Here is a 56,269-nt window from a genome sequence, read left to right on the forward strand (position 1 = left end):
ATGCTTTTTCATGGTCTCGCCCTCGCTGCCGTTGGCTTCTTCGAACGCCACCGTGGCACTGTGATGCCTCGGCGGGGGCGAGTCCATCGATTACAGGGATCGTGCCGCTCAGCAAATTTCGCATTAACCGACTTAGACCGCTCTGTTCAACTTCACCCACGAAGCAAATTTGTCGATAAACGCCTGCAAGAACGGCCGGGTCTTGTCGTTGAGCTTCCCTGAGTCCTCGAACAGGCTGGCCGCCCCGCCGATGTAAGCCTCGGGCATCTGCATGCACGGCATGTCCAGAAACACCAGCGACTGGCGCACGGCATGGTTGGCACCGAACCCCCCAATGGCCCCCGGCGATACACTTACCACCGCTGTCGGCTTGCCACTCCAGGCACTTTGCCCGTAGGGCCGCGAGCCTACATCGATGGCATTTTTCAGGCAGCCTGGCACCGAACGGTTATATTCCGGCGTGACGAACAGCACCGCATCACTGCCTCGGATCTCCTCGCGAAAGCGCTTCCACGCTTGCGGTGCCGCCTCGGCCTCGACATCTTCGTTGTACAAGGGCAAATCGCCGATCTCGACAATTTTCAAGGCAAGGCTGGACGGCGCCAGCTCCGAAAGTGCGTGGGCAACCTTGCGGTTGTAGGACTCCTTGCGCAAGCTGCCGACGACAACCGCTACCGAATACACCTGGCTCATGGCAATTTCCATCCTGTGCTGGGTAAAGGGACGTTGTAGTTATAGATGACCGTTCCTCGGCACTTTGGTTTTTTTTGTGCAAGGCGAAAACTTCCGAGGCTGTTCCACGGTCTATGCCTTCAGACATTTTCTACGTAATTCAGAGGTTTCCACCCAAATGGCAGCAGTAATGGTCGGCCAATTCCACGCCCGTGACGCCGAAGGCCGTATCTACCCCGTGCATGAGTTCCAGGAGTCCACCCTGCAAATCGACGGCAGCACGCTGGGCGCCCCCATCACCACTTACCGCCTGGCCATCGGTGACAAGGTCAACCACCTGGGTGAGAACCGTTTCGAACTGGCACGCAGCGGCGTCGAGATCATTCGCATTCCGTGATGCAGTCCACGGTGTAGCCGCCACTCTCGTTCTGCAGGCCATGCACATCGGCGACAAAGCCCGGGAAGCCCTGGTTGAACGCCCGGGCGAAGGCCAGGTAGTCGAGTATCGAGCGGGTCGCCTCGGTGAACCGCTCCCCCGGCATGATCAACGGGATGCCGGGCGGGTACGGCACCAGCATCACCGCCGCCACACGCCCTTGCAGCGCCTCGATAGGCACCGCCTCTACCTCGCCACGCACCATCTGGTCATAGGCCTGTGCCGGGCTCATGGCCACCTCCGGCAAGCGCGTGAACAGGCGCTTGAGTTGCTTGGCAGTGGCATTGGTGCGGTAACAGCCATGCAATTGGTCGCACAGGTCACGCAGGCCCATGCCTTGATAGCGTGAGGCATCGGCGGCCACCACACTCGGCAGGCAACTGCCAAGGGCCGTATTGCCATCATAGTGGCGCTTGAACTCCAGCAACTCGGTCAGCAAGGTGCTCCACTTGCCCTTGGTGATGCCCATGGAGAACAGCACCAGAAAGCTGTAAAGACCGGTTTTCTCCACCACCAGCCCCCGCTCCCACAGAAACTTGCTGACCACCGCCGCCGGTATTCCGCGCTCGCCCAGCGCACCGCCCGCGCTCAGGCCCGGCATCACCAGGGTTACCTTCAGCGGGTCGAGCAGCACGTAGTCGTCCACCACCTCGCCAAAACCATGCCAATCCGCCCCGGGCTGCAGCAGCCAGTCTTGCGCAGCCAGGCGGTGGATACCTTCGGCACTCGGCGGCTGCCAGATACTGAACCACCAATCGTGCGCAGCAATGTGCTCGCGCAGATTAGCCAGGGCACGGCGAAAACTCAGGGCTTCGTCAAACATCTCTTGCAGCAGCGAGCGCCCGGCCGGCCCCTCCATCATGGTCGAGGCCACGTCCAGCGAGGCGAGGATGCTGTACTGCGGCGAGGTCGAGATATGCATCATGAACGCTTCGTTGAAACGGTCGCGGTCCAGTTGGCGCCTGGCGCCGTCCTGCACATGGATCATCGAAGCCTGGCTGAACGCTGCCAGCAGCTTGTGGGTGGAATGGGTGCTGAACACCAGCGGGCTGTCTGGCGCGCAGTCAGTGCCCATGGCATAGCGCCCGGTGAAAAAGGCATGAAACGCCGCATAGGCAAACCAGGCCTCGTCGAAGTGCAGCACTTCGACACTGGCCCCCAGGGTTTGCTTGATTAGCCCGGCGTGGTAGCACAGGCCGTCGTAGGTGGAGTTGGTCACCACTGCCAGTTTGATACGCGGTTCCCGGTCACGGGCGAGCGGGTTGGCCTGGATCTTTGCCCGGATGGCCTCTGGGCTGAACTCGCTGAGCGGGATCGGGCCGATGATGCCCAGTTCGTTGCGCTCCGGGCACAGGTAGAGCGGGATGGCGCCGGTCATGATGATTGCGTGCACCACCGACTTGTGGCAATTGCGGTCCACCAGCACCAGGTCGTCACGGCCGACCATGGCATGCCAGACGATCTTGTTGGCGGTGGACGTGCCGTTGATGACGAAGAATGTGTGGTCGGCACCGAAGTTACGCGCAGCCCTGGCCTCGGCTTCGGCCAAGGGGCCGGTGTGGTCGAGCAGCGAACCCAGCTCCGGCACGGAAACAGACAGATCCGAGCGCAGTGTGTTTTCGCCGAAAAACTGGTGAAAGGCCTGGCCTACCGGGCTTTTATGGTACGCCACCCCTCCACCATGGCCCGGGGTGTGCCAGGAATAGTTGGATTGTGCCGTGTGCTGCACCAGCGCCTTGAAGAAGGGTGGCAGCAGGCCGTCGAGGTAAGTGTGCGCGGCTCGCGCCACCTGGCGGGCGAGAAAGGGCACGGTGTCTTCGAACAGGTACAGGATGCCGCGCAGCTGGTTAAGCTCGCTCATGGCTTCGGCAGGGGCGTTTTCCAGGGTGACCTGCTCACCTAGCGCGAAGATCGGCAAGTTGGGGGCGCGCAGGCGGGCCAGGCGGATCAGCTCGGCCATGTTCTGCAACAGGTGGGTATTTTCGCCGACGCCTTCGGCGGCAATCAGCATGCAGGCCAGGCCGTGGTGGGTGGCGGCGACCAGGCGCGCTTCGGCGTGGTCGGCGGCGGCGAGGATGGCAAAGCCGTCCTGGCGCAGTTCCTCGGCAATGCCGCGCACGCGCTCGCCGGCGACGCTGTCAGCCTTGATGGCGCGGTGCACAATGAGGATGGGGAACTTGAGGTCCTTGTACATCAGGTGGCTACCTCCGAAGGACATGGCGTCCATTTCAGGGTAGTTGAAGCTGTGTTTTCAGGGCCGGCCTCTTCGCGGGCACGCCCGCTCCCACAGGGAGCCCCACTGCCCTAAAGCCTTGCGCGGTACCTGTGGGAGCGGGCGCGCCCGCGAAGAGGCCGGTACAGGCTGAAAATCAGCCAGCGGGTGTCTCGGTCAACGTTTGCCACATGGATGGCCCACCCGCCGACTTGGCCACAGCCGCCAACCGCTCGGCATGCGCTTCCAGTTCCTCGGCACTGGCCATGATAACCCGCCCCGGCGCACGCCCGGTAATCCGGCGGATCTCACTCCCCCCAGCCCCCTGCCCGTCACCTTCGGCATCTGCCCCATGCCCAGCCAGCGACAGGCTGGTCTGGCCCCCGGTCATCGCCAGGTAGACGTCTGCCAGCAGTTCCGAGTCGAGCAATGCGCCGTGCAGCTCACGGCCAGAGTTGTCGATATCGTAGCGTTTGCACAGCGCATCAAGGCTATTGCGCTGCCCAGGGTGGCGCGAGCGCGCCAGCAGCAGGGTGTCCAGGATGGTGCAATACTGCGAAGCGTCCGCACGGTCCTGCTGGCCGAGCAAGGCAAATTCGTTGTTGATGAAGCCAACGTCGAACGCCGCGTTATGGATGACCAGCGTGGCGCCCTGGATGAAGTCGAAGAACTCTTCGGCCACGTCACCAAAGCGCGGTTTGCCGACCAGGAAGGCATCGGTGATGCCGTGGACGTTGATCGCGCCCTCGTCACTCTCGCGGTCCGGCTGCAGGTAGACGTGGAAGTGCCGCCCGGTCAGGCGCCGGCCGATTACCTCGACACAGCCGATCTCGATGATCCGGTGGCCTTCGCTCACCGGCATGCCCGTGGTTTCGGTATCGAGAATGACGAACCGCTTATCTTGCTGCTGCTCCACGCGGGGCGCTCCAACTTGCATCAGTTACAAAGGCCGCGATTGTACCCCAGCTCAACGCTGGGCGCGCACCTCATCGACCCCGCGGTTGGCCAGCTGGTCGGCGCGTTCGTTGCCAGGGTGGCCAATGTGGCCGCGCACCCACTTCCAGGTCACCTTGTGGCGGTTGACCTGCTCATCCAGCTGCTGCCACAGGTCGGCGTTTTTCACCGGCTCCTTGGCAGCGGTCTTCCAGCCGCGCTTCTTCCAGTTGACCATCCATTCGTTGATGCCCTTCATCACGTACTGCGAGTCGGTGGTCAACACCACCTCGCATTCGCGCTTCAGCGCCATCAACCCCTGGATCGCAGCCATCAGTTCCATGCGGTTGTTGGTGGTTTCGCGTTCGCCGCCCCACAGTTCCTTCTCGACGCCCTTGTAGATCATCAGGACGCCCCAACCACCCGGGCCTGGGTTGCCCTTGCAGGCACCATCGGTAAACATCTCGATGCTTTCGCTCATGTACCACTCATGTTCAGTGCTTTTCAGTATCCGGGTTGGCCGCAGTGCGGTTGACCTTGGCCAGTGGCAGTGGCAGCAGCTTGCCCATCGGTTCGCGGCGCTCCTGGCGCAGCGGCCGCAGGCCAACCACCATCTTGCGCGCCACCAGCAGGTACACGCCGCCACCCGAGCTTTGCCAGCCACCGGCCAGCCGCTCCCAGCCCTCCAGCCGTTGCTGCCAAGCCGGTGAGGCAAGCGGCGGACGATAGCACCCGAAGCGGCGTTTCTCCAGCGCGAAGCCCAGCAGGTTGAGCCAGTCACCCACCCGCGACGGGGAGATGCAACGGGCCTTGCGCAAGGCGCCATGGCTGAAGAAATGGCGCATGCCCCAACTGCTCCACGGGTTGATACCCACGATCAGCAAATGCCCGCCCGGGCGCACGGCGCTGGCGGCCTCGCGCAGCAGGCCATGGGGCGACAGGCAGAAGTCCAGGCCATGCTGCAGCACCACTACATCGGCGGCGTGTTCGCTCAGCGGCCATGCCTGCTCCTCGCAGACAATCTCCACCCCCGGCAACGGCGCGCCCAGGCGCACATTGCGCTGCACCTGTGGCGCGCTCGGTGGCGGCTCGGCACAGGGCCCGTAATGCACGAGGTAGCCACCGAAGAAGCGCCCCAGCTCTTCTTCCAGCAGTTTTTCCTCTTCCTTGAGCATCAGTTGGCCGAGTGGGCCGTTGAACCACTCACGGGCCAGGCTGATCAGCTTGACCCAGTCCGGGTCCGCCTGGGCAAAGGCTTGGTCGGTCATTGAGCTCTCCCTCGAAGGTTCTCGCACCGCGCCATCGCGGCTAAGATGCCCTCATGTGCCACGCTAGGCGAATCGGATCCGCACCATGATACAGATCGATGCTCTCCCCGCTTTCTCCGACAACTACATCTGGTTGTTACAGGATACTGCCAAACGCCGCTGCGCGGTGGTCGACCCGGGTGACGCCGGCCCAGTGGAACGCTGGCTGGCGGCCAACCCCGAGTGGGTGCTCAGCGACATCCTGATTACCCACCACCACAACGACCATGTCGGTGGCGTGGAACGGCTCAGGCAACTGACCAGCGCACGGGTATGGGGCCCGGCCAACGAGCGCATTCCCTGCCGCGACCACGCACTGGACGAAGGCGACCAGGTCACCGTGCTGGGCGTAACCTTCCAGGTGCTGGCCGTGCCTGGCCACACCCTGGGGCATATCGCTTACTTCAGCGACCAGCCAGCAACACCCGTACTGTTCAGCGGCGATACCCTGTTCGCCGCCGGGTGCGGTCGTATGTTCGAGGGTACACCCGAACAGATGCAACCGGCCCTCGCCCGCCTGGCGGCGCTACCCGCCGAAACCGAAGTGTACTGTGCCCACGAATACACCCTCAGCAACCTGCGTTTCGCCAAGGCGGTGGAACCGGGCAATCCGCACGTTCTACAGCGGTTCGAGGACGTTACCCGTTTGCGCGCCGACAATCGCATCACCTTGCCATCAACCATTGGCATGGAACGCCTGACCAACCCCTTCCTGCGTACCGCTGAAACATTAGTTAAACAAAAAGCAGACGAATGGAAGGGACATCCAAACGACTCGCAGGTCACTGTTTTTGCTGCCTTGAGGTCTTGGAAGGACACCTTCTGATAACCGCAAGATATATCGCAATCAATGGTCAAAGGTTGACCAGGCCCGGAGCGGTTTCTAGAATCGCCGAAATTTTTCGCCCGGATACCTGTGTCAGCCGATGTCTTCCCGTAGCCGCAGAACCTCTCATTCCGTCGCCCTGACGCGCCTGGCCCAAATCAGTGCGCTGGCCCTGGCCGCCACCCTGGTAGGCTGCCAGAGCACCCGTCAGCTCGACGAATCCGATAGCGTTCGCGCGCACAACTATCAGGCGCGGATCAAGCACAAACCTTCGCCGCTGCTGGTCAAGCCGGCCGAGCAGGCGCCGCAGGATGTCTGGGAGCGCATGCGCCAGGGCTTTGCCCTGCAAGACAGCATCGACGTCAACCCGCGTATCGAACAGCAGCGCCTGTGGTTCGCCAGTAACCCGACTTTCATCGAAAGCGCCGGCGAACGCGGCAGCCTCTACCTGCACTATATTGTCGAGCGTCTGGAAGAGCGCGACATGCCGCTGGAGCTGGCGCTGCTGCCAGCCATCGAAAGCGCCTACAACCCGATGGCCTATTCACGCGCCAGCGCTGCGGGCATGTGGCAATTCATGCCAGCGACAGGTCGTCACTTCAACCTGCGACAGACCAATTTCTACGATGGCCGCCGCGATATCACCGCGTCGACCAATGCAGCACTGGACTACCTGACCCGCCTGCACGACATGTTCAACGGCGACTGGCTGCTGGCCCTGGCGGCCTACAACGCCGGCGAAGGGACTGTCAGCCGGGCCATCGAGCGCAACGAGAAGCTTGGCCTGCCGACCGATTACTGGAACCTGCCGCTTCCGCAGGAAACCCGTGACTACGTGCCCAAGCTGCTGGCGCTGTCGCAAGTGGTGTCCACGCCTGAAGCCTATGGCGTTAACCTCAACCCGATTGCCAATGAGCCTTACTTTGAAGCGGTGGCCATCAATGATCGCCTCGACCTGTCGCGGGTGGCGGCCTTTGCCAACATCGACGAAGACGAACTGATCCAGCTCAACCCGGCCTTCAAGAAGCGCATGACCGTGGATGGCCCCAAGCAACTGCTGGTGCCCACCGCCAAGGCGCAGCTGCTCAGCGACAGCCTGTCCAACCTCAAGCCCGATCAACTTGTCGCCCTGCAACCGAACAAGGCTGTGTTCGCCCGTGCCGTCGCCGAAACCAAGGCCCCCGTGGCCGCGCGCAGCTATCGGGTAAAACGTGGCGACAACCTGGGCGCCATTGCCAAGGCCAACCGCGTTTCGGTAAAGGACATCAAGCGCTGGAACCGCCTGTCTGGCAACAGCCTGCGCGCCGGCCAGGTCCTGGCCCTGCGCGGTGGCAATGCCCCAAGCGCCGCCGGCAATCGCGTAGCGGCGTCGGCGCAGCGCTCCACTCAGTACAAAGTGCGCAAGGGTGATTCGCTGTACCTGGTGGCCAAACGCTTCAACGTGGAAATGAAGCACCTCAAGCGCTGGAACCCACGCAGCGGGCATGCCCTCAAGCCAGGGCAGACCCTGACCGTCTACCTCGGGCATTGATACCCTCCTGCAGGATTGACGCAATCCCTTGTAGGAGCGGCCTTGTGTCGCGATCGGGCTGCGCAGCAGCCCCCGGGCATTGAGGGTCATGCCGAAATCGCTGGGGCAGCTACGCAGCCCGATCGCGACACAAGGCCGCTCCTACAGCGACTGCGTCATCCTCGTCCAACAGAAGCCGGCACGCTCCCTTCAAAACCTCTCTTTTTCCAGCCCCACCAAGCTGTTACTGTACCCCGATCAAAGCCCAACGCCTCTGGATCGGATGCCGACTTGATACGTCCCCTCCTGCTGTCACTCAGCCTGGCCTTGAGCTTTCCCGCAGTCGCGATGGTGAGCGAAAGCCACGGATACGCGCAGTTCGGCACGCTCAAGTACCCAGCCACATTCACCCATTTCGACTGGGTCAACCCGCAAGCGCCCAAGGGCGGTACTTTGCGGGCCATGGCTTTTGGCACTTTCGACACCCTCAACCCTTACACCTTCAAGGGGTTGAGCCCGATCACCACGCCCAACTTCCAGCAGTACGGCATCAGCGAGCTGAACGAGCCGCTGATGGTTGGCACCGGCCAGTACGACCCGTCCGGCGACGAGCCGACGTCCAGCTACGGCCTGATCGCCCGCTCGGTGGAGTACAGCGAAGACCGCAGCTGGGTGGTGTTCAACCTGCGCCCGGAAGCCCGCTGGCATGACGGCCAGCCGATCACCTCGGCTGACGTGGCCTTCTCCTACCGAACGCTGCTCAAGGACGGCCACCCGATCTACCGCACCAACCTGCAGGAAGTGCAACGGGTGGACATTCTCGGGCCGCTGCGCATCCGCTTCGTGTTCAAGCGCGCCGGCAACCCCCTGCTGATCCTGCGGCTGGGCGAGATGCCGGTGCTGCCCAAGCACTACTGGCAAAAACGCGACTTCAAGGCCACCACCTTCGAGCCACCACTGGGCAGCGGCCCCTACCGCATCACCGAGGTTCAGCCCGGTCGCCGGCTGGTGTTCGAACGGGTCAAGAACTACTGGGGCAAGGACCTGGCAGTCAACCGTGGCAAGTACAACTTCAAGCGCGTGGAATACGAGTTCTACCGCGATGCCACGGTAGCCTTCGAAGCGTTCAAGGCCGGCGAATTCGACATCTATATCGAGCACCAGGCCAAGAACTGGGCCAACGGCTACAACTTCCCGGCGGTGCGCCGTGGCGAGGTAATCAAGGCCCAGATCCCGCACCAGATCCCGACGCAAACCCAGGGCCTGTTCATGAACAGCCGCAGGGCTACCTTCAGCGACCCACGGGTACGCCAGGCGCTGGGGCTGATGCTCGACTTCGAGTGGACCAACCGCGCGCTGTTCAGCAGCGCCTACCGCCGCTCGACCAGTTACTACCCCAACAGCGAATTCGCCGCCAGCGGCCTGCCCACCGGCAAGGAATGGCTGCTGCTGGCCCCGCTGCGCGACCAACTGCCGACCAAACTGTTCAGCGAGCCCTACAAGGTCAGCCAGACCGATGGCAGTGGCATCAGCCGCCAGACCCTGCGCCAGGCCCTGGGCCTGCTTGCCGAAGCCGGCTGGAAGCTGAATGGCCAGCGCCTGGTCGACAGCAAGGGCCAGCAGCTGCGCATGGAGTTGCTGCTGGTAAACCCCAACCTTGAACGCATCCTGCAACCTTATGTCGAAAATCTGTCCAGCATTGGCATCGATGCGCGCTTGCGCACCGTGGACCGTGCCCAGTACAAACAACGCCTGGACCAGTTCGATTTCGACATGATTCTGATGACCCTGAACCAGACCTTGAGCCCCGGCCTCGAACAGTGGCTGTACTTCCATTCCAGCCAGGCCGCCACCAAGGGCAGCAAGAACTATGCTGGGGTCAGGGACCCGGTGGTCGACCACCTGCTCGACACGCTGCTGGCTGCGCGCACCCGCGACGACCAGGTCGCCGCCGCCCGCGCCCTGGACCGCGTGCTTTCATGGCAGTACTACATGATCCCCAACTGGTACCTCGACAATCATCGCCTGGCCTACCGCAACCGGTTCGCCTTCGTCACCACGCCGCCCTACACCCTGGGGCTGAACAGCTGGTGGATCAAGACTTCGGAGAAAGCCCAATGACGCCAACGCACCCATTGCGCCGGCTGGCAGGCAGCCTGTTGCTCGCCTGCCTGAGCCTTCCCGCCCTGGCCGCACCGCAACACGCGCTCACCCTGTACGACGAGCCACCCAAGTACCCCGCCAACTTCAAGCACTTCGACTACGTCAACCCGGATGCGCCCAAGGGCGGCACCTTCCGCCAGTCCAGCTTCGGCGGGTTCGACAGCCTCAACCCGTTCATCAACAAAGGCGTGTCGGCCGAGAACATCAGCATCATCTACGACACCCTGATGCGCCAGAGCCAGGACGAGCCTTTCACCGAATACGGCCTCGTCGCCGGCAAGATCGAAAAGGCCCCCGACAATAGCTGGGTGCGCTTCTACCTGCGCCCAGAGGCGCACTTTCACGACGGCCACCCGATGCGCGCCGAAGATGTGGTGTTCACCTTCAATGCCCTGATCAAGGACGGTGCGCCGCTGTACCGCCAGTACTATGCCGACGTCGCCGAAGTGGTCGCCGAAGACCCGCTCAAGGTGTTGTTCACCTTCAAGCACAAGGGTAACCGCGAGCTGCCGTTGATTCTCGGCCAGCTACCCGTTCTGCCCAAGCACTGGTACGAAAACCGCGACTTCAACCGCGGCAACCTGGAGATCCCGCTGGGTAGCGGGCCGTACAAGGTCGCCGAGGTAAAGGCCGGGCGCTCGGTGCGCTACGAGCGGGTCAAGGACTACTGGGCCAAGGACCTGCCGATCAACCGCGGGTTCTACAACTTCGATGCCATGACCTTCGACTCCTACCGCGACACCACCGTCGCCCTGGAGGCACTCAAGGCCGGCGCGTTCGACTACGCGCTGGAAGTCAGCGCCAAGAACTGGGCCACCGCCTACAACGTACCCGCGGTGCGCGACGGCCGCCTGATCAAGGAAGAGCTGCCCAATGGCAACCCTACCGGCATGCAGGGTTTTATCTTCAATATCCGCCGCCCGGTGTTCCAGGACGTGCGTGTGCGCCAGGCCCTGAGCCTGCTGCTGGACTATGAGTGGACCAACAAGCAGCTGTTCAACGGCGCCTACACCCGCACCGGCAGCTACTTCGACAACTCGGAAATGGCCGCCCACGGCCTGCCCAGCCCGAACGAGTTGAAAATCCTCGAACCGCTGCGCGGCAAAGTCCCTGAGCAGGTGTTCACCGAGCCCTTCAAGAACCCGGTCAGCGACGGCAGCGGCATGATCCGCGAGCAGCAGCGCCAGGCCTACAAGCTGTTGCAGGAGGCCGGCTGGAAGATTGTCGACGACAAGATGGTCGACGCCCAGGGTAAACCGGTAAGCATCGAGTTCCTGCTGGCACAAACCGAGTTCGAACGCATCCTGCTGCCGTTCAAGCGCAACCTTGCCGACCTCGGCATCGACCTTAACATCCGCCGGGTCGACGTTTCCCAGTACATCACCCGCCTGCGTTCGCGTGACTACGACATGATCGTCGGCGGTTACCCGCAGTCCAACTCGCCGGGCAACGAGCAGCGCGAGTTCTGGTCCAGCGCCGCCGCCGACAACCCCGGCAGCCGCAACTTCATCGGCCTGCGCGACCCGGCCATCGACCAGTTGGTAGAAGAGCTGATCAACGCCGACTCGCGCCAGAGCCTGGTCGACCATTGCCGCGCCCTCGACCGCGTGCTGCTGTGGGGCTACTACGTGATCCCCAATTGGCACATCAAGACCTGGCGCGTGGCCTACTGGAACCACATCGGCCACCCGAGCCTGTCGCCCAAGTACGATATCGGCATCGACACCTGGTGGATCAAGCCCGGGGTAACCCCGGCGGTCAGCGAAACCCCTGCGGACGAGGCCAACTAAGATGCTGGCCTACATCCTGCGCCGCCTGCTGCTGATCATCCCGACCCTGTTCGGCATCCTGATCATCAACTTCATCATCGTCCAGGCTGCCCCCGGCGGCCCGGTCGAGCAGATGATCGCCAAGCTCGAAGGTTTCGAAGGTGCCACCAGCCGCATTGCCGGTGGCGGCGCCGAAGTGTCCGTGGCCGGTTCCAACTACCGTGGTGCCCAAGGCCTGGACCCGGCACTGATCGCTGAAATCGAACGCATGTACGGCTTCGACAAGTCGCCGCCCGAACGCTTGTGGATCATGATCAAGAACTACGCCCGGCTGGACTTCGGCGACAGTTTCTTCCGTGATGCCAAGGTCGTCGATCTGATTATCGAGAAAATGCCAGTGTCGATCTCGCTGGGGCTGTGGAGCACGCTGATCATGTACCTGATCTCGATCCCGCTGGGCATCGCCAAGGCGGTGCGCCACGGCAGCCACTTCGACGTGTGGACCAGCTCGGCAATCATCGTCGGCTATGCCATCCCCGCGTTCCTGTTCGCCATCCTGCTGATCGTGCTGTTCGCCGGCGGCAGCTACTTCGACTGGTTCCCGCTGCGTGGCCTCACCTCCAACAACTTCGACGAGCTGAGCACCACCGGTAAAGTGCTGGACTACTTCTGGCACCTGGTGCTGCCGATTACCGCGCTGGTCATCGGCAACTTCGCCACCATGACCCTGCTGACCAAGAACAGCTTCCTCGACGAAATCAACAAACAGTACGTGGTCACCGCCAAGGCCAAAGGCCTGAGCCGGCCAAGGGTGCTGTATGGCCATGTGTTCCGCAACGCCATGCTGCTGGTAATCGCCGGCTTCCCATCGGCCTTCATCGGCATTTTCTTCACCGGCTCCTTGCTGATCGAGGTGATCTTCAGCCTCGACGGCCTGGGCCTGATGAGTTTCGAGGCGGCCATCAACCGCGACTACCCGGTGGTCTTCGGCACCCTGTTCATCTTCACCCTGCTGGGGCTGGTGGTGAAACTGATCGGCGACCTGACCTACACCCTGGTCGATCCACGCATCGACTTCGCCAGCCGGGAGCACTGACATGGCCTTGTCCCCCCTCAACCGCCGGCGCTTCGAGCGCTTCAAGGCCAACCGCCGTGGCTGGTGGTCGCTGTGGCTGTTCCTGATCCTGTTCGGCCTGAGCCTGGGTGCCGAGCTGATCGCCAACGACAAGCCGATTGCCGTGCGTTACGACGGCGAATGGTACTTCCCCGCGTTCAAGCGCTACCCCGAAACCACCTTCGGCGGTGAATTCCCGCTGGAAGCCAACTACAAGAGCCCGTACATCCGCGAACTGCTGGCAAAGAAAGACAGCTTCGTGCTGTGGGCGCCCATCCCCTTCAGCTACCAGAGCATCAACTACGACCTGCGCGTGCCCGCGCCGGCGCCGCCCTCGGCGGACAACTGGCTGGGCACCGACGACCAAGGGCGCGACGTACTGGCGCGGGTGATCTACGGCTTCCGCATTTCGGTGCTGTTTGCCCTCACGCTGACTGTGGCCAGCTCCATCGTCGGCGTTATCGCTGGCGCGTTGCAGGGCTTTTACGGCGGCTGGGTCGACCTGGCCGGGCAACGCTTTCTGGAGATCTGGTCCGGCCTGCCGGTGCTGTACCTGTTGATCATCCTCGCCAGTTTCGTGCAGCCCAACTTCTGGTGGTTGCTGGGTATCATGCTGCTGTTCTCGTGGATGAGCCTGGTGGACGTGGTACGCGCCGAATTCCTGCGCGGGCGCAACCTGGAATACGTGCGCGCCGCCCGCGCCTTGGGCATGCGCAACGGCGCGATCATGTACCGGCACATCCTGCCCAACGCCATGATCTCGACCATGACCTTCATGCCGTTCATTCTCACCGGCGCCATCGGCACCCTCACCGCCCTGGACTTCCTCGGCTTCGGCCTCCCCGCCGGTTCGCCGTCGCTGGGCGAGCTGGTGGCCCAGGGCAAGTCCAACCTGCAGGCCCCGTGGCTGGGCATCAGCGCCTTTGCCGTGCTGGCGCTGATGCTGAGCCTGCTGGTGTTCATCGGCGAATCCGCCCGCGATGCCTTCGACCCGAGGAAGTGACATGAGTGAACAGAACCTGATCGAAGTGCGGGACCTGGCTGTGGAATTCGTGACCGGGGACCAGGTGAACCGGGTGGTGGACGGTATCAGCTTTGACATCCGCAAGGGTGAAACGCTGGCGCTGGTGGGTGAAAGTGGCTCGGGCAAGTCGGTCACCGCGCACTCGATCCTGCGCCTGCTGCCCTACCCCCTGGCCCGCCACCCCAGCGGCAGCATCCGCTACGAAGGCAAAGACCTGCTGCAACAGAACGAGAAGACCCTGCAGCGCATTCGCGGCAACCGCATCGCGATGATCTTCCAGGAGCCGATGACCTCGCTCAACCCGCTGCACTGCATCGAAAAGCAAATCAACGAAATCCTGTTGCTGCACAAGGGCCTGACCGGCAAGGAAGCAACTGCGCGAACCCTGGAGCTGCTGGAGCTGGTCGGCATACCCGAACCGCAAAAGCGTTTGAAGGCCCTGCCCCACGAGCTGTCGGGCGGGCAACGCCAGCGGGTGATGATTGCCATGGCGCTGGCCAACGAGCCTGATTTGCTGATTGCCGACGAACCGACCACGGCGCTGGACGTGACCGTACAGTTGAAGATCCTCGACCTGCTCAAGGAACTGCAAGCGCGCCTGGGCATGGCGCTGTTGCTGATCAGCCATGACCTGAACCTGGTGCGCCGCATCGCCCACCGCGTATGCGTGATGCAGCGTGGGAAGATCGTGGAGCAGGCCGAATGCGCCACGTTGTTCAGCGCCCCACAGCACCACTACACGCAGATGCTGATCAATGCCGAGCCCAGCGGGCTGCCGGCGCATAACCCGGTGGGCGCGCCGCTGCTTGAGGTGGATGACCTCAAGGTGTGGTTCCCGATCAAGAAGGGGCTGCTGCGGCGCACCGTTGACCATGTGAAGGCGGTGGACGGGGTCAACTTCAGCCTGCCGCAGGGGCAAACGCTGGGCATTGTTGGCGAGTCCGGGTCGGGCAAGTCGACGCTCGGCTTGGCCATCTTGCGGTTGATTTCCAGCCAGGGCGGCATCCACTTCCACGGGCAGAACCTGCAAGGGCTGAACCAGAAGGCCGTGCGGCCGCTACGGCGGGAAATGCAGGTGGTGTTCCAGGACCCGTTCGGCAGCCTGAGCCCGCGCATGTGCGTGGCAGACATTGTGGGTGAAGGGTTGCGCATTCACGGTATTGGTACCGCGCAAGAGCAGGAAGCGGCGATTGTTGCGGCATTGGAAGAAGTGGGGCTGGACCCGCGTACGCGGCATCGCTATCCCCATGAGTTCTCGGGTGGACAGCGCCAGCGCATCGCGATTGCACGGGCGCTGGTGTTGAAGCCTGCGCTGATTCTGCTGGATGAGCCTACGTCCGCGCTGGACCGTACGGTGCAACGGCAGGTGGTGGAATTGCTGCGGAATTTGCAGCAGAAGTACAACCTGACGTACCTGTTCATCAGCCATGACCTTGCGGTGGTGAAGGCGTTGAGTCACCAGTTGATGGTGATCAAGCATGGGCATGTGGTGGAGCAAGGGGATGCGCAGGCGATCTTCCATGCGCCGCAGCATCCGTATACGCGGCAATTGCTGGAGGCGGCGTTTTTGGAGGTGGATGCCGTTAGCTAGCTTTTTGGGGCTGCTGCGCAGCCCATCGCCGGCAAGCCAGCTCCCACCTCGACCGCGCAGTCTTCAAGACTTGCGCTATCCCTGTGGGAGCTGGCTTGCCGGCGATGGGCCGCAAAGCGGCCCGCTTCTGGAGGAGTAAAATCAGATTTACCCCCTTCCTTGTAGTCCATTTCCCAAACATACTCTTGCCGCGTATTTTCCGTTGCGGCTGCTCTGGCAGGGCTCTAGTCTCGGTTGGTCGCTGAAGATCAGCGATACAGCTTTGACAGGCTGTGACGGTAAATCGTATGCGGCTCGCCATTATGGCGGCTGTACGTGCGGGCACGCTTGCGTGCGCCGGAACTTTACGATTTCCGCCGGTCTGTCAACCCACGTACAGCTGCCACCCAACTGTTTGACAGCAGGTCGGAGGCAGCACCGATAACGGAAAATCGTGATGTTGAAAATCGTTCCAGATCCACCCCACAACCCCCATTCCCTCGAAGACACCCTGATCCAGGCCACCGACTACGCGCTATGCGCAGCCACCGTGGTGCATCATGCCTTGCTGCTGCAACCCAAATCACCGGCCTCGATCCTGATGATGACCTCAATGCATGAACTTGAGGCGCTGCGGGCTTTGCTTGAGTCGGCGTTGGTTCAGGTGCAGATGCCTGCGGAGCCTCGGACTTCGCACTGAGGCTTGATTGATGTGTTGCCTAGGCCGGCCTCTTCGCGGGCGCGCCCGCTCCAACAGGATCACCACAGTGTTCAAGACTTGCACGGTACCTGTGGGAGCGGGCTTGCCCGCGAAAGGGCCAGCCCAGGCAGTCGAGAATTTTCAGGGGATACAACAATGACCACAGAAGACACCCACTTCACCGTCGGCAAAGCCACCTTCTGCCAAGGCGAAAACGGCACCCACCCACTGTTCCGCATCGAACCCGGCATCCCGTGCAGAGACGCCCGCGAGCAATCTTCGGAGCTGATGGGCTACGTCCGCGAACTGACCATCACCGGCCTGATGGACGAAAAACCGATGATGATCTGGGCCGCCCACTACTTGAGCGCAATGGCCAAGGCGCTGATGGATGACGCCGAACTGGGCATGATGCGCTGAGCATGTGGTTGCCCGGGATCAACGGGTAGCCACTCTCCGGGCAACCTACACCCATGCGGTTGTTTCGTTTATTGCGATTTTCGAATATTTCGAATATAACTCGAACCTGGGCTGCTGCATCGTCGCCGCCGCCTCACAATCGATATCGCACTGGAGATACCCATGACCACCGCCGACCTCTCTCGCAAGGTGCTTCCTGATGAGAAAGAAATTGCCGTGGCTGTCGAGTCCAGCCGCACGCTAGCGGCTTTCCTTTCGACAAAATCAGATACCCAAAGGATTGAGCTGCTGAATGAAGAGAATCAGCGCCGGGTCGTTGAAGTACCCACATTCGCACTGCGCCTGTTTGGCGAAATTCTCAGCGAGCTGGCCCTGGGGAACTCGGTCAAAGTCGTTCCGATCCACGCTGAGCTGACTACCCAGGAGGCGGCCGACCTGCTCAACGTCTCTCGCCCGCACTTGGTGAAGCTGCTCGACGAAGCGGTGATTCCACATACCAAAACGGGTCGTCATCGTCGGGTCAAGTTCTCTGACCTGGTTGCCTACAAGGACAAACGTGACGAGGGGAGCCGTGCTGCGATGGATGCGCTGGCAGCCCAAGCCCAGGAATTAAAGATGGGGTATGAATGAAGCACTCGCCCTTCACGGCCATATACGACGCAAACGTACTTTACCCTGCCCCACTGCGTGATTTCCTGATGAACCTCGCGCTGACAGGTATCTACCGGGCACGTTGGTCGACGAACATCCATGATGAGTGGAAGCGCAATCTCCAAATTTGAGCGCACCAACCCGGCAGACGTGTATGAACATCTCCCCTTCACTTGCTAACACCCCCATCGGCCCGATGCTTAAGCAGTGGCGCATGCTGAACCGGGTAAAACAATTGCACGCAGCGCAGATGTTCGGCGTTTGCCAATCGACCATTTCCCGCTGGGAGTCAGGCATACAGGACGCCGAACCCGAGCAACGGGCGCGTATCGAAGCCTTGCTCAAAGCCCGGCTCAGCAGCGCAGCGGACCAGGCCCTGGCGCGCCTGGTTTCGGGCAGCGCGCAGCCGGTGCACCTGGTCTGCGACCTCACCCACCGCCTTCTGGCATGCTCGGCGCCTCGAGAAGCCGAGTTCCACGTTCCGCTCAGCGAACTGTTGGGCGTTTCGCTGTGGCCGTTCGCAACAGAGGAAATCGCCAGCCAGGAACAGCGCCTGGCCGAGTTGGGCTGGCGAAATAACCTGACCGCCCCGGCCCTGGAGTTCGCCACTGGCACGAACGGCTCTGCGCAGGTGCCCATCCAGCACAGCCTGTGCCGCTGGACACGGCTCACCCTGTCGGATGGCTCGACTGCCCGGCTGGTGGAAACCCTCGCGCATATTCAATGCGTGGACGCCGGCAGGCAGCGAGCCGAATATCTACCTCTGCAATAGCCAGAGGCCACCCGCCGTGCCAGATCAAAACCTTCATGGAAAACTCGAATTCCTGCGCCAGGCCGAAAAGCTCAAGAGCGTAACCCGCAGTGCCCACACCTCCACAGGCCGGCGTGAAAGTACCGCCGAGCACAGTTGGCGGCTGGCGTTGCTGGCACTGGTGTTTGAAGAAGACCTGGGTGATGTCGATATCTGCAAGGTGCTGAAGCTTTGCCTTGTCCATGACCTTGGGGAGGCGTTGAGTGGCGATGTTCCCGCACCTGACGCGCAAGCGGCGCCAAACAAGAGCATGAGTGAACGGCAAGACCTCATAGCCATGACCTCGATGCTCGAACCCTCGATGCAGGACAACATCGTTGCCCTGTTCGACGAATATGAAGCAGCCACTTCGCCCGAAGCCAAGGTGGTCAAGGCACTCGACAAGATCGAAACCATCCTGCAGCACATCCAGGGCGAAAACCCGCCTGGCTTCGACTACGCATTCAACCTGGACTATGGCCGCCGCTATACCGATGCCATTCCATTCCTGGCCTCCTTGCGGCACACACTCGACAAGGAAACACGCAAACGCATGACAGGCTGACGCGGTCGCTGTGGGAGCGGCCTTGTGTCGCGAAAGGGCCGCAAAGCGGCCCCAGCAATTCATGCAATGAAGCTGATACCAGGGGGCCGCTACGCGCCCCTTTCGCGACACAAGGCCGCTCCCACAGGGCTAGCGTGTGCCCGTGATACCGGTGCCAACTGTGCAATCGCCCACAGCACCTCCAGCACCAGCACACCCCAGATCAACGCTGAAGCCCCATTGAGCAGCGCATAAACCTGCCACGTTGAAAACAGTACCCTCCCCGCCGCATCGTAACGACCAAACCGCTGCTCCGGATGGCGTATCCGCAGCCACGCCCACACGCACACGATAGACCCCATCAGGTTGGCCATCATCATGTGCATCGGTTCAAACACTGGTATCCCACCCGCCAGCCCAAGCTTGCCATGCAACCCGCTCAACCACCCATGCATCAGGGCAAAACTCCACGGCGTCGCAAAGCCGATGGTAACGACCAGGTCGTAGATGCCGCTGGCGCGCACCAGCTTGCGATACTTCGTGTTACTCCACATGTTCACTGCCCTCCCAATCAACGAAGGCAGCAGGCTAAACCGTGGAGTATGCTCCAAGGTCAAGCCCGAACAAGGATAAAACCGTGCGTATAGGTGAGCTCGCCCAGGTGTGTGGCATCAGCCGTGACACCCTGCGTTTCTATGAAGAGCGAGGGCTGATTCGGGCCCGCAGGTTGGCCAACGGCTACCGCGACTACCCGGATGAAACCGCGCAGTTGGTGATGTTCATCCGCACAGCACAGCGCCTGGGCTTCAGCCTGAACGAAATTGGCAGCAACGTGGAGCAACTGTGGCAGTCCGCCGAGCCGGACCGCGCAATCGAGGCATTGCTGCGTGACAAGCTGGCACTGGTCGAGCAGCGGCTTGAGGAATTGCAGGCATTGCGGGCTACGTTGGTGCAACGGTTGACGCTGGCTTGCCCGCTCCGCCCAGGGCTGGAATGAAAGCTTGCAGCGGTTTTATCCAGTTTTATCAATGGCCAATAATTATTGGCTGCCAATAATTTGCATAATTCGGTACCACTATCAGAATTACTGACAACAATCGTCTTTCATCATCAGCCAGATCGGGCATAAATTCTCCCCCGTCCACTCCCAGCAGCAACGGTAGAGCCTCATGCCCAGCCCACAGCACCCGTCCGCGTCCCCTGCCCTGACCACGCTGATCAGCCGTTCCGGCCTGCCCAGCCCCTCACTCAGCGAAGCGCAGGCACGTGCTGTTTTGCAGGCGCACTATGGCCTTGACGGTGACCTGACGGCGCTGGGCAGCCAGCAGGACCTGAACTTGCGCGTGGACGCAGCACAAGGCCGCTATGTGCTCAAGGCCTGCCACGGCAGCTATGCCCAGCTTGAGCTGGAAGCACAACACGCCGCACTGGCCTACCTGCGCGAACAGGGCTTGCCGGTACCCGCCGTGCGCCACGCCGGCAACGGCGAAGGCTTGCTGGCACTGGACATCGACGGTCAACCCCTGCGCCTGCGCCTGCTCGACTACATCGAAGGCCAACCGTTGACCCGCCTCAAACACCTGGAACCACGCCTGATCGCTGAACTGGGCGGGCTCTGTGCGAAGCTGGACAGGGCGCTGGTCGACTTCGACCACCCCGGCCTTGTGCGCACCCTGCAATGGGACCCGCAACATGCCCAGGCGCTGATCGACCACCTGCTCCCGGTGCTGCACGACAGCGGGCAACGCGCCCGTATCGAACACGCCACTCGCCAGGCCTGCGCACGCCTGATGCCGCTGGCGGACCAACTGCCGATCCAGCCCGTGCACCTGGACATCACCGACGACAACACCGTCTGGGCTCGGGATGCCCAACGCCAGTGGCGACTGCAAGGTGTGATCGACTTCGGCGACCTGCTGCGTACCTGGCGCATTGCCGACCTGTCAGTGACCTGCGCAGCCTTGCTGCACCACGCCGAGGGCAACCCGCTGCGCATCCTGCCGGCGATCAGCGCCTACCAGGTGCTCAACCCACTGACCGAGGCCGAACTACGCGCCCTGTGGCCACTGGTGATCAACCGTGCTGCGGTACTGGTGTTGAGCAGCGCGCAGCAACTGGCCGTGGACCCCGGCAACCAGTACACCCGCGACAACGTGGCCCACGAATGGGAAATCTTCGACACCGCCACCGCCGTGCCTTTCGCGCTGATGGAGGCCGCCATCCTGCAAGCGGCAGGCTTGCAACTGGACGCTCCAGACTTGAACCCCTGCTCCCCCCTGCTCCCCGAGCTGGCCGGGCAAGCTGTAACACGGGTGGACCTGGGTGTACTCAGCATCCATTGCGAAGCGGGCAATTGGGAGCAACCCGGTTTTGACCAGCGCCTGCTGACCTCGCAAACGGCCCCGGCCTGCACCCTGCACGGGCAGTATCGCCTGTCGCAAACCCATATCGACCGGCCCGAAGAGCCCGCCACCTGCGCCTTGGGCGTTGAGCTGCATGTGCCCAACGGCAGCCTGGTGCAAGCGCCAGAAGCCGGCACCTGGCAGCGCCATGGCGACGGCCGCGGTTGCCTGCGAACCGCGCACTGGGCCTTGTGGCTGCAGGGCCTGGAAGATGCCCCTGCCGATGGGCAGCCCGTGGCAAAGGGCCAGTCACTGGGCAGTAGCTGCGGTTTCCTCAGCGTACAGCTGTGCCTGGACCTCAGCATCCAGCCACCTTTCTTCGCCACCCCGTCCCAAGCCGATGCCTGGCTGGCCCTGTGCCCGTCGCCAGCCGCGCTGCTGGGCCTTGACTGCGATGCCGACCCGCTGCCCGACCCACAAGCCCTGCTGGCCCGCCGCGACGCCAGCTTTGCCCGCTCGCAGAAGCACTACTACGCGCAGCCACCGCACATCGAACGCGGCTGGCGCAACTACCTGATCGACATGCAGGGCCGCTCGTACCTGGACATGCTCAACAACGTCGCAGTGCTGGGCCACGGCCACCCGCGCATGGTCGCCGAGTCGGCACGCCAGTGGTCGCTGCTGAACACCAACTCGCGCTTCCACTACGCGGCCATCACCGAGTTCTCCGAGCGCCTGATCGATCTGGCACCTGAAGGGTTCGACCGGGTGTTCATGGTCAACAGCGGCACCGAAGCCAACGACCTGGCCATTCGCCTGGCCTGGGCCTACAGCGGCGGGCGCGACCTGCTGAGCGTGCTGGAGGCCTACCACGGCTGGTCGGTGGCCACCGACGCCATCTCCACGTCCATCGCTGACAACCCGCAAGCCCTGGAAACCCGCCCGGACTGGGTGCACCCGGTCGAGGCGCCGAACACCTTCCGCGGCCGATTCCGCGGTGCCGACAGCGCGCCTGACTACCTGCGTGACGTCGATGCCAAGCTGGCCGACCTCGATGCCCGTGGCCGCCAACTCGCGGGCATCATCTGCGAGCCGGTGTACGGCAACGCTGGCGGCATTTCGTTGCCAGCGGGCTACCTGCGCGATGCTTACGCCAAGGTCCGCGCCCGTGGTGGCGTGTGCATCGCCGACGAGGTGCAGGTGGGTTATGGCCGCTTGGGCGAGTACTTCTGGGGCTTCGAAGAGCAAGGCGTGGTGCCCGACATCATCACCATGGCCAAGGGCATGGGCAATGGCCAACCACTGGGCGTGGTCATCACCCGCCGCGAAATTGCCGAAGCGCTGGAGGCTGAGGGTTATTTCTTCTCATCGGCCGGTGGCAGCCCGGTCAGTTGCCGCATCGGCATGGCGGTACTGGACGTGATGCAGGAAGAAGGCCTGTGGGACAACGCCCGCGACACCGGGCGCTACTTCAAGGCACGCCTGCAAGCACTGGTCGACAAGCATCCGCTGGCTGGCGCGGCACACGGGTCGGGCTTCTACCTGGGGCTGGAACTGGTGCGCGACCGCGAAACCCTGGAGCCGGCCACAGAGGAAACCATGGCCCTGTGCGACCGCCTGCGTGAGCTGGGTATCTTCATGCAACCCACCGGCGACTACCTGAACATCCTCAAGATCAAGCCGCCAATGTGCACCACCCGGGCGAGCGTGGACTATTTTGTCGACAGCATTGACCGGGTGCTGGGCGAAGGGCTGTAGGGGATTGTGGCGCAGGCCGTTGGGTGTTCATACTTTTCGGCCTCGATGTTCCCTTGTTATCAGGTTTTCTGACAATGGCCTTTTCCAGCGACTCCCTGGCAATCTTCCTCGCCGTGCTTGATGCCGGATCGTTCTCGGCCGCTGCACGCAAGCTGGGCCGTGTACCCTCGGCGGTGAGCATGGCAGTTGCCCAGCTGGAAGCAGAACTGGACCTGGTGCTGTTCGACCGGGCCACACGCAAGGCCTTGCCCACCAGCGCCGCACTGGCCTTGGAACCGCAGGCCAGGCAGGTGATCTGCCAGCTCAACCTGCTGGACGCGCAGGCCCTGCAACTGCACAAAGGCCTGGAAAAGCGCCTGACCATCGCCATGGCGCCCGAACTGCAAACCGGCCGCTGGAGCCAGCCGCTGGAAATCCTCGCCCAAGAGTTCCCCAGCCTGGAAATCGAAGTGCGTTCGGCCACGCAGACCGAAGCTGTGCGCCTGTTGCATGAAGGCAGCGTGCAACTGGCGCTGGTGTTCGAGCGGCCCGGCATCGACGAGCGTGAGTCATTCCTCGAAGCCGGCAGCCAGTTGCTGGTGGCCGTTGCCTCCCCCCGCCACCCTGCCGGGCAGAACAGCGGCACGCCATTGCCTGAAGAGGCCTTTGCCGAACAGCGGCAGATCATCGTGGCCTCGGGCAAGGCCACCGGGTCTGACCCGCGCATGGTGCTGTCGCGGCGCATCTGGCTGACCGACAGCTACCTGGCCACGCTGGACCTGGTGCAGTCCGGCCTGGGTTGGGCCTACCTGCCGCAGCCACTGGTGGAGCCGCTGATTGCCTCGGGGGCACTGGCCGAGGTGCGCTTCGACAACATGGCCAACCGCCTGCGGTTGTGGGTGGACATCATCTGGATCAAGTCGCGGCCGCTTGGCCTGGGGGCAAGGCGCTACCTTGAAGTCATGCGTCAGCTGTTCGAGAAGGAGCCTGCCAGAGCCTGAGACACACTTACCAACCCAAGCGCTTAACGTTTTATAGCACTCCCATTTTGAGCTGAGTTCTTAAAGCACTCAACCAGCTCTCGCTAAAGTGGCTTTGCAACAGGTGTAATTGCCGAGCAGAGATACCCGCATTTTTTGCCAGGTCCTGAAGAGAACGAACCTTATCTACCAAATTGAGCACATAAGTAGCACGTACCGCTGCACGGTCTGTAGTTGAGATGGCAGTAACAACAGCCTCAGATGGGTTCGCGTGCAACCACGCCATCATGTGCAGCTCACCATCATCGAGCGCTGGTAGGTCCTCACGTTCAAATGCCAGATTAATCAGCATCAGCTCGTCAACAGGATGTATCCTCGACAGCCCTTGCTTCAACAGGTCACTCGCGATCGCTACGCGCCCAGGTGCCAGCGGGTCACCGGCAAGACACTCTTCAACACACCGTTCCACCGTCTCGATTTCGAAATGGTTGCATAGTGCAGCCCAGCAATTAAGACGAAATGCTTCAATAATGATGCATGTATCAACTAGCACTCGCTGCTTTGCCATTGTCCATGCCTAAATAGAAAACTGAGGGCTTTTCTGATATTCACCAAGCAAAGCCACCAAGTCATCTAACGTCATGGAAAGCGCTTTGGCTGCTTTTCGAGCAGAAACATGCCCGCGAGCGATACCATCATGTAAAAGCGATACGAAGCTCTCACACAGCAACCGTGGCGGATCTACTACCACTGAGGATGTTCTTGGGCACCGCAAAGCTTCGCAGGTAGACTCATCAATCATTTTCAGGTTCAGAAGCCTGAAAGCCAAAGCCGCCGTCGACACTTGGAGTCTATCCGCCACGTCCACTAAGTGTTCGATATCATTGAAGCGGGCTGGCTCTATAAGCTGAACAAGGCTTGATCTCGGCATAAGTACAGCCGCAGCAAAGTTATCCGCAAGCGTTTCGATCCGCCGATTACGCCGTGGCTTGTCCTCAGGGTCTTCGCGATGTTCTGGCGTCAATTTATCCCACGTCAATGCATGAAACAGTTCATGAGCAATGTCAAAGTGACGCCGAGCAAGCGACTCACGTCGATTAATAACAATCACACCCAAATCCGGCAGACGGCACATGGCGCCAGAAACGCCTTCCGGTTTCGAATTTGTTTCGGCATCGATGAACAGAATCGGAAGCTCGAGCTTACTTTCAAGACGTTGCGCAAGATTTTGTGAAGGAATAAGGCCGAGATCTAACTCTTTCGCCAGCGACTCCCCCCAGTCCCATGCATCCTCAAACCTTGGTCTTTCCGGCATTCGCAAAACCTGGGTCAACGCGGGTGAAGGTCCTTCCAGAGAAATTTTCAAGAAGCGAAAGAGGCCAACGACTTTTCCTATACGTGATTCAAAATCGTCCAGAATATCGTCAGACACAGACGAGGCTACCCGCCAAGAAAATGAGGCTTCGCCAGCGACTACGAACGGGTCTATGAACCACTCGACAGATTTGTCGAGTACTTGGCTGACGCGAAGCAACTCGGGGGGTTGCACTCGCCGATCTCCCTTCTCGATACTCGATAGCGTCTGACGGTCTGCAAACCCCAGCGACGAAGAAAGCTGCTCTTGAGTCCAGCCGCGGGATTCCCTGGCTGCGCGGATCCTATGACCGATACGGGCGGCACTAGGATTAAGATCGTGTGATTTCATTGCTGCATCGTAATCTTGCAAATTAATAAATGCAAGATCGATTACACGCCAGCAGTACGAGTGGCAAGCATTGCAGTAGTCATTCACGGCGTCACGAGACGATACCCCACTCCCGGTTCAGTGATAATAAAGCGAGGCGCGGTGGGGTCATCACCCAGCTTCTGGCGCAGGTGCCCGACCACAATTCGCAAGTAATGGGTGTCTTCCACATGGGTCGGCCCCCAGATGTCCTTGAGCAACTGCTGTTGGGTAATCACCCGCCCCGAGTGCCCGGCCAACATCGCCAGTAACGCGTATTCCTTGCGCGTCAACGCCACCTCGACGCCCTCCAGCGTCACCCGGCGAAAGGCAAAGTCCACGGTCAGCGGCCCGAAGCTGGCCGCCACCTCCGAACCACCGGCCTGTGGCACCTGGCGCAGCAAGGCCCGCACCCTCGCCAGAAACTCCTGAATGCCAAACGGCTTGGTCACGTAGTCGTTCGCCCCGCTATCCAGCGCATCCACCTTCTGCACTTCACTGGCGCGAACCGACAGCACCATCACAGGCACCGCGCTCCACTCGCGCAGCTCCCGCAGCACCTGCTGGCCGTCCATGTCCGGCAGGCCCAGGTCGAGCACCACCAAGTCCGGCTTACCCAGTGCCGCCTGGGCCAGCCCCTCTTCGCCGGTAGCGGCTTCGATCACCTTGTAGCCCTGCGAGGCCAGGCTGATGCGCAGGAACTTGCGGATCTGCGGTTCATCATCGATGACCAACAGGGTGGCGGACTGGCTCATGGGGTTTCGGTTTCGCTTTCGGCTTCAGGTTGAGGGGGCAGCGGCAAGCATAGAGTGATGCCGGTGCCCTGGCCATCAATGCCTTCACCTACCAGGATCTGCCCGCCATGGGCGCCGATCATACCCTGGCAGATGGCCAGGCCCAGGCCAGTGCCCTGCCCGCCACGGTCACCACGGGCGGCGGTGTAGAACATGTCGAAGATCTTCTCGCGGTCGGCCACCGGAATGCCAGGGCCTTGGTCAAGGACGGCAAGACGCAACTGCATGTCCTGCACTGACACGTGCAGCTCAAGCCGGCCATTTGCCGGCGAGAAGCGTGCGGCGTTTTCCAGCACATTGACCAGCGCCTGTTCGATAAGCGCTGCATGCACGAACAGCAGCGGCAGCTCGACCGGCACATCAGTGTGCACGCGCAACGGGGCGAGTACTACGCGCAGGCGGTTGAGCGCGCTGCCGACGATGTCGCCCGGCGCCACCCAGTCGCGGGCCAGCTTGAGGCCGCCGTGGCCCAGGCGGGTCATGTCCAGCAGGTTCTGGATGTAGCGGTCGAGGCGCTCGGCCTCGTTGCGGGTGCCTTCCAACAGCTCGCGGCGGTCTTCCGGGGGGATGGCGTCGCCCAACGCCAGCAAGCTGTCGATACTGCCACGCATGGCGGTCAACGGGGTGCGCAGGTCGTGGGAAACGGACGCCAGCAAGGCACTGCGCAACTGCTCGGTTTCGCCATGCAGGCGTGCGGCCTCCAGTTGCTCGGCCAGGCGGGCGCGGGCCAAGGCCTGTGCCAGCGGCTGGCCAAGGGCGGTGAGCAGGCGCCGGCGCGGGTCGCTTAGCGGCTGACCGGAACGCGGGCGAACACCGAGCAGCGCCAGGGGTTGTTCGTCTACCGCCAGCGGCCACCACCACCAGCGGCCATTGGGTAGGGTGTCACTGCCATGACCGGCGGCCTGGCCATGCTGCCAGGCCCATTGCGCGGCGGCGCGTTCGTTGTCGCTAAAGGCGTGGGCTTCACCACTGGCCACGTGCAGCTGGCCTTCGGCGTTGCGCTCCAGCAGGCACACCTGCATATCCTGCCAGCCATCCAGATGCTGGCCGGCGGCATTGAAGACGGCCTGGCGGTCGGTGGCCACCGTCAGCCGGCGTGACAGGTCGAGCAACTGGCTGGTTTGTGCCTGGGTCTCGCGCAGCGCCTGCAACTGCCGGCGCTGGCGGGCGGCCAGGTTACCGGTGAGCGCGGCCATCAGCAGGAAAAACACCAACGTCAGCACGTCTTCTTCGCGCTGGATGCTGAACGAGAAATTGGGCGGGATGAACAGGAAATCGTAGGTGAGGAAAGACAACGCAGCACAGGCCAGCGCTGGCCCCAGGCTGCTGCGTACCGCCACCAGCAACACCGCAGCCAGGAACACCAGCGAGATGTTGGGCAATGCCAACACACTCGACACCGCCGAGGACAGCCCCGCCGCCATGACGGTGGCCAGCAGCGCCAGCAGGTAATGCCGCCATACCCATACCCGCCGCACCGCCGAACGCGGCGCTTGCGGCTGCACATCGCGGTCCAGCACGTTGATTTCCAGGCCATGGCTTTCACGCAACAGGCGCGCGGCCACACCGGCACCGAACAAGCGCCGACGCAGGCGGTCGCGGGATTGCCCCACCAACACCAGGCTGGCCCGCCGTTCGGCGGCATGCTGAATCAAGGTGCGCGCCACTTCGCCGGCACGCAGCAGCACCACTTCCCCACCCAGGCGCTCGGCCAGTTGCTGCGCAGCCTGCAAACGATGGCGTGCGGTTTCGTCACGCAGGCGGCCGTTGTCCACATGCACCAGGCTCCAGGGCAGGTGGCGGCGCTGGGCTACGCGGCTGGCATGACGCACCAGGCGCTCGGCCTGGTCGTCGCCATCAACGCCAACCAGCAACCGGCCACGCAAGGCCGGGGCCTCCTGGCCGCGCTGGCGATAGCCGTGGGCCAGGTCGGCATCCACCTGGGCGGCGGCGGTCTGCATGGCCAGCTCGCGCAGGGCGGTCAGGTTGGTTTGTGAGAAGTACGCGTCGATTGCGGCCCGCGCCTGCTCTGGCACATACACCTTGCCTTCGCGCAGCCGTTCGAGCAGCTCACGCGGCGGCAGGTCGATCAGCACCAGTTCGAAGGCTTCCTGCAATACCCAGTCCGGCAGGGTTTCGCGCACCAGCACGCCGGTAATGTCGCGGACCTTGTCGTTGAGGCTTTCCAGGTGCTGGACGTTGACCGTGGTGTAGACGTCGATGCCCGCAGCCAGCAGCTCCTGTACGTCCTGCCAGCGCTTGGCATGGCGGCTGCCGGGGGCATTGGTATGGGCCAGTTCGTCGACCAGGGCCAAGGCCGGTGCTGCCTTGAGCAGGCCGTCGAGGTCCATTTCTTCGAGCGTGACGCCACGGTACTGGCTACGCAGCAGGGGCTGCTGCTGAAGGCCGCCGAGCAACGCTTCGGTTTCGGCGCGGCCGTGGGTTTCGACTACCCCGGCCAGCACCTGCACGCCCTGGCGTTGCTGCGCGTGGGCGGCCTGGAGCATGGCGAAGGTCTTGCCGACGCCGGGGGCGGCGCCGAGGAACACTTTCAACCGGCCTCGGCCTGTGCGTGGGAGGGTGGCCAACAGCGCATCTGCGCGGGCGGAGTCACTCATGTTTCATCCTTTAGCAAGAAGGCTTGCCAAGCGCGCCCTTGTAGGAGCGGCCTTGTGTCGCGAAAGGGCTGCAAAGCAGCCCCAGCAATTTGTGCATTCCTGCTGAGATTTTGGGGCTGCTTAGCAGCCCTTTCGCGACACAAGGCCGCTCCTACAGGGGATCGTGGGCTGCTGAAATCAGTGGTTCAACTGCTCAAGCGCCTGGTTCAACGCCAGCACATTGACCACTGGCGGACCAATCAATGGGTGGAGGGTGGCCTCTTCCAGCAAGGCTTGCAAGCGCTCTACCGGCAGTTGCCGCGCCGCCGCCACCCGCGGGATCTGGTAGGCCACAGCTTCGGGTGGAAGCTGCGGGTCAAGGCCGCTGCCCGAGGTCGTCAGCAACGCCTGCGGCACCGGCCCCAGCTGCGCCTGGTAAAGCGCAGCCGCATCACCCTTGACCCGCTCCGCCAGCGCCGGGTTGCTCGGCGACAGGTTGCTGGCACTGCTGGCCACGGTGGCGTAGGCGCCGGCCGAAAGCCGTGAATGGAACCAGCCATCACCTTTGAATTCCTGCGCGATCAGTGCCGAACCCCGCACCTGGCCCTGGTCATCGCGCACCAGGCTGCCATTGGCCTGCTCGGGGAACGCGACCTGGGCAATGCCCGTCACCGCCAGCGGATACAACACGCCGGTCACCAGCGTCATCAACAGGGCCAGGCTCAACGCCGGGCGTACATAAGCATTCATGGCGGCCTCCTCAGACCAGGTTCAGGGCGTTGAGCAGCAGGTCGATCAGCTTGATCCCGGCAAACGGCACCACGATGCCGCCCAGCCCGTAGATCAGCAGGTTGCGCCGCAACAGGTGCGCCGCGCTGGCCGCCTGCACCCGCACGCCACGCAGTGCCAGCGGGATCAGCACGATGATGATCAGTGCGTTGAACACAATGGCCGACAGGATCGCGCTCTGCGGGCTGGCCAGGTGCATCAGGTTGAGCACGCCCAGCTGCGGGTAGATCGCGGCAAACAGCGCCGGCAGGATGGCGAAATACTTGGCCACATCGTTGGCGATAGAGAACGTGGTCAACGCGCCGCGGGTGACCAGCAGCTCCTTGCCGACCTGTACCACGTCCAGCAACTTGGTCGGGTCGCTGTCCAGGTCGACCATGTTGGCCGCCTCGCGTGCAGCCTGGGTACCGTCGTTCATGGCCATGCCCACGTCCGCCTGGGCGAGGGCCGGAGCGTCGTTGGCGCCGTCGCCACACATGGCCACCAGGCGCCCGTCGTTCTGCTCCTGGCGAATACGCGCCAGTTTCTTCTCGGGCGTGGCCTCGGCCAGCACATCATCCACCCCCGCTTCGGCTGCGATGGCGGCGGCGGTCAAGGGGTTGTCACCGGTTACCATCACCGTGCGGATGCCCAATTTGCGCAACTCGGCAAAGCGCTCACGGATGCCAGGCTTGACCACATCCTTGAGGTGGATCACGCCAAGCAGGCGCTTGTCGGTGCACACCAGCAGAGGCGTGCCACCACTCTGGGCAATGCGCTCCACTTCGCGGGCCAGCGCCGGGGGCATTTCCAGGCGCTGCATGCCGACGAATGCCAGCACCGCATCGACGGCCCCCTTGCGATAGCGGTGCTGCTGGAAGTCGATGCCCGACAACCGTGTCTCGGCGCTGAAGGCCACGGCTTGGAACTGCCCGGCAGCGGGCTCGATAAAGTCGTGCAGCTGGCGCAGGTACTCGACAATCGACTTGCCTTCGGCGGTGTCATCCGCCAGCGAGGCCAGCAAGGCGCCCTCCCCCAGTTCCCTGGCGGTAATGCCCGGTGCCGCATGCAACGCACTGCAACGGCGGTTGCCAAAGGTGATGGTGCCGGTCTTGTCGAGCATCAGCGTATGCACGTCACCCGCGGCTTCAACCGCCCGACCTGAACGAGCGATCACATTCAACCGCACCAGCCGGTCCATCCCGGCAATACCGATGGCCGACAGCAGGCCGCCGATGGTGGTGGGGATCAGCGTCACCAGCAATGCAGCCAGGAAGATCAGCGGCAGGCTGCCACCGACGAAGTGGGCGAACGGCTGCAAGGTCACCACCACGATCAGGAAGATCAGGGTCAGGCCGATCAGCAGGATGTCGAGGGCGATCTCGTTCGGGGTCTTCTGCCGCTTGGCACCCTCGACCAGGGCGATCATACGGTCGAGGGTGGACTCACCCGGGTTGCTGGTGATGCGGATCAACAACCAGTCGGAGACCAGCCGCGTATTGCCGGTTACGGCTGAGCGGTCGCCACCGGACTCACGGATCACGGGCGCAGATTCACCGGTAATAGCGGCTTCGTTAACGGCCGCGATACCTTCCAGTACCTCGCCGTCACCGGGGATCATCTCGCCAGCTACCACACGCACCACGTCATCCTTGCGCAACGCACTGGCCGCAACCGTCTCGTAGCTGCCATCACGCTTGCGGCGCTGGGCAGTCAGGCCCTGGCTGCCAGCCTTCAGGCTATCCGCGCGCGCTTTCCCGCGGCCCTCGGCCAAGGCTTCGGCGAAGTTGGCAAACAGTACGGTAAACCACAGCCACAGGGCGATCTGCACGGCAACCCCGGTGCTTACGCCACTGCCGGGGGAGAAGCACAGCACCGTGGTCAGCACCGCAGTCAGGGCCACCACCAGCATCACCGGCGAGCGCTTGAGCTGGCGCGGGTCAAGTTTCACGAACGCCTGCACCAGCGCCGGGCGCCATAGCGCGGCGAAGCGGGTCTGGTCCTTGGCGGTATGCCGCGCTTTTACTTCAGGAATGGGCATGTTCATGGTCAGTCCTCAGAAACCCAGGCTCAAGTGTTCAGCGATTGGCCCCAAGGCCAGGGTCGGCAGGAAGGTCAGGCCACCCACCAGCAGGATGGTCACCAGTAGCAGGCCGGTGAACAGCGGGCCGTGGGTGGGGAAGCTGTTCTGCCCCTGCGGCGCGCTTTTCTTCGCGGCCAGGCTGCCGGCCAAGGCCAGGATTGGCAGGATGTAGCCAAAGCGGCCGATGAGCATCGCCAGGCCGATCATCACGTTGTGGAACACCGTGTTGGCGCCAAACCCGGCAAACGCCGAGCCGTTGTTGGCAGTGCCCGAGGTGTAGGCGTACAGCAACTGGCTGAAGCCATGCGCCCCCGGGTTGCTGACCGCACTCGCCGGGCCTGGCAGGCTGGCGGCGATGGCGCCAAGCACCAATACGCCGACCGGCATCACCAGCAGGGTCGCCACCAGCAACTGCACCTCGCGGGCTTGCAACTTCTTGCCCAGGTATTCCGGGGTGCGGCCGATCATCAACCCGGCCAGGAACACCGCAATCAGCACGAACAGCAGCATGCCGTAGAGGCCGGCACCGACACCGCCAAAGATCACTTCGCCCACCATCATGTTGACCATCGCCACCATGCCGGTCAGCGGGTTAAGGCTGTCGTGCATGGCGTTGACCGAACCATTCGAGGCCGCGGTTGTGGTCACTGTCCACAGCACCGAACCGGTAGTGCCGAAGCGGCTTTCCTTGCCCTCCATGGGGGCGGCCTGCTGCACCTGGGTGCTTTCGAGCGTCGGGTTGGGCTGGTACTCCGACCACAACGCAGTGCTGCCCCCCACCAGGAACAGGGCGAGCATGCAGGCGAGAATGGCGCGGCTCTGGCGCAGGTCCTTCACGTAGTGGCCGAAGGTGAACACCAGCGCCACCGGAATGAGGATGATCGACGCCACCTCGAACAGGTTGCTCCAGGCCGTGGGGTTTTCAAACGGGTGCGCCGAGTTGACGCCGAAGAAGCCACCACCGTTGGTGCCCAGTTGCTTGATGGCGATCTGGCTGGCGGCCGGGCCCAGCGGGATGGTCTGGTCAGCGCCTTGCAAGGTCAGCGCATGGGCATAGTCGGCAAAGGTCTGCGGCACGCCCTGCCACACCAGCAACAGCGCCAGCAGCACGCATAACGGCAACAAGCCGTAGAGCGTGGCACGGGTCATGTCGACCCAGAAGTTACCCAGCGTCGTTGCACTGCGCCGGGCAATGCCGCGGCACAACGCGACCAGCACGGCCAGGCCGGTGGCAGCGCTGACAAAGTTCTGCACGGTCAGGCCGAGCATCTGGCTGAAGTAGCTGACCGACGCTTCACCGCTGTAGGCCTGCCAGTTGGTGTTGGTCACGAAGCTGACCGCGGTGTTGAACGCCAGCGACCACTCCTGGCCTGGCAAGTGCTGCGGGTTGAGCGGCAGGTAGCCCTGCAACAGCAGCACGGCGAACAGCAACAGGAACCCGGCCAGGTTGAAGGCCAGCAAGGCCAGCGTGTATTGCCGCCAGTTCTGCTCCTGGCTGACGTTCACGCCCGCCAGCCGGTAGCAGGCCAGCTCGACCGGGCCCAACACAGGCGACAGCCAGGTGCGCTGGCCTTCCATGACCTTGAAGTAGAACCGCCCAAGCCAAGGTGCCGGTAGCAGCACGATGGCGAAGAACGCCAGAAGCAAGGCGAAATCGTAACTGTGCATGGCCGCTCCCTAGCTGCGATCGGCGCGCAGCAGCGCCACCAGCAGATAAAACGCCAAGGCCACTGCCAGCAGCAGTGACAGCCCGTCGAGCATGTTCATGAGTGGTTCTCCCCGTGGTGCGGCTTGGGCCGCTTTGGGGAAATTGTCCGAGGGAGGGGCGTAAAGGGGCGAGATCAAGGGGTGGGGGTGGGTATAAAGAATGCGTAAAAGTCAGGGTTTGAGGTTTTCTGTACTGGCCTCTTCGCGGGCACGCCCGCTCCCACAGGTACAGCACAGTATTCAATGCCGGTGCTGTACTTGTGGGAGCGGGCGTGCCCGCGAAGAGGCCAGTACAGGAAAAACAACCGCATCAATCAAAACAATTCTCATTTGTGGTATTTTGCCGCCCTCGCTCGCTCGTCCGCCAAGGTGGCCCATGTCCGGTTCAGATCTGAAGGCACTCTATCTCGCCCATCGCGAAGAGATTCAGGAGTACCTGGACCGTCGCCTGCGCTGCAAGGAAACCGCCGCCGACCTGACCCAGGACGCATTCATCCGCCTTTCCGAGCAGATGGGCCGCAGCCGTATCGAGAACTTCCGCGCTTATCTGTTCTCCAGCGCACGCAACCTGTTCATCGACCACACCCGCCGTCAGCAGCACCGCAAGAGCGAGCCACTGGATTCGCCCGAGGCCAGCGCTGTAGCGCAGCCAAGCGCAAACCTGGAACAGGCCGCCATCGCCAACCAGCAACTGGCTGCCTTGAACACCGTGATCCAGAACATGCCCGAACCCTGCCGCGAAGTGTTCCTGATGGTGCGGGTCGAAGGCATGACCTATGTCGACATCGGCGCGCGCCTGGGTATTTCCCCCAAGACCGCCTACAGCCGCATGGTCAAGGCCCTGGAACTGTTGAAACAAGGCATGTCCCAGTGACCGCCGGCCTGCCACAATGCACCACTCCTGCGCTGCCTGTGAAACGTTGAACCGATGAATCGCGAACCGCCATTTACCGACCCTGCCACGCCTGCCGATGACATCGATCATCAGGCCAGCGCGTGGTTCGCGTTGTTTCATGGTGCCACCCCCACTGCGGAGCAGCGCGAGGCCTGGGCGGCGTGGATGGCGGCGGATGCGCGCCATGCCCAAGCCTACGCCGAACTGGAGAACCTGTGGGCAGCGTCGGCGTTGCTGATACCGCCCGCCGCAGTTGCAACGCCGGCTCCCGCGCGGCTGTCACGCCGCCGATTCGTCGGCATGGGCCTGGCCGCCAGCGCCGCAGCAGCCAGCGCAAGTGCCGGGCTTTTCTGGCTCAAAGGCATGGACACCCCCTTCGCCGACCTGAGCACGGCGGTGGGTGAGCGCCGGATCGCCCGCCTGCCAGATGGCTCGACCGTGGAGATGGCCGGGCACACAGCGATGAACCTGGATTTCTCGCCAACCCGCCGTGTTGTCGAGTTACTGCAGGGGCAGGCGTTTTTCATGGTGCGCCCCAGTAGTGCCGGCCCGTTCGCCGTTGTCAGCCGGGCGGGTGAAGTACGCTGTAGCGAAGCCGAGTTCTCCTTATCGTGCCACGCTGATGCCGCGCAGGTAGCAGTGCACCGACATCGCGTTCAGGTGCTGGCAGCCACCCAACAGACCGAGCTTGACGAAGGCCTGGCGCTGCGTTTCAGCCCGCGCGCAACCGGGGACATCCAGCGGGCCGAACTGGAGCAGGTACTGGCCTGGCGCAGCGGGCGCCTGGTGTTCTTCAACGAACCGCTGCAATCAGTGGTCGAGGAACTGCAGCGCTGGCGTGAAGGGCGCATTTTCATCATGGACAAGCAACTGGCGGCCCGGCGGGTGAGCCTGATCCTCAACCTGGAACAACCCGAGCAGATGCTCGACGTGCTGTCCCGGGCGCTGGCCGTGCGTACGGCACGCTACACCGAGCTGGTTACCCTGCTCTACCCCGCTGCCTGAAAATAATTCTACGCCCCATCAGGCATTCAAATGCTTCATGCGTCTTAACGGCACTGAGAGTTATTCGCATATCTGCACTTGCATGGGGCACACCGAATGGTAACGCGACACAACCCACACACCTCTTTCCAGCCACGCTGGCAGCGTAGCGTGCTGAGCGCAGCAATGGCCTGTGCCTTGCTGGCCGGCGCGGCACAGGCACAGGCTGCCCCCGGCCAACCGGCCGCAAGCGCGCACAGGCTGTCGCTGAACATCCCGGCCCAGCCCCTGCGCCAGGCCCTGTTGGTATTCAGCCAGCAAACCGGTCAGAACGTACTGCTGGACGGCAACGTCGATGCCACCCTGCGCAGCACGGCAGTGGTCGGCAGTTACTCGGCCGAAGACGGCCTGGCCAGGTTGCTGCAAGGCAGCGGCTTCAATTTTGCCCGCACTGATGCCGCCACCCTGTACCTGTTGCCCAGCGAGACGCAAGGCGCCGACCGTGAGGTAACCCTGGCCCCCACACAGGTGCAATATCAACTGGCCGCCGACAGCCAAAGCCGTAGCTACCAGGCAAGGCCTGCTTCCAGCACCACGCGCCTGGGCCTGAGCAACCGGGAAACCCCGCAGGCAATATCGTCGGTTACCCGCGAACAGCTCGACGACTTCAAGCTCAACAGCGTGAAAGACGCGCTGCGCAACGCCCCCACCGTCACCGTCGAACAATTTGAAACCGACCGTACAGCCTTTACGTCGCGCGGCTTCACCATCGACAACTTCGAGTACGACGGCATGGGCATGCCATTTTCCTCGGGTGTGATGTTGGGCGACCAGGACCTTGCCGAGTTCGAACAGATCGATGTGCTGCACGGCGCCAATGGCCTGATGAGCGGCGCGGGCAACCCGTCGGCAACCGTCAACTTCGTGCGTAAAAGGCCGACCGATACTTTCCAGGCCAGGATCGGCACCAGCATCGGGGCATGGGACAGCCGCCGCGCAGACCTCGATGTCAGCGGCCCGCTGACTAACAGCGGCAACGTACGTGGGCGCTTCATCTATGCCCATGACAAAGGCAACTCGTACCTGGACCGCTACAGCCACGAACTGAATGTCATGGCTGGCCTGCTGGATTTCGACCTGAGCGACGCCGATACCCTGACCGTGGGCTTTTCCGAGCAGAAAAGCGACGCCAACGGCAGCACCTGGGGTGCGCTGCCGATGGCAGATTACCAAGGTAACCCGATCCACTACAGCAGCCGCAGCGCGAGTATCGGCCAGCCCTGGACCTACTGGAATATCCACACGCAACGGGCCTTCGCGGAACTGGCCCATGACTTTGGTGAAGGTTGGCAAGGCAAGGTCACCGTAACCGGGGTCAACCAGCATCAGGATACCCAGATGCTGTATGCCATCCCCTTCACCGCCGATGACGTGTTCGCCTACATCAACCGCACCACCAGCAGCGAACACCAGCTCATTGGTGAAGCGCAGTTGTCGGGCCCGTTCGCCCTGTTCGGGCGTCAGCATGAGCTGACGCTAGGCGCCAACTACGGCCGTAGTCGCCACGATGAACGCGGTTATTACCGCAACAGTTCCGGAAGCGAAATCGTCAGCCTTGCCGATGCACTGGCCGGCGCCGTGGTGAAACCACCGCTGACCTACACCGACGAACTCAACACCCAGCACTTCACCGACCGCCAGAAAAGCCTGTATGCCGGTGCGCGTTTCAGCCTGGCCGATGACCTGCACTGGATTGCCGGCGCCCGTATGCTCAGTGCCGATGGTGAAGGCATGGGTTACGGTTCTGCCCACGACACCCGGGTGCACGGCAAGGTCACGCCCTACACCGGGCTGGTGTATGACCTGAATGGGCAATGGAGCCTGTATGCCAGCTGGACCGAAATCTTCAAGCCACAGTACCTGCGCAGCAGCGCCGGGGGTGTGATCGAGCCGCTGGAAGGCAAAAGCACTGAAGTAGGCATCAAAGGCAGCCTGCTGGAAGATCGCCTGACCGTCAGCGCCGCCCTGTTCAAGACCGAGCAGCAGAATGTGGCGGTGACCACTGGCGAAATCATCAATGGCCAGTACGCCTACCGCGGTGAGGACAACAAGAGCCATGGTGTGGAGCTGGAGGCGTCGGGCGAAGCCATGCCTGGTTTGGACCTGGCCGCTGGCTATACCTATGTGCACATCGAGGATGATGACGGCAACAAGACGCGCCGCTATGTGCCAAGCCACAGCCTGCGTGGCAGTGTCACCTGGCGCCTGCCGAGCCTGCCCCAGGCCCGGATCGGCACGCGCGTTCAATGGCAAAGTGCAACGCAGGCCGATGGCAACAGCCGGGTACGCCAGCAGGCCTATGCGCTGGCCGACCTGATGGGCAGCTACGAATTCGACGAACACTGGAGTGCGTCGTTGAACCTGAACAACGTATTTGACCGCAAGTATCTGCTGTCGCTGTACCAGTCGGCGGGGTCGACCAATTATGGGGCACCGCGCAACCTCACGGCTTCGGTAACCTGGAAATACTGAGCCGGGCTGTGACCTTTCAAGGACCGCGCTGTATGGCACCGGCTGCGCCGGTGTTCGCGGCTGAAGCCGCTCCCACAGGTACTGTGCTGGCTTCGAGTTAACACTACACCTGTGGGAGCGGCTTTAGCCGCGAAGAGGCCAGTACAGGTTATTGGACCGGGGGCTGGTGCGAGGCGTTGCGGCTCCAGTCCAACAACAGGCTGTAACCCACCGCCAGCAAGGTCGGGCCGATGAACAGGCCAATGAAGCCAAAGGCAAGCAAGCCGCCGAACACCCCCAGCAACACGATCACCAACGGCAGGTTGCCGCCGCGGCTGATCAGGTACGGCTTGAGTACGTTGTCCACGCCGCTGATGACGAAGGTGCCCCAGATACCCAGGAACACCGCCATGCCGTACTCGCCCTGCCACACCAGCCAAGCGGTGGCCGGGATCCACGCCAGTGGCGGGCCCATGGGGATCAGGCTGAGCATGAAGGTTACCAGCCCCAGCACGATGGCACCCGGCACACCAGCGATCAGGAAGCCGATAAGCGCCAGCAGGCCCTGCGCGGCGGCCGTGCCGATCACCCCGTTGACCACCCGTTGCACGGTACCGGCTACCAGCTCCAGGTAATACTCGGCGCGCTCGCCCATCAGGCGGTGCAGCAAGCGCAGCACGAACGCTGCCAGGCGCGGCCCGTCACGGTAGAAGAAGAACACGAACACCAGGCTCAGGGTCAGTTCCAGCACACCGCTGCCGATCTGCGCACTGCGCGCCAGCAGCCAGTTGCCCACCTGCCCCAGGTACGGTTTGACCGAGGCCAGCAAAGCCGCACCCTGCTGGTCCAGCGACTGCCACCAACTGACCAGGCGCTCGCCAACGAACGGGATACCGCCCAACCAGGCCGGCGCGTCGGGCAGGCCGTCGACCTGCACATCACGCACGAACGCCGTGGCGTCGCGAATATGATCGGCCAGGTTGAACCCCAGCCACACCAGCGGCAGCGCCACGATGAGGATCCAGGCCGTGGTCAGCAGGCTGGCAGCCAGTGTCTCGCGCCCGCCCAGCACACGCGTCAGCAAGCGCATCAACGGCCAGCTGGCAAAGGCCAGGATTGCGCCCCACAACAGCGCCGAGATGAACGGCGCCATCACCCACAGGCCGGCGCCCAGCAACGCCAACAGCAGAATCTGGACCAGCAGGCGATCATTGTTAACCATGATGGTGCTCGTTCAACGGATCAGTTCAAGGTGCAGGCCGTCGGTGGGCGCATTGCCCACTTCAAGGCGGCCGTTACGCACGCCTGCCTTGGTCAGCGCCTCGCGCCAGGCCTCGGCCTGGGCGCCACTGAGGCTAGCGCGCAGGGTGCTGTCGAGGTTCAGGCTGCGCGCCAGCAAGTTCACCCAAGTGTCTTGTGGTGCTGCCAGGTCAGGGTAGTCGAGCTTGCCTGTATCGCGCATCTCGCGCAGCACCGTGGCAGCGGTTGGCAGCAGTTCGCCCAGCGGGCTGCCGGCAACGAACTCTTCCACGTGCAGATAGGCGCGGCGGTTGCCACGGGTAACGCTGTACAACGCGACCAGCGTGTCGGCCTCTTCTGCCGAACGGCGCAGCAGGATGAATGCCTGTTGTTCGTCACCACCGTTGAGGCGGGCATTGGCGAACACATCGTTGGCCCACAGGCTGGCCTCGCCGCAATCGCGGCCCTGACACCAGAACAACGGGTAACCGCCGTCGCGTTGCAGTTCTTCACGGGCAGTGGTGAAGGCTTCGCGGGCAGTGCGCTCGACGGGCAGTTCGTAGGTTACAGAGCTCACCTGGCCGCGGCTTTCAACCTTGTCGTCGACCCGCAGGCGACCGCTGATCTTGCGCAGCGGCCCCATCGGGTAGACGCGCTCCTGCTCCACGGCCGGGCGTTGATCGACCACTTTGGCGTCCACCGGTACCGGCAGGCTGCCGGCCCACAACAGCGGGCTGGCGAACACCAGGCAGGCGGCCACGGCATTTCGGATGGCAACAGGCGCGCTCATTGGCGACCCAGGCGGCGCCCTGCGCCGAAGTGAAGCTCCAGTATGTCTGGCAGTTGCATGGTTGTCTCCCTGTTCAACCCGCCAAGCCTCGACACTTGTCCGGTGCAAGTCAAGCAAAGCCAAAGAAGCGATTGAAACAGTCTGCGACAAGGGCCGCGCCCTGCTCATCGTTCAGGTGCAGGTGGTGACCACCGGGTAGCGTCACCTGCTCAAAGGGTAGCTGCTCCAGCAAGCCGGTGTGGCGCGCCAGCATGCCGTCGGCGGCCACCACCAGTTGCGCCGGGCAGTTCACCCGGCGCACATGGGCCATGGCCTGGGCTTCGCTCAGGCGCACGGGTGATGGCAGGGTCAGGCGGCTGTCGCTGCGCCAGCTGTAGCCACCGGGCACCGGCATCAGGCCACGCTGGGCCAGCAACTCGGCCGCTTCGCGAGTGACTGCGACCATGCCCTTCATGCGCGCATGTACGCCCTCTTCCAGCGTCGCGTACACCGACTTGCGTTTGCCATCCAGCCGCAGCTGGGCCTGAAGTGCCATCCCCAGGCGTTCGCCGGCATCCTGCTCGGCCCCCGTTGGCGGGATGACCCCGTCAATCAGCGCCAGGTGACTGACCCGGTCGGGCAAGGCGCCGGCCAGTTGCACCGAAATGATTGCACCTAGCGAATGCCCCAGCAGCGCAAAACGCTGCCAGCCCAGTTGCTCGGCCACCCGCAGCACGTCATGGGCGTAGTCGGCCAAGGCATAGCCGGCGCCGAGCGGGCGGTGTTCCGAGTAACCATGCCCGGCCAGGTCCAGGGCGACGATGCGCAGGCCCTTCAGTTGCGGTGCCAGGCGAGCGAAGCTGTTGGCGTTGTCCAGCCAGCCGTGCAAGGCGATCACCGGCAACCCGTCCTCGGGGCCGAACAAGTGCGCAGCCAACTCGATATGGCCAAGGCTCAGGCGGACTTCCTCGACCTGCGCGCTCATGCCTGGCTCCAGCGGTCGAACAGGCCCTTGATAAGGCTGGCGGTGTCGGTCGGGCGCTCCAGCGGGAACATGTGCCCGCCAGGTACGCTGTGGTATTCACCTTTGGGCATACCACGCACCGCCAGGGTGTGGTGACGGCGGATGACGTTACTGCGCTCGCCACGCACCATGGCCAGCGGCACTTGCAACTGCCGTGCAGGTGCCGGGCTGGTGTGCGGGATGCTGCGGTAGATGCTGATTTCGGTGGCTGGATCGAAGCGCAGTTGCAGCCCCTGCTCCATCGCTTGCAGGCCATGGTCTACATAGGCATCAAGGCACTCGGGGTCAAAGTGGCGAAACAGTGACTTACCGGCAAAATAGTCGCGCGCGCTGTCACGGTCGTTGAAGGTTTCGCGGCGCCCCAAGGTGCGGCCGGCCGGGGTGATGCGGTCAATGAAGCCGAATCGCTTGGCCGTGCGCAGCAGCCACTGGTCGGCACGGGTGAGTACCGGCGAGTCAAGCATGACCACACCACGGTAGTACTCCGGGCGGCGCAGGGCCGCGTGCAAATGCAACACCCCACCCAGCGAATGCCCCACGCCCCATACCGGCCCATCCTGCTGCGCCAGGTGGTGCAACAGTTCATCCACCAGGCTTTGCCAGTTGTCGTCCACCGGAAAGCGCGGATCGTGCCCGTGCTGGGCCAGGTGCTGCACCTGGTAGTCCGGCGCCAGGGCAGCGAACAGCTTGCCGTAGGTGGCCGAGGGGAAACCGTTGGCATGAGCGAAGAAGATCTGCTGCGACATGGCGCCTGGTCCGGACGGGAATGATGGCCCATTGTCGGCATCGGAGCCCCGTTCGGCAATGTCCGGAAAGGTCATCGGCAAGGGCTATCAGGTCACGCCGACGGGTCGAAACTGGCAAGCGAACGGCGCAGGCACGCTTGCACGTAGCCCAGCTGGCTCTCCAGCGCTTCGCGGGCCTGCCGCTGCGCCGTGTAGTCAAGCTGCAAGCGGCGCAGCGCCAGGCAGCTGGTTTGCAGCAAGCGGGACACATGCAGGCAGGCATCCTGAAGGACAAGCAAGTCCTGCAGGCTGTTCTCTCTGTCAGCAGCGTTCAGCACACTGCTGGCGTTGACCGTTTTCATCAGGCCATAGAGCTTGGCATCGGCCGAGTCTCGCAGCAGGCTGTATCGGGCAAAGTCCAGAGCAACGCCTTGCTCGACCATGTCCAGGGTGGGCTGCAAATCCACGGAGCCCAACAGCTCCCCCCTAACACCCTTCATTCGCCGCTCCCTGCTTTATGGCTTTCGGGCAACGCTAGCAAGGGGCCATCTACTGCGGCAACTGACAAAAATGCCAGTTGCCTTGCCGGTTTCAGGGTTTCAAGCTGGATAACTGATCCCATTGAGGGTCATCAACCCGGCCAGTGGCCAATCCCCTTCAAGCTCCGCCAGGCTGGCTGTGCTCATGGCCGCCGGCTGTTGCTGGTGGCCATGCTCCAGCACCCCGACCAGGGTGCCCACCAGCGGCTGGTGGCTGACCAGCAGCACATGCTCCAGCCCCAACCGTTCAATTTCGCCGATCACCTGCTGCACGTCACTTTCGGGGGTCAGCCAGGGCACGGTACGCACCGGCTCGCTGAAACCCAGTGTGTCATGCACCAGCGCCGCCGTTTGCTGGGCGCGCACGTAGGGGCTGGCGACAATCGCCAGCAGCGGCTGCCCAAGCAGGCGTGCAGCGCTGTGCAGCACTTGCTCGCGCCCATGCGCCGTAAGCCGGCGCTCGGCATCAGTGTTGGCTCGCGGCTCGGCTTCACCGTGGCGCAGCACCCACAGCTTCACAGCTTGGGCTCCTCGTCCCGCACCGGGTGCGCAGCCGGGGCCACGGCATGCGGCGCCTCGCCTTCCGGGGCACGCGGTGCGGGCCAGTCGGCAAACGGCCAAGGCTTCTGGTCAGTATGGAAGCTGCCAAAGCGGCCAATCTGCGCCAGGTACTGGCTCAGGCTGTCGCCGAAGTTCATCAGGCTGGCGCTAGGCGCGCCATAGATCAGGCGGTAGATCAGTTGTACCAGCACCAGGCCACCGAGCAGCAATTCGGCCAGTTGCCAGACCACCAGGAACACCAGCATCCACAGGACCCGCAGGATGATCGACTCGCGCTGGGCGCGTTCGGGCGTATCGTTCATGTGTTGCTCCTTGCTGTGTCAGAGCCGCCAAGGGCTCAGTTGAAACCGCTGATGGAAATGAAATCGACATCGGTCTTGGGCTCGGCGCGCATCAGGTGCTCGATGACCTGGTTCAACGTGCGGCCTTCGAACAGGATGGCGTGCAGTCCCGCCACCAGCGGCATATAAACCTGCACTTCCTGGGCCTTGGCCTTGAGCACCTTGATCGTGTTGACGCCCTCGGCCACCTCGCCCAGGCGGCTGACCGCCTGTTCCAGGCTCAGGCCCTGGCCCAGGGCATGGCCCACCTGATAGTTGCGGCTCTTGGGTGAGGAGCAGGTGACGATCAGGTCTCCGACGCCGGCCAGGCCGAGGAAGGTCATGGGGTTGGCCCCCTGGCTGACGGCAAAACGGGTCATCTCGGCCAGGGCGCGGGTGATGAGCATGCTCTTGGTGTTCTCGCCCATGCCCAGTGCCACGGCCATGCCGGCGATGATGGCGTAGACGTTCTTCAGCGCCCCGCCCAGTTCGACGCCGAAGCGGTCGGCACTGGCATAGACACGGAACGTACGGCCGTGCAGCACGGCTTGCACTTGCTGGCAGAGTTTTTCGTCCTCGCTGGCGACCACGGTAGCGGTGAGCGCGTGCTCGGCAATCTCACGGGCCAGGTTGGGCCCCGACAGCACGCCAATGCGGGCCTCGGGGGCGATTTCTTCAAGGATCTGGCTCATCAGCTTGAAGCTTTGCGCCTCGATACCCTTGGTCAAGCTGACCAGCCCCTTGCCGCGCAACAACTCGGCATGGGGGGCCAGCACGCTGCGCAGGGCGCTGGATGGCAGGGCGACGAAGATCAGCTCGCTGGCCTGCAAGGTGGCCAGCAGGTCATTGACCGGTTCCACGCCATCATGCAGGCGGATGCCTTTGAGGTAGCGCGGGTTCTCGCGATTTACCCGCATGGCCTCGGCCTGCGCCGGGTCGCGCATCCATTGGCGCACCGGCACACCGTTTTCTGCCAGCAGGTTCGCCACGGCGGTGCCGAAGCTGCCGCCCCCCAGAACTGCAACAGGTTGCTGTTCAGTCATATCCAATCCGTTAAAGCCAAAAGTTAAGTGGCGACACCGCCATTATACGGCTCGCCTGCCATGCGCCAAGGCTAGCAACGCAGATGACACTGTCATGGCCACGTTGCAACAAATGTAGGAGCGAGCTTACTCGCGATGCGCCGCGCGGGCGGCGCTCGGTTTCCGCCCCATAAATGCGTCAAGACAGACACGCTGCAAAACGCTTCAGATCACTGGCAAAACCCCCAAGGTCAGTTACCATGCCTGTTTCAATCCTGATACAAGGCCGCCCTGTGTTCCCTGGCACGCCCCCGTTCCCGCGCCTGCTCATACTGACCACCCTGCTCGGTGGCCCAGCCATGGCCGACGATCTGTTCATCGACAACAGCGACCTGCCGCAGGTTCTGACTGCCACGCGCCTCAAACAATCCCCGGCGGCCGTTCCGGGCAGCATGACAGTGCTCGACAGCGAACTGATCCGCGCCAGCGGCGCTCGCGACATCCCCGAACTGCTGCGCCTGGTGCCGGGCATGATGATCGGCTACAGCGCCGGCAACCAGCCGACGGTGAACTACCACGGCAGCAACGCCAGCGAAGCGCGGCGCATGCAGGTACTGATCGATGGCCGCTCTGTGTACCGTGCCGGCCTGGCCACGGTGGACTGGAGCGATATTCCCCTGGCCATGGAAGACATCGAGCGCATCGAGGTGTTTCGCGGCCCCAACACGGTCAGCTACGGCGCCAACGCGCTGATGGCAGTGGTCAACATCCTCACCCGCAACCCCGCCGACAGCCATGGCACACGGATGAAAGTGACCCGCGGCCAGGATGGCATCAACGACTTCTATGCCAGCCACGGCTTCGGCTGGGACGGCGGCGACATGCGCCTGTCGCTGTCTGGCCAACAGGACGACGGTTTTGACCACGACCAGATCGGCCAGGATTACCGCGACAGCCGCCGACTGACCCGTTTCAACCTCAGCGCCAGCCACAACCTGGCGGCCGACCAGACCCTGGAATGGCAGCTGGCAGCAAAGGAAGGCAGCAACCAGCGGCCCTATACCTATCAACCGGTATTCGCCAGGTACGAGGCCGGTAACAACGCGGACGTTAATGCCAAGGACTATGCCGGTTCGTTGCGCTGGACCAAGGATTTCAGTTCCGAGCACAGCCTTTATATCCAGGGCTCTGCGCAGCACTTCGACCGCCAGCAAGTGTGGCGTGCGTGTGACGCCTTGCAGTCATTCAGCCCGGAATTGACCCAGATCTGGCAACTGAACCCTGACTTCGCCGAAAAAGTGGCGCGAGGCATTGCTACCGGCGCCCCCCTTTCGACCAGTGACCCCGTGCTGGGTGGGCTTTTGCAGAAGGTGCAGCAGCAATGGGAAAACGGTGGCAAGCAGCAGGTGTGCGGCGACGTTGACCAGAGCACCCGCGAAACCCGTTATGACCTCGAAATCCAGGACACCCTGAGCCTGACCGACAGCCTGCGCCTGCTCAGCGGCATGAACTACCGCTATGATCGTGCCGACTCGCAGACCTATTTCAACGGCAGCATCGACGACCAGACATGGCGCCTGTTCGGCCAGCTGGAGTGGCGCGCCGACGAGCACTGGATCCTGCAGGGTGGAACAATGTTCGAAGACTCGCGCCTGTCCGGCAGCTCGCTGACCCCGCGTGTTGCGGTCAACTACCTGATCACCCCGCGCCACGGCCTGCGTGCGGTGTACTCCGAGGCGGTGCGCTCGCCCGACATGTTCGAGAACAACATCAACTGGAGTTATACGGTCAAGAACCTGACCCCCAATGCATTCGGGCTGCAAAACGGCCAATACTTCGTCAAGACCCGCGGCCCGGGCGACCTCGACCAGGAGCGCATGCGCTCGCGCGAGCTGGGCTACAACGGTTACTTCAGCGACATCGACCTGAGCATGGATGTGAAGCTGTTCTACGACGAGATCACCGGAATGATCAGCGAGCCCCTGAAGAACAACCAGTACATCGCCAGCAACGCAAACAAGGCCAGGTTCAGTGGCAGCGAGGCACAACTGGACTGGCGCCCCACCCTGCGTGACCGGCTGCGCCTGACCTACGCCTACGTCGACGCCTGGGCCAGCAACCCCAACGACAGCCGCCTCACTGCCCGCAACAGCGGCTCGGCAGGCTGGATGCGCGAATGGGGCAACGGCTGGTCGAGCGCACTGTTCTACTACGGCGACGATGCGCTCAACCAGTACCGCTACGAGCGCGTGGACTTGCGCGTGGCCAAGCGTTTTCGGGTGCAGGGCAGCAATCTGGAGCTGGCAGCCCTGTGGCAGCAGCGGCTGGACGATGAGCCCACCACCTACGTGCAGAACCTTTACGACAGCCGCCACCGCTTCAGTGTCAGTGCGGAGCTGGAGTTCTGATGGCCCTGCTGCTGCGCCTGTTGTTGCTGTGCCTGTGGCCGTTGGGGCCGCTGTCTGCCAGCGAGATTCTGCTGGTAGGCGCCGAGGACCAGCCCGGCATCCGCAGCTTCGTCGCCGCACTCGAAAGCCGTCGACCGCACGATCACGTGCATTTCCAGGCCATCGCCGACCTGCCCCGCCCCGGCAAGCTCAAGGCTGAGCAGCGCCTGATTCTGCTCGACAATGCCGCGCTGGAGTGGCGCCTGGGTGAAAACGCCGGCCCGCCAGCCCTGGTCATGCGGGTCAGCCGGGTACAGGCTGAACAGCGCCTGGGAAAGTCGCGCCCCGCGTTCCTCACCTTGCTGTGGAGCGACGCGCCGCTGGGCCGGCAATTGCGCCTGGCGCGTTACCTGTTGCCACAGGCACAGCGCATTGGTGTGCTGTACGGCGAACACAGTGCCTTCCTGCTTGAAGAGCTGCGCCATGCGGCCCGCCCGCTAGGCCTGGAGATCATTGCCCAGGACTGGCCCGACCTGCGTGACAGCCGGCCCCTGCAGCACCTGCTGGGCAACAGCGATGTGTTGCTGGGCCTGGACGACCCCGACTTGTACAACTCCAAGACGGCAAAGAACCTGCTGTTGAGCAGCTATGGCCGGCAAATGGCACTGATCGGCCCAAACGCCGGCTTCGTGCGCGCCGGTGCGCTGGCCAGTACCTACAGCGACCAGGATGACTGGCTGGCGGTGCTCGACCAGTTACTCGACCAACCCCCTGCGCGCTGGCCGCGCAGCCTGTACCCGGCACACTACGGGGTCAGCGGCAACCAACAGGTAGCCCGCGCCCTGGGCCTGGAACCGATCGATCCGAACGCCGCCGCCAAGGCCCTGGCCGAAGGAGAACCCACCCCATGAGCAAGCGCCTGAGCTGGGACATCCACACCCGCACCCAGATCATCAGCCTCGGCCCTGCCCTGCTGCTGACCCTGCTGCTGATCAGCTTCTTTACCTTCGTGCGTATCCAGGACTTGCGCCAGGAACTCAACCATACCGGGCAATTGATCGCCAACCAGCTGGCTCCGGCCTCGGAATACGGCGTGATTTCGGGCAACAACGAAGTGCTTGAAGGCCTGATGCGGGCGACCCTCAGCATCCCCCACGTGCGCTTCCTCGAAGTGCAGGACAGCCGCAACCACATCCTGGTGTACGTCGAGCAGTCCGATGAAAGCGCCAACCGTGCGCAGCGCGTCGAAGTGTTCCAGGCGCCCATCCGCCTGCAGCAGATTCGCCTGGACAGCGACTTCCTGCAGCAGGGCAAAGCCACCACACCTGCCATCGGCGATGACTACCTGGGCCGGGTGATCGTCGGCATGTCCGATGACGCCTTCAGCCAGCGCCAGCAGGAAATCGTGATCAAGGCCGGCATCCTGGCCCTGTTTGCCTTGCTGTTCACCTTCCTGCTGGCGCGCCGCCTGGCCCTGAGCCTGGCCAAGCCCATCAGCGACATGGGCCATGCAGTCAAGGCCATTCAACAAGGCGAATACAACACCCCGCTGCCCGTGGTGGATGACAGCGAGCTGGGCCACCTGGCGAGCCACATCAACAACCTGGCCAGCGCCCTGGAGCAGGCCAGCGATGAACAGAAGCAGGCCATCGCCGAGCTGATCCAGGCCCGCGAGGAGGCCGAGCAGGCCAACCGCGCAAAATCGGACTTTTTGGCAATGATGAGCCACGAGTTGCGCACGCCGATGAATGGCGTGCTCGGCATGCTGCAACTGCTGGAAACCACACCGCTGAGCAGCGAACAGGCCGAATACACCGCCGTAGCCAGCGAATCCACCGGGCATTTGCTGAAAGTCATCAACGACATCCTCGATTTCTCGCGCATCGAACGCGCGGCGCTGCAACTGGAGTACATCGACTTCAACCTGGGCGACCTGATAACCAGCAGCGTCCAGTCGTTCCAGCACAGTGCCCAGCAACGTGGCCTGGACTTGCACCTGCAACTGCCTGCCGGCATCGAGCCGTTACAGGTGAACGGCGACCCCACGCGCATACGCCAGATCCTGCTGAACCTGGTCGGCAACGCGCTGAAGTTCACCGAGCGTGGCCAGGTGCAGGTCGAGGCGCGCTGGCAGGTGCTCGACCGGCAGTTGATCTGGCTGACCTGCAGCGTGCGCGATACCGGTATCGGCATCGACAGCGACCGCCTGGAAATGATGTTTGTCGCCTTCCAACAGGCCGACAGCTCCATCTCCCGCCGTTATGGCGGCACCGGGCTGGGCCTGTCGATTGCCCGCACCTTGGCCGAACGCATGGGCGGCAAGCTTCGCGGTGAAAGCCGCGCAGGCCTGGGTTCCACGTTTACCCTCGAGATGCCCCTGGCCCTGGCCAGCCCTGCCCCCAGCCCGCCGGCCTTGCCAACCCACAAGGCTACGACCATGCCCGGCAGCGACCAGGTGCTTTTGGTAGAGGACAATCCGGTCAACCAGAGCGTCATTGAAGCCATGCTTCGCAGCCTTGGCCTGGCGGTATGCACGGCGGATGATGGCCTTGAGGCAGTTGACCTTGTCAGCCGCCAGCGCTTCGCTGCCGTGCTGATGGACTGTCGCCTGCCACACCTGGACGGCTATGAGGCGACCCGGCGTATCCGCCAGCTGGCCAACGGCGCCGGGTTACCGATCATCGCCCTGACCGCTAACGCCTTGCAGGGCGACCGCGAGCGTTGCATCGCCGCCGGCATGGATGACTACCTGAGCAAACCCTTGCGCCGCACCGAACTGCAGCAAGTGTTGCAGCGCTGGCTACCCGGTCGGACAACCGCGACTGGCGATAAATGCTAAAGTGCGGCAGTCTTAAGGACTGGACAGGACCGTCGTCGGACCTGAAAATAGACGTTTCAGTGCACACCTGTACTTCTTTCGCCAGGTGCGCTGTGACTTTCACCACAACGCAATAGTCTACCTGTAGGCTGCCGCCCCAAAGCTGTTGCTTTTCGGGACGGCCGGGAAGATTCATCCCCTGCCACAGGGGGTTATTGAGGAGCTCGCATGACCAAACAACACGCCTTTACTCGGGAAGACCTGCTGCGCTGCAGTCGCGGTGAGCTGTTCGGCCCAGGTAATGCGCAACTGCCCGCGCCGAACATGCTGATGGTCGATCGCATCACCCATATCAGCGAAGAAGGCGGCAAGTACGGCAAAGGTGAATTGGTCGCCGAGCTGGATATCACCCCGGACCTGTGGTTCTTTGCCTGCCACTTCGAAGGCGACCCGGTAATGCCGGGCTGCCTGGGCCTCGATGCCATGTGGCAGCTGGTAGGTTTCTTCCTCGGCTGGCAAGGCCTGCCGGGCCGCGGTCGCGCCCTGGGTTCGGGCGAAGTGAAATTCTTTGGCCAGGTATTGCCGACTGCCAAGAAAGTCACTTACAACATTCAGATCAAGCGCGTCCTGAAAGGCAAGCTGAACATGGCCATCGCCGATGGCTCGGTCAGCGTCGACGGCCGCGAGATCTACACTGCCGAAGGCCTGCGGGTCGGCGTGTTCACCTCCACTGACAATTTCTAAGGGTTATTCGCATGCGCCGCGTCGTTATCACTGGTCTGGGCATCGTATCGTGCCTGGGCAATGACAAAGCTACCGTCACCGAAAACCTGCGCAACAGCCGTCCGGGTATCCGTTTCAACCCGGAATACAAGGAAATGGGGCTGCGTAGCCAGGTTTCCGGGTCCATCGACCTCAACCTCGAAGAACTGATCGACCGCAAGGTCTACCGCTTCGTCGGTCACGCTGCTGCTTACGCCTACCTGGCCATGCAGGACGCGATCAAGGACGCTGGCCTGACCGAAGAGCAGGTTTCCAACCCGCGCACCGGCCTGGTGGCCGGCTCCGGCGGCGCCTCGACCCTGAACCAGATGGAAGCGCTGGACACCCTGCGTGAGAAAGGCGTCAAGCGCGTCGGCCCATACCGCGTAACCCGCACCATGGGCAGCACCGTTTCGGCGTGCCTGGCCACCCCGTTCAAGATCAAGGGTATCAACTACTCGATCTCGTCGGCCTGCGCCACTTCGGCACACTGCATCGGCACCGCTCTGGAGCAGATCCAGTGGGGCAAGCAGGACATCGTCTTCGCCGGTGGCGGTGAAGAAGAGCACTGGAGCCAGTCGTTCCTGTTCGATGCCATGGGCGCCCTGTCGACCAAGCGCAACGAAACCCCGGAACTGGCCTCGCGCGCCTACGACGCCGACCGTGATGGCTTCGTCATCGCGGGTGGTGGTGGCATGGTCGTGGTCGAGGAACTGGAACACGCCCTGGCCCGCGGCGCCAAGATCTACGCCGAAATCGTTGGCTACGGTGCCACTTCCGACGGTTACGACATGGTTGCCCCGAGCGGCGAAGGTGCCATCCGCTGCATGCAGCAGGCACTGTCCACCGTCGACACCCCGATCGACTACCTGAACACCCACGGCACCTCGACTCCGGTCGGTGACGTTGCCGAGATCAAGGGCGTTCGCGCAGTATTCGGCGACAAGGCACCGAAGATCAGCTCGACCAAGAGCCTGTCGGGCCACTCGCTGGGCGCCGCTGGCGTGCACGAGGCGATCTACTGCCTGCTGATGATGGAAAACAACTTCATCGCCGGCTCCGCCAACATCGACGAACTGGACCCGGAAGTCGCTGACCTGCCGATCCAGCTTAAAACCGAAGAAAACGCCAAGATCGACACGGTCATGAGCAACAGCTTCGGCTTCGGCGGCACCAACGCCACCCTGGTGCTCAAGCGCTGGGAAGGCAAGTGATTCGCTGATGCGGTAATCGAAAACGCCCCGACTGGTTCGGGGCGTTTTTATTTGTGTTACCTGTGCCGGCCTCTTCGCGGGCACAGGTTAATGACGAGCCTTAGGCAAAATCGCCAGAAAATTCTCACGGGCTACTTTATTGGCCACTTGCTCAGGCAACGCATCCAGAAACGGCCTGAACCCGTGCATCTGCTCCCCCAGGCTGCCAAACCGCCCCACCACATCCGACCCCAGCATGAACCGCTCCGGGTACTTCTCGACCAACGCCAGCCATTCCTTGCGCGGCACACCTTTAGCATCCAGCAGGTAAGGCTGCAGCACACTCCACGACAGGTCCACATACAGGTTCGGGTAATCCTCCAGCAACCGCGTCAGCACCGGCAGCAGAAAATCCATCTGCGTCTGGTGCCGGTGTATCTCCATGCTGCTGCCGGCGTGCGCCCAGATAAACCGCGTGTGCGGGTGGTTGCGCAGCGGCTCTTCGATTTCAGCCAGGTATAACGGGTTGCGCTCGCGCTTGGAGGTGATGTTGGAATGCAGCAACACCGGCAGGTCACGCTCAGCGGCCAAATGGTAGATGCGCGTCATGGCTTCGTTGTTGGCCCGTGGCGTGTCACCACTGGTGAGCGCTGTCAGGTCATCGTGACGGGTAAACACCTCGCCAATGCCCTGCCACAGCCCTGGATACAACTCCAGCATCCGCTCTATGTGGCTGACCGCATTCTTGTCTACCGGATTGAAGCCGGTCAGGAACGGGTGAAAGCGCTTGCGCTGCTCAGCCGGCAACTGCTGCAAGGCTGCGGCCACGTATGTGTCGGTGGCGCTGTACCAGTAGGCATCAGCGTCGTCACCGGCGTAGTAGCGCGGGCGCTTGGGCTCGTCTTCGTGCCACTTCTTGGCCACCGGTATGCCGGAAATCATCGACTGCTCGATGCCTGCGGCGTCCATGGCCTTCAGCAACGCGGGCATGCCTTCGCTTTCCTGGAAGAAGTCGACGTAATGCAGGTGGGCATCACTGTAGCGGTAGTCGCGCGCGTGTGCCGTCTGGCACAGCCACCCCATCAACAACACGCAGACCAGCGCTTTGGCAAGCATGGGCAACTTCCTTATTCGAGTGCGGGAACAGTAGACCTGCCGGCAAACGGGACGGTTCAGCCGAGGCGGGTAAACCGCTATGCTTGAGGCATTTCCAACTCATCTGGAGCCCGCCCCATGAGCAGCCCCTTGATCATCCGCCCGCGTGCCGAATCGGTCGAGGGCCAGCCGATCCTGCGCCCGCTGCCGGCAGCCCAGTGCCGCAGTGTCGGCCCGTTCGTGTTTTTCGACCATATGCTGGAAACCGACTATGCCCCAGGGCATGGCATGGACATCCGCCAGCACCCGCACATCGGTTTGTCAACGCTTACCTACCTGTTCGAGGGGGCGATCCTGCACAAGGACAGCCTGGGCTCGGAGCAGCGCGTACTGCCCGGCGATGTCAGCTGGATGACGGCGGGCAGCGGCGTGGCCCATGTCGAGCGCACGCCTGCCGATGCCCTGGCCCATGGCTCGCGGCTGCACGGGTTGCAGGTGTGGCTGGCCTCGCCGCGTGAACATGAGCAAGGCGCGGCAAGCTATAGCCATCACCCGGCGGCAAGCCTGCCAGTCAGTGAAAACCTGGGGGTGCGCATTTGCATGATTGCCGGTAGCGGGTTCTGCCTGGCGTCGCCGGTGCCGGTGCTGTCCCCTACCCTTTATGCGCATGTGCGGATGCAGCCCGCGACGACCCTGCTGGTGCCGAATGAGCATGCGCAGCGGGCGCTGTATCTGCTGGATGGGGAGTTGTTGATGGATGAGGAGGACGTGGAGCCGTGCAGCCTGGTGGTGCTGCCGGAGGGTGAAGCTGTAACGCTGTATGCGGAGGAAGAATGCCAGTTGGTGCTGATTGGTGGCGCGCCGCTGGATGGGCCGCGGCGGATGAACTGGAATTTCGTGGCCAGTGAACCGGAGTTGATCGAGCGGGCCAGGGCGCGGTGGGCGGCGGGGGATTGGCCTGTAGTGCCGGGGGAAATGTCGAGGATAGAGTTGCCCAGGTGATTTTGGGGCTGCTTTGCAGCCCATCGCGACACAAGGCCGCTCCTACAGAAAACCGCGCGCGTCATGATCAACGCGATCGTCTGTAGGAGCGGCCTTGTGTCGCGAAAGGGCCGCAAAGCGGCCCCGTACGATCTTAGCGGTGGAACACTTCACTCAGCAGGTTATGCATCGAACGGAACGCCCGCTCCGAAGTACGCCGGTCGTACTGCATCTTGCCGGGCACGTTCGCACCCGGGTCGGTAAACGAATGCACCGCCCCACCATAGCTCAGCAACTGCCAGTCGACCTTGGCCGCGTTCATCTCGTCTTCGAATGCCGGCAACTGCTCCTTCGGCACCAGCGGGTCGGAAGCACCATGCAGCACCAGCACCGAGCCCTTGATGCGCTTGGCATCTTCCGGGTTCGGCGTGTCCAGCGTGCCATGGAACGACACCGCTGCGCGCAGGTCGGCACCGGTGCGCGCCAACTCCAGCGCACAGCAGCCACCGAAGCAGAAGCCGAACGTGGCAACCTTACCCGGCTCCAGCAGCGCCTTTGACTGCCCCAACAGCTGCGCCAAGGCTTCCTGCATACGCTTGCGCAGCTCGCCACGGTCGTTCTTCAGCGGCATCATCGCCGCGCCGGCCTCATCAGCATTGGACGGACGCACTGATTGCCCGTACAAGTCGGCAATCAGCACCACATAGCCTTTTTCGGCCACTTCCTTGGCAATGCGCTCAGCCCCTTCGCCAATGCCCATCCAGTTCGGCGCCATCACCAGGCCAGGCCGGCCCAGCGCCCCTGGCTCATAGACCAGGCGGCTTTCGTAGGTTTTGCCGGACAGGTGATAAACCAGCGATTCGACGATTACCTTGCTCATCAAGCACTCCTTAGGCACTTACTATAAAAAGCCTGCCATGAAAAAAGCCCGCCGAAGCGGGCTTTCCTTTACATCAACTCAAGCAGACAGCTCGACCAGCAGCTTGTTCAGGCGACGAACGTAGGCCGCCGGGTCCTTCAAGCTGTCACCGGCCGCCAGGGCCGCTTGATCGAACAGGATGTGCGACAACTCGGCGAAGCGGTCTTCGCTCTGCTCGTTATCCAGCTTCTCGATCAGCGGGTGGCTCGGGTTGAACTCGAAGATCGGCTTGGACTCCGGCACTTTCTGCCCGCTGGCCTCCAGGATCTGGCGCATCTGCAGGCCCAGGTCCTGTTCGCCAATGGCGAGGATCGCCGGCGAGTCGGTCAGGCGGTGCGAAACGCGCACTTCGGCCACGCTGTCACCCAGCGCACCCTTCAGGCGCTCGACCAGGCCTTCCTTATCCTTGGCCACTTCTTCCTGGGCCTTCTTGTCTTCTTCCGAATCCAGGTTGCCCAGGTCCAGGTCGCCACGGGCGACGTCGACAAAGGCCTTGCCGTCGAACTCGTTAAGGTAGCTCATCAGCCACTCGTCGATGCGGTCGGTCAGCAGCAGCACTTCGATGCCTTTCTTGCGGAAGACCTCCAGGTGCGGGCTGTTCTTGACCTGCGCGTACGACTCGCCGGTGAGGTAATAGATCTTGTCCTGGCCTTCCTTGGCGCGGGCCAGGTAGTCGGCCAGGGCGACGCTTTGCTCGCCGCTGTCGTCCTGGGTAGAAGCGAAGCGCAGCAGGCCGGCGATCTTTTCCTTGTTGGCGAAGTCTTCGGCCGGGCCTTCCTTCAGCACCTGGCCGAAGTTTTTCCAGAAGCCCTTGTACTGCTCAGGCTCGTTCTTCGCCAGCTTCTCCAGCATGTCCAGCACGCGCTTGGTCAACGCGGTCTTCATCGAATCGATGATCGGGTCTTTCTGCAGGATTTCACGCGACACGTTCAGCGACAGGTCGTTGGAGTCGACCACACCCTTGATGAAACGCAGGTACAGCGGCAGGAACGACTCGGCCTGGTCCATGATGAACACGCGCTGCACGTACAGCTTCAGGCCGCGTGGCGCTTCGCGCTGGTACAGGTCGAACGGCGCACGGGCCGGCACGTACAGCAGCGAGTTGTATTCCAGCTTACCTTCAACCTTGTTGTGGCTCCAGGCCAGCGGGTTTTCGAAGTCATGGCCGATGTGCTTGTAGAACTCCTGGTACTCCTCGTCCTTCACCTCGGTGCGCGAACGGGTCCACAGGGCGCTGGCGCGGTTGACGGTTTCCCATTCTTCGGCCGGCTGCTCTTCGCCTTCGGCGCCAGCCTGCTCTTTCGGCAACTGGATCGGCAGGGCGATGTGGTCGGAGTACTTCTTGACCACGTTGCGCAGGCGCCAGCCATCGGCAAATTCTTTCTCTTCCTGTTTCAGGTGCAGGACGATACGGGTGCCGCGCTGTGGCTTGTCGATCGTGGCGACTTCGAACTCACCCTCGCCTTTCGACGACCAGTGCACACCTTCGGCCGCTGGCTGACCGGCACGACGGCTGTATACGTCGACTTTGTCGGCCACGATGAACGCGGAGTAGAACCCTACGCCGAACTGACCGATCAGGTGCGAGTCCTTCTTCTGGTCACCGGTGAGGTTTTTCATGAAGTCGGCGGTGCCGGACTTGGCGATGGTACCCAGGTGGGCGATGACGTCTTCGCGGCTCATGCCGATGCCGTTGTCCTCGAGGGTAACGGTGCCGGCATCCTTGTCGAAGCTCAGGCGAATCTTCAGGTCGGCGTCATTTTCAAGCAACTCTGGCTTGGCCAGGGCTTCGAAACGCAGCTTGTCAGCGGCGTCGGAGGCGTTGGAAATCAGCTCCCGCAGGAAGATTTCCTTGTTCGAGTACAGCGAGTGAATCATGAGGTGCAGCAGTTGCTTTACCTCGGTCTGGAAGCCCAACGTTTCCTTTTGTGTTTCCACAGTCATGGTCTTCGAAACTCCGATCTGATGGCAGTTGGCGCCTGGCGGCCGACTCGGCCTGCGTTAACGGCGGATGTCATTCAGATGGGGGCTGCCCGGATGATTTCAAGGGCTTTTCCGGCTCGATCTTGAAATGTGCCCGGGCCGTGGCAATCGGCGCCTGCCGGTCACCTTGCCAGGCGGTGATGGCCACGTTGGTCACCCGCCGGCCCTGG

At 62.8% G+C, this 56,269-nt stretch carries 51 protein-coding genes and 1 pseudogene (1 of these 52 cut by a window edge); 26 read left to right on the plus strand and 26 right to left on the minus strand.

Annotated features, from left to right (window positions below; genetic code table 11):
* Positions 1 to 132: 132 nt before the first annotated feature.
* Positions 133 to 693, minus strand: a complete 561-nt coding sequence (gene chrR / locus ACQKPZ_RS18335) for a class I chromate reductase ChrR (protein WP_427540787.1) — start codon at positions 691 to 693, stop codon at positions 133 to 135.
* A gap of 157 nt (positions 694 to 850) precedes the next feature.
* Between chrR and ACQKPZ_RS18340 the strand changes: the two genes are divergently transcribed.
* Positions 851 to 1,069: a hypothetical protein gene (locus ACQKPZ_RS18340; RefSeq protein WP_110740679.1), complete on the plus strand. Its 219-nt coding sequence runs from the start codon at positions 851 to 853 to the stop codon at positions 1,067 to 1,069.
* Here the strand turns inward: ACQKPZ_RS18340 and ACQKPZ_RS18345 are convergent.
* The 4 genes from ACQKPZ_RS18345 to ACQKPZ_RS18360 all read right to left on the minus strand — a co-directional run bounded on the left by ACQKPZ_RS18345 (position 1,053) and on the right by ACQKPZ_RS18360 (position 5,521).
* Positions 1,053 to 3,302 (minus strand): Orn/Lys/Arg decarboxylase N-terminal domain-containing protein, encoded by a 2,250-nt coding sequence (locus tag ACQKPZ_RS18345; RefSeq protein WP_427540913.1) that lies wholly within the window; start codon positions 3,300 to 3,302, stop codon positions 1,053 to 1,055. The genes ACQKPZ_RS18340 and ACQKPZ_RS18345 overlap by 17 nt on opposite strands.
* 175 nt (positions 3,303 to 3,477) lie before the next feature.
* A complete protein-coding gene (gene dnaQ, locus ACQKPZ_RS18350) occupies positions 3,478 to 4,236 on the minus strand; it encodes a DNA polymerase III subunit epsilon (RefSeq protein ID WP_427540790.1) in 759 nt (252 codons plus the stop codon).
* A 51-nt stretch (positions 4,237 to 4,287) separates the two neighbouring features.
* Positions 4,288 to 4,734 (minus strand): ribonuclease HI, encoded by a 447-nt coding sequence (gene rnhA / locus ACQKPZ_RS18355; RefSeq protein WP_176682204.1) that lies wholly within the window; start codon positions 4,732 to 4,734, stop codon positions 4,288 to 4,290.
* A gap of 13 nt (positions 4,735 to 4,747) precedes the next feature.
* Entirely contained in the window at positions 4,748 to 5,521 is a 774-nt protein-coding gene (locus ACQKPZ_RS18360) for a class I SAM-dependent methyltransferase (RefSeq protein WP_391128024.1), read from the minus strand.
* An 85-nt stretch (positions 5,522 to 5,606) separates the two neighbouring features.
* Here ACQKPZ_RS18360 and gloB point away from each other — a divergent pair, with 85 nt between their 5' ends.
* The 13 genes and pseudogenes from gloB (at position 5,607) to ACQKPZ_RS18425 (ending at position 18,662) form a co-directional block, all read left to right on the plus strand.
* On the plus strand, positions 5,607 to 6,386 hold the full coding sequence (gene gloB / locus ACQKPZ_RS18365) for a hydroxyacylglutathione hydrolase (RefSeq protein ID WP_427540793.1): 780 nt from the start codon (positions 5,607 to 5,609) through the stop codon (positions 6,384 to 6,386).
* Positions 6,387 to 6,486: 100 nt separating this feature from the next.
* Positions 6,487 to 7,917: a transglycosylase SLT domain-containing protein gene (locus tag ACQKPZ_RS18370; RefSeq protein ID WP_427540796.1), complete on the plus strand. Its 1,431-nt coding sequence runs from the start codon at positions 6,487 to 6,489 to the stop codon at positions 7,915 to 7,917.
* Positions 7,918 to 8,187: 270 nt separating this feature from the next.
* A complete protein-coding gene (locus ACQKPZ_RS18375; protein WP_427540799.1) occupies positions 8,188 to 10,017 on the plus strand; it encodes an extracellular solute-binding protein in 1,830 nt (609 codons plus the stop codon).
* Positions 10,014 to 11,849 carry an extracellular solute-binding protein gene (locus tag ACQKPZ_RS18380; RefSeq protein ID WP_427540802.1) on the plus strand — a complete coding sequence of 612 codons (1,836 nt, stop codon included), beginning with the start codon at positions 10,014 to 10,016 and terminating at the stop codon, positions 11,847 to 11,849. The genes ACQKPZ_RS18375 and ACQKPZ_RS18380 overlap by 4 nt, the downstream gene beginning before the upstream one ends.
* Before the next feature lies 1 nt (position 11,850).
* Positions 11,851 to 12,924 carry a microcin C ABC transporter permease YejB gene (locus tag ACQKPZ_RS18385; protein ID WP_027608722.1) on the plus strand — a complete coding sequence of 358 codons (1,074 nt, stop codon included), beginning with the start codon at positions 11,851 to 11,853 and terminating at the stop codon, positions 12,922 to 12,924.
* A gap of 1 nt (position 12,925) precedes the next feature.
* The gene (locus ACQKPZ_RS18390; RefSeq protein ID WP_201199712.1) at positions 12,926 to 13,945 is read left to right on the plus strand and encodes an ABC transporter permease; all 1,020 of its coding nucleotides are present in this window, start codon (positions 12,926 to 12,928) and stop codon (positions 13,943 to 13,945) included.
* A gap of 1 nt (position 13,946) precedes the next feature.
* Complete coding sequence (locus ACQKPZ_RS18395; protein WP_427540805.1) at positions 13,947 to 15,557, plus strand: ABC transporter ATP-binding protein; 1,611 nt, start codon at positions 13,947 to 13,949, stop codon at positions 15,555 to 15,557.
* A gap of 436 nt (positions 15,558 to 15,993) precedes the next feature.
* On the plus strand, positions 15,994 to 16,236 hold the full coding sequence (locus tag ACQKPZ_RS18400) for a hypothetical protein (RefSeq protein WP_427540808.1): 243 nt from the start codon (positions 15,994 to 15,996) through the stop codon (positions 16,234 to 16,236).
* 156 nt (positions 16,237 to 16,392) lie between these two features.
* Entirely contained in the window at positions 16,393 to 16,656 is a 264-nt protein-coding gene (locus ACQKPZ_RS18405; RefSeq protein ID WP_427540811.1) for a DUF3077 domain-containing protein, read from the plus strand.
* A gap of 162 nt (positions 16,657 to 16,818) precedes the next feature.
* Positions 16,819 to 17,286 (plus strand): helix-turn-helix domain-containing protein, encoded by a 468-nt coding sequence (locus ACQKPZ_RS18410; protein WP_201199717.1) that lies wholly within the window; start codon positions 16,819 to 16,821, stop codon positions 17,284 to 17,286.
* Positions 17,283 to 17,429: pseudogene (locus ACQKPZ_RS18415) on the plus strand (PIN domain-containing protein); the annotation flags it as partial. The gene ACQKPZ_RS18410 and the pseudogene ACQKPZ_RS18415, both read left to right, overlap by 4 nt.
* 92 nt (positions 17,430 to 17,521) lie before the next feature.
* On the plus strand, positions 17,522 to 18,079 hold the full coding sequence (locus tag ACQKPZ_RS18420; protein WP_427540814.1) for a transcriptional regulator: 558 nt from the start codon (positions 17,522 to 17,524) through the stop codon (positions 18,077 to 18,079).
* Positions 18,080 to 18,095: 16 nt separating this feature from the next.
* Positions 18,096 to 18,662, plus strand: coding sequence for an HD domain-containing protein (locus ACQKPZ_RS18425; protein ID WP_427540817.1), 567 nt, complete (start codon positions 18,096 to 18,098; stop codon positions 18,660 to 18,662).
* 89 nt (positions 18,663 to 18,751) lie between these two features.
* Here ACQKPZ_RS18425 and ACQKPZ_RS18430 read toward each other — a convergent pair whose 3' ends face one another.
* Entirely contained in the window at positions 18,752 to 19,195 is a 444-nt protein-coding gene (locus ACQKPZ_RS18430) for a hypothetical protein (protein ID WP_427540916.1), read from the minus strand.
* Positions 19,196 to 19,278: 83 nt separating this feature from the next.
* Between ACQKPZ_RS18430 and ACQKPZ_RS18435 the strand changes: the two genes are divergently transcribed.
* From ACQKPZ_RS18435 to ACQKPZ_RS18445, 3 genes are all read left to right on the plus strand, one after another.
* Positions 19,279 to 19,638 carry a MerR family transcriptional regulator gene (locus tag ACQKPZ_RS18435; RefSeq protein ID WP_427540820.1) on the plus strand — a complete coding sequence of 120 codons (360 nt, stop codon included), beginning with the start codon at positions 19,279 to 19,281 and terminating at the stop codon, positions 19,636 to 19,638.
* Between the two features lie 172 nt (positions 19,639 to 19,810).
* The gene (locus ACQKPZ_RS18440) at positions 19,811 to 22,741 is read left to right on the plus strand and encodes an aminotransferase (RefSeq protein ID WP_427540823.1); all 2,931 of its coding nucleotides are present in this window, start codon (positions 19,811 to 19,813) and stop codon (positions 22,739 to 22,741) included.
* A 74-nt stretch (positions 22,742 to 22,815) separates the two neighbouring features.
* Positions 22,816 to 23,721 (plus strand): LysR family transcriptional regulator, encoded by a 906-nt coding sequence (locus ACQKPZ_RS18445; RefSeq protein WP_427540826.1) that lies wholly within the window; start codon positions 22,816 to 22,818, stop codon positions 23,719 to 23,721.
* A 31-nt stretch (positions 23,722 to 23,752) separates the two neighbouring features.
* Here ACQKPZ_RS18445 and ACQKPZ_RS18450 read toward each other — a convergent pair whose 3' ends face one another.
* From ACQKPZ_RS18450 to kdpF, 8 genes are all read right to left on the minus strand, one after another.
* On the minus strand, positions 23,753 to 24,268 hold the full coding sequence (locus tag ACQKPZ_RS18450) for a hypothetical protein (RefSeq protein ID WP_427540829.1): 516 nt from the start codon (positions 24,266 to 24,268) through the stop codon (positions 23,753 to 23,755).
* Positions 24,269 to 24,277: 9 nt separating this feature from the next.
* Positions 24,278 to 25,492 (minus strand): helix-turn-helix domain-containing protein, encoded by a 1,215-nt coding sequence (locus ACQKPZ_RS18455; protein ID WP_427540832.1) that lies wholly within the window; start codon positions 25,490 to 25,492, stop codon positions 24,278 to 24,280.
* A complete protein-coding gene (locus ACQKPZ_RS18460) occupies positions 25,489 to 26,178 on the minus strand; it encodes a response regulator (protein WP_427540835.1) in 690 nt (229 codons plus the stop codon). Before ACQKPZ_RS18460 ends, ACQKPZ_RS18455 begins: the two co-directional genes overlap by 4 nt.
* A complete protein-coding gene (locus ACQKPZ_RS18465) occupies positions 26,175 to 28,835 on the minus strand; it encodes a DUF4118 domain-containing protein (protein WP_427540838.1) in 2,661 nt (886 codons plus the stop codon). Before ACQKPZ_RS18465 ends, ACQKPZ_RS18460 begins: the two co-directional genes overlap by 4 nt.
* A 177-nt stretch (positions 28,836 to 29,012) precedes the next feature.
* Positions 29,013 to 29,564, minus strand: coding sequence for a potassium-transporting ATPase subunit KdpC (gene kdpC / locus ACQKPZ_RS18470; RefSeq protein ID WP_427540841.1), 552 nt, complete (start codon positions 29,562 to 29,564; stop codon positions 29,013 to 29,015).
* A 10-nt stretch (positions 29,565 to 29,574) separates the two neighbouring features.
* On the minus strand, positions 29,575 to 31,629 hold the full coding sequence (gene kdpB / locus ACQKPZ_RS18475; protein ID WP_427540844.1) for a potassium-transporting ATPase subunit KdpB: 2,055 nt from the start codon (positions 31,627 to 31,629) through the stop codon (positions 29,575 to 29,577).
* A gap of 9 nt (positions 31,630 to 31,638) precedes the next feature.
* A complete protein-coding gene (gene kdpA, locus ACQKPZ_RS18480; RefSeq protein WP_427540847.1) occupies positions 31,639 to 33,333 on the minus strand; it encodes a potassium-transporting ATPase subunit KdpA in 1,695 nt (564 codons plus the stop codon).
* A 9-nt stretch (positions 33,334 to 33,342) separates the two neighbouring features.
* Positions 33,343 to 33,432, minus strand: a complete 90-nt coding sequence (kdpF, locus tag ACQKPZ_RS18485; RefSeq protein WP_003251485.1) for a K(+)-transporting ATPase subunit F — start codon at positions 33,430 to 33,432, stop codon at positions 33,343 to 33,345.
* A 316-nt stretch (positions 33,433 to 33,748) separates the two neighbouring features.
* On the opposite strand from kdpF, the gene ACQKPZ_RS18490 reads away from it, so the two are divergent.
* The 3 genes from ACQKPZ_RS18490 (at position 33,749) to ACQKPZ_RS18500 (ending at position 37,783) form a co-directional block, all read left to right on the plus strand.
* Positions 33,749 to 34,246: an RNA polymerase sigma factor gene (locus ACQKPZ_RS18490; RefSeq protein WP_403201658.1), complete on the plus strand. Its 498-nt coding sequence runs from the start codon at positions 33,749 to 33,751 to the stop codon at positions 34,244 to 34,246.
* 54 nt (positions 34,247 to 34,300) lie between these two features.
* A complete protein-coding gene (locus ACQKPZ_RS18495) occupies positions 34,301 to 35,272 on the plus strand; it encodes a FecR family protein (RefSeq protein WP_427540850.1) in 972 nt (323 codons plus the stop codon).
* 96 nt (positions 35,273 to 35,368) lie between these two features.
* Positions 35,369 to 37,783, plus strand: coding sequence for a TonB-dependent siderophore receptor (locus ACQKPZ_RS18500; protein ID WP_427540853.1), 2,415 nt, complete (start codon positions 35,369 to 35,371; stop codon positions 37,781 to 37,783).
* Between the two features lie 148 nt (positions 37,784 to 37,931).
* Here the strand turns inward: ACQKPZ_RS18500 and ACQKPZ_RS18505 are convergent, their stop codons facing one another.
* The 8 genes from ACQKPZ_RS18505 to ACQKPZ_RS18540 all read right to left on the minus strand — a co-directional run bounded on the left by ACQKPZ_RS18505 (position 37,932) and on the right by ACQKPZ_RS18540 (position 43,982).
* Positions 37,932 to 38,984, minus strand: a complete 1,053-nt coding sequence (locus ACQKPZ_RS18505) for an AI-2E family transporter (protein ID WP_427540856.1) — start codon at positions 38,982 to 38,984, stop codon at positions 37,932 to 37,934.
* 12 nt (positions 38,985 to 38,996) lie between these two features.
* Positions 38,997 to 39,791, minus strand: coding sequence for a DUF4892 domain-containing protein (locus ACQKPZ_RS18510; protein ID WP_427540859.1), 795 nt, complete (start codon positions 39,789 to 39,791; stop codon positions 38,997 to 38,999).
* 109 nt (positions 39,792 to 39,900) lie between these two features.
* The gene (locus tag ACQKPZ_RS18515) at positions 39,901 to 40,755 is read right to left on the minus strand and encodes an alpha/beta hydrolase (protein WP_427540862.1); all 855 of its coding nucleotides are present in this window, start codon (positions 40,753 to 40,755) and stop codon (positions 39,901 to 39,903) included.
* Complete coding sequence (locus ACQKPZ_RS18520; RefSeq protein WP_427540865.1) at positions 40,752 to 41,540, minus strand: alpha/beta fold hydrolase; 789 nt, start codon at positions 41,538 to 41,540, stop codon at positions 40,752 to 40,754. Before ACQKPZ_RS18520 ends, ACQKPZ_RS18515 begins: the two co-directional genes overlap by 4 nt.
* A gap of 92 nt (positions 41,541 to 41,632) precedes the next feature.
* A complete protein-coding gene (locus tag ACQKPZ_RS18525) occupies positions 41,633 to 42,019 on the minus strand; it encodes a hypothetical protein (protein ID WP_427540868.1) in 387 nt (128 codons plus the stop codon).
* 99 nt (positions 42,020 to 42,118) lie between these two features.
* A complete protein-coding gene (sixA, locus tag ACQKPZ_RS18530) occupies positions 42,119 to 42,577 on the minus strand; it encodes a phosphohistidine phosphatase SixA (RefSeq protein ID WP_427540871.1) in 459 nt (152 codons plus the stop codon).
* The gene (locus tag ACQKPZ_RS18535) at positions 42,574 to 42,921 is read right to left on the minus strand and encodes a DUF4389 domain-containing protein (RefSeq protein WP_391127947.1); all 348 of its coding nucleotides are present in this window, start codon (positions 42,919 to 42,921) and stop codon (positions 42,574 to 42,576) included. The genes sixA and ACQKPZ_RS18535 overlap by 4 nt, the downstream gene beginning before the upstream one ends.
* A 35-nt stretch (positions 42,922 to 42,956) precedes the next feature.
* Entirely contained in the window at positions 42,957 to 43,982 is a 1,026-nt protein-coding gene (locus ACQKPZ_RS18540; protein WP_403201633.1) for an NAD(P)H-dependent glycerol-3-phosphate dehydrogenase, read from the minus strand.
* A gap of 239 nt (positions 43,983 to 44,221) precedes the next feature.
* On the opposite strand from ACQKPZ_RS18540, the gene ACQKPZ_RS18545 reads away from it, so the two are divergent.
* From ACQKPZ_RS18545 to fabB, 5 genes are all read left to right on the plus strand, one after another.
* A complete protein-coding gene (locus ACQKPZ_RS18545; RefSeq protein ID WP_427540874.1) occupies positions 44,222 to 46,369 on the plus strand; it encodes a TonB-dependent receptor plug domain-containing protein in 2,148 nt (715 codons plus the stop codon).
* Positions 46,369 to 47,259 (plus strand): ABC transporter substrate-binding protein, encoded by an 891-nt coding sequence (locus ACQKPZ_RS18550; RefSeq protein ID WP_427540877.1) that lies wholly within the window; start codon positions 46,369 to 46,371, stop codon positions 47,257 to 47,259. Before ACQKPZ_RS18545 ends, ACQKPZ_RS18550 begins: the two co-directional genes overlap by 1 nt.
* Positions 47,256 to 49,187 (plus strand): ATP-binding protein, encoded by a 1,932-nt coding sequence (locus tag ACQKPZ_RS18555; RefSeq protein ID WP_427540880.1) that lies wholly within the window; start codon positions 47,256 to 47,258, stop codon positions 49,185 to 49,187. The genes ACQKPZ_RS18550 and ACQKPZ_RS18555 overlap by 4 nt, the downstream gene beginning before the upstream one ends.
* 207 nt (positions 49,188 to 49,394) lie before the next feature.
* On the plus strand, positions 49,395 to 49,910 hold the full coding sequence (gene fabA / locus ACQKPZ_RS18560) for a 3-hydroxyacyl-[acyl-carrier-protein] dehydratase FabA (protein WP_029612079.1): 516 nt from the start codon (positions 49,395 to 49,397) through the stop codon (positions 49,908 to 49,910).
* Positions 49,911 to 49,921: 11 nt separating this feature from the next.
* Entirely contained in the window at positions 49,922 to 51,142 is a 1,221-nt protein-coding gene (gene fabB / locus ACQKPZ_RS18565) for a beta-ketoacyl-ACP synthase I (RefSeq protein ID WP_391127930.1), read from the plus strand.
* An 87-nt stretch (positions 51,143 to 51,229) separates the two neighbouring features.
* Here the strand turns inward: fabB and ACQKPZ_RS18570 are convergent, their stop codons facing one another.
* A complete protein-coding gene (locus ACQKPZ_RS18570; protein ID WP_427540883.1) occupies positions 51,230 to 52,237 on the minus strand; it encodes an amidohydrolase family protein in 1,008 nt (335 codons plus the stop codon).
* Positions 52,238 to 52,354: 117 nt separating this feature from the next.
* On the opposite strand from ACQKPZ_RS18570, the gene ACQKPZ_RS18575 reads away from it, so the two are divergent.
* Complete coding sequence (locus ACQKPZ_RS18575; protein ID WP_427540886.1) at positions 52,355 to 53,218, plus strand: pirin family protein; 864 nt, start codon at positions 52,355 to 52,357, stop codon at positions 53,216 to 53,218.
* Between the two features lie 133 nt (positions 53,219 to 53,351).
* On the opposite strand, the gene ACQKPZ_RS18580 is transcribed toward ACQKPZ_RS18575, so the two are convergent.
* From ACQKPZ_RS18580 to ACQKPZ_RS18590, 3 genes are all read right to left on the minus strand, one after another.
* Complete coding sequence (locus ACQKPZ_RS18580; protein WP_427540889.1) at positions 53,352 to 54,077, minus strand: dienelactone hydrolase family protein; 726 nt, start codon at positions 54,075 to 54,077, stop codon at positions 53,352 to 53,354.
* 78 nt (positions 54,078 to 54,155) lie between these two features.
* Entirely contained in the window at positions 54,156 to 56,060 is a 1,905-nt protein-coding gene (gene htpG, locus ACQKPZ_RS18585) for a molecular chaperone HtpG (protein WP_427540892.1), read from the minus strand.
* A 70-nt stretch (positions 56,061 to 56,130) separates the two neighbouring features.
* Positions 56,131 to 56,269: the 3' end of a PaaI family thioesterase gene (locus tag ACQKPZ_RS18590; protein WP_427540895.1), read on the minus strand. Its footprint extends 344 nt past the window's final position; the window shows 139 of its 483 coding nt (coding positions 345–483); its start codon lies off the right edge, out of view; its stop codon occupies positions 56,131 to 56,133.

It is taken from the genome of Pseudomonas sp. NPDC089547 (assembly GCF_050280665.1).
In the GTDB taxonomy this organism is placed as follows: Bacteria; Pseudomonadota; Gammaproteobacteria; order Pseudomonadales; family Pseudomonadaceae; genus Aquipseudomonas.

What these genes read in the sequence shown, in the direction of transcription:
- chrR (WP_427540787.1), bottom strand. Translation starts at nt 693, where the DNA reads ATGAGCCAGGTGTATTCGGTAGCGGTTGTCGTCGGCAGCTTGCGCAAG.
- ACQKPZ_RS18340 (WP_110740679.1), top strand. Translation starts at nt 851, where the DNA reads ATGGCAGCAGTAATGGTCGGCCAATTCCACGCCCGTGACGCCGAAGGC.
- ACQKPZ_RS18345 (WP_427540913.1), bottom strand. Translation starts at nt 3,302, where the DNA reads ATGTACAAGGACCTCAAGTTCCCCATCCTCATTGTGCACCGCGCCATC.
- rnhA (WP_176682204.1), bottom strand. Translation starts at nt 4,734, where the DNA reads ATGAGCGAAAGCATCGAGATGTTTACCGATGGTGCCTGCAAGGGCAAC.
- ACQKPZ_RS18360 (WP_391128024.1), bottom strand. Translation starts at nt 5,521, where the DNA reads ATGACCGACCAAGCCTTTGCCCAGGCGGACCCGGACTGGGTCAAGCTG.
- gloB (WP_427540793.1), top strand. Translation starts at nt 5,607, where the DNA reads ATGATACAGATCGATGCTCTCCCCGCTTTCTCCGACAACTACATCTGG.
- ACQKPZ_RS18370 (WP_427540796.1), top strand. Translation starts at nt 6,487, where the DNA reads ATGTCTTCCCGTAGCCGCAGAACCTCTCATTCCGTCGCCCTGACGCGC.
- ACQKPZ_RS18380 (WP_427540802.1), top strand. Translation starts at nt 10,014, where the DNA reads ATGACGCCAACGCACCCATTGCGCCGGCTGGCAGGCAGCCTGTTGCTC.
- ACQKPZ_RS18385 (WP_027608722.1), top strand. Translation starts at nt 11,851, where the DNA reads ATGCTGGCCTACATCCTGCGCCGCCTGCTGCTGATCATCCCGACCCTG.
- ACQKPZ_RS18390 (WP_201199712.1), top strand. Translation starts at nt 12,926, where the DNA reads ATGGCCTTGTCCCCCCTCAACCGCCGGCGCTTCGAGCGCTTCAAGGCC.
- ACQKPZ_RS18395 (WP_427540805.1), top strand. Translation starts at nt 13,947, where the DNA reads ATGAGTGAACAGAACCTGATCGAAGTGCGGGACCTGGCTGTGGAATTC.
- ACQKPZ_RS18400 (WP_427540808.1), top strand. Translation starts at nt 15,994, where the DNA reads ATGTTGAAAATCGTTCCAGATCCACCCCACAACCCCCATTCCCTCGAA.
- ACQKPZ_RS18405 (WP_427540811.1), top strand. Translation starts at nt 16,393, where the DNA reads ATGACCACAGAAGACACCCACTTCACCGTCGGCAAAGCCACCTTCTGC.
- ACQKPZ_RS18410 (WP_201199717.1), top strand. Translation starts at nt 16,819, where the DNA reads ATGACCACCGCCGACCTCTCTCGCAAGGTGCTTCCTGATGAGAAAGAA.
- ACQKPZ_RS18420 (WP_427540814.1), top strand. Translation starts at nt 17,522, where the DNA reads ATGCTGAACCGGGTAAAACAATTGCACGCAGCGCAGATGTTCGGCGTT.
- ACQKPZ_RS18430 (WP_427540916.1), bottom strand. Translation starts at nt 19,195, where the DNA reads ATGTGGAGTAACACGAAGTATCGCAAGCTGGTGCGCGCCAGCGGCATC.
- ACQKPZ_RS18440 (WP_427540823.1), top strand. Translation starts at nt 19,811, where the DNA reads ATGCCCAGCCCACAGCACCCGTCCGCGTCCCCTGCCCTGACCACGCTG.
- ACQKPZ_RS18445 (WP_427540826.1), top strand. Translation starts at nt 22,816, where the DNA reads ATGGCCTTTTCCAGCGACTCCCTGGCAATCTTCCTCGCCGTGCTTGAT.
- ACQKPZ_RS18450 (WP_427540829.1), bottom strand. Translation starts at nt 24,268, where the DNA reads ATGGCAAAGCAGCGAGTGCTAGTTGATACATGCATCATTATTGAAGCA.
- ACQKPZ_RS18460 (WP_427540835.1), bottom strand. Translation starts at nt 26,178, where the DNA reads ATGAGCCAGTCCGCCACCCTGTTGGTCATCGATGATGAACCGCAGATC.
- ACQKPZ_RS18465 (WP_427540838.1), bottom strand. Translation starts at nt 28,835, where the DNA reads ATGAGTGACTCCGCCCGCGCAGATGCGCTGTTGGCCACCCTCCCACGC.
- kdpC (WP_427540841.1), bottom strand. Translation starts at nt 29,564, where the DNA reads ATGAATGCTTATGTACGCCCGGCGTTGAGCCTGGCCCTGTTGATGACG.
- kdpB (WP_427540844.1), bottom strand. Translation starts at nt 31,629, where the DNA reads ATGAACATGCCCATTCCTGAAGTAAAAGCGCGGCATACCGCCAAGGAC.
- kdpA (WP_427540847.1), bottom strand. Translation starts at nt 33,333, where the DNA reads ATGCACAGTTACGATTTCGCCTTGCTTCTGGCGTTCTTCGCCATCGTG.
- kdpF (WP_003251485.1), bottom strand. Translation starts at nt 33,432, where the DNA reads ATGAACATGCTCGACGGGCTGTCACTGCTGCTGGCAGTGGCCTTGGCG.
- ACQKPZ_RS18490 (WP_403201658.1), top strand. Translation starts at nt 33,749, where the DNA reads ATGTCCGGTTCAGATCTGAAGGCACTCTATCTCGCCCATCGCGAAGAG.
- ACQKPZ_RS18495 (WP_427540850.1), top strand. Translation starts at nt 34,301, where the DNA reads ATGAATCGCGAACCGCCATTTACCGACCCTGCCACGCCTGCCGATGAC.
- ACQKPZ_RS18500 (WP_427540853.1), top strand. Translation starts at nt 35,369, where the DNA reads ATGGTAACGCGACACAACCCACACACCTCTTTCCAGCCACGCTGGCAG.
- ACQKPZ_RS18505 (WP_427540856.1), bottom strand. Translation starts at nt 38,984, where the DNA reads ATGGTTAACAATGATCGCCTGCTGGTCCAGATTCTGCTGTTGGCGTTG.
- ACQKPZ_RS18510 (WP_427540859.1), bottom strand. Translation starts at nt 39,791, where the DNA reads ATGAGCGCGCCTGTTGCCATCCGAAATGCCGTGGCCGCCTGCCTGGTG.
- ACQKPZ_RS18515 (WP_427540862.1), bottom strand. Translation starts at nt 40,755, where the DNA reads ATGAGCGCGCAGGTCGAGGAAGTCCGCCTGAGCCTTGGCCATATCGAG.
- ACQKPZ_RS18520 (WP_427540865.1), bottom strand. Translation starts at nt 41,540, where the DNA reads ATGTCGCAGCAGATCTTCTTCGCTCATGCCAACGGTTTCCCCTCGGCC.
- ACQKPZ_RS18525 (WP_427540868.1), bottom strand. Translation starts at nt 42,019, where the DNA reads ATGAAGGGTGTTAGGGGGGAGCTGTTGGGCTCCGTGGATTTGCAGCCC.
- ACQKPZ_RS18535 (WP_391127947.1), bottom strand. Translation starts at nt 42,921, where the DNA reads ATGAACGATACGCCCGAACGCGCCCAGCGCGAGTCGATCATCCTGCGG.
- ACQKPZ_RS18540 (WP_403201633.1), bottom strand. Translation starts at nt 43,982, where the DNA reads ATGACTGAACAGCAACCTGTTGCAGTTCTGGGGGGCGGCAGCTTCGGC.
- ACQKPZ_RS18545 (WP_427540874.1), top strand. Translation starts at nt 44,222, where the DNA reads ATGCCTGTTTCAATCCTGATACAAGGCCGCCCTGTGTTCCCTGGCACG.
- ACQKPZ_RS18550 (WP_427540877.1), top strand. Translation starts at nt 46,369, where the DNA reads ATGGCCCTGCTGCTGCGCCTGTTGTTGCTGTGCCTGTGGCCGTTGGGG.
- ACQKPZ_RS18555 (WP_427540880.1), top strand. Translation starts at nt 47,256, where the DNA reads ATGAGCAAGCGCCTGAGCTGGGACATCCACACCCGCACCCAGATCATC.
- fabA (WP_029612079.1), top strand. Translation starts at nt 49,395, where the DNA reads ATGACCAAACAACACGCCTTTACTCGGGAAGACCTGCTGCGCTGCAGT.
- fabB (WP_391127930.1), top strand. Translation starts at nt 49,922, where the DNA reads ATGCGCCGCGTCGTTATCACTGGTCTGGGCATCGTATCGTGCCTGGGC.
- ACQKPZ_RS18570 (WP_427540883.1), bottom strand. Translation starts at nt 52,237, where the DNA reads ATGCTTGCCAAAGCGCTGGTCTGCGTGTTGTTGATGGGGTGGCTGTGC.
- ACQKPZ_RS18575 (WP_427540886.1), top strand. Translation starts at nt 52,355, where the DNA reads ATGAGCAGCCCCTTGATCATCCGCCCGCGTGCCGAATCGGTCGAGGGC.
- ACQKPZ_RS18580 (WP_427540889.1), bottom strand. Translation starts at nt 54,077, where the DNA reads ATGAGCAAGGTAATCGTCGAATCGCTGGTTTATCACCTGTCCGGCAAA.
- htpG (WP_427540892.1), bottom strand. Translation starts at nt 56,060, where the DNA reads ATGACTGTGGAAACACAAAAGGAAACGTTGGGCTTCCAGACCGAGGTA.